This is a genomic window from Deltaproteobacteria bacterium (genome assembly GCA_029210625.1).
Taxonomy (GTDB): Bacteria; Myxococcota; Myxococcia; order SLRQ01; family SLRQ01; genus JARGFU01.
The window spans coordinates 1-46,003 of record JARGFU010000032.1 but is presented as its reverse complement, the minus strand read 5'-3'; the positions used below and the strand labels follow the sequence as shown (position 1 = coordinate 46,003).

Annotated in this window: 44 protein-coding genes, 2 tRNA genes and 1 pseudogene; 8 read left to right on the top strand and 39 right to left on the bottom strand. The window is 72.3% G+C overall.

Annotated features, from left to right (window positions below):
• From P1V51_22135 to P1V51_22115, 5 genes are all read right to left on the bottom strand, one after another.
• A partial coding sequence (locus P1V51_22135; protein ID MDF1565750.1) for an SDR family NAD(P)-dependent oxidoreductase occupies positions 1–287 on the bottom strand: 287 nt, incomplete at its 3' end.
• Positions 288–301: 14 nt separating this feature from the next.
• Positions 302–1,288 carry a ketoacyl-ACP synthase III gene (locus tag P1V51_22130; protein ID MDF1565749.1) on the bottom strand — a complete coding sequence of 329 codons (987 nt, stop codon included), beginning with the start codon at positions 1,286–1,288 and terminating at the stop codon, positions 302–304.
• Positions 1,289–1,333: 45 nt separating this feature from the next.
• Complete coding sequence (gene plsX, locus P1V51_22125) at positions 1,334–2,362, bottom strand: phosphate acyltransferase PlsX (GenBank protein ID MDF1565748.1); 1,029 nt, start codon at positions 2,360–2,362, stop codon at positions 1,334–1,336.
• Between the two features lie 7 nt (positions 2,363–2,369).
• Positions 2,370–2,549 (bottom strand): 50S ribosomal protein L32, encoded by a 180-nt coding sequence (gene rpmF / locus P1V51_22120; protein MDF1565747.1) that lies wholly within the window; start codon positions 2,547–2,549, stop codon positions 2,370–2,372.
• Positions 2,550–2,565: 16 nt separating this feature from the next.
• Positions 2,566–3,138 carry a DUF177 domain-containing protein gene (locus P1V51_22115; GenBank protein ID MDF1565746.1) on the bottom strand — a complete coding sequence of 191 codons (573 nt, stop codon included), beginning with the start codon at positions 3,136–3,138 and terminating at the stop codon, positions 2,566–2,568.
• 179 nt (positions 3,139–3,317) lie between these two features.
• Between P1V51_22115 and P1V51_22110 the strand changes: the two genes are divergently transcribed.
• Positions 3,318–4,193 carry a tetratricopeptide repeat protein gene (locus P1V51_22110; protein MDF1565745.1) on the top strand — a complete coding sequence of 292 codons (876 nt, stop codon included), beginning with the start codon at positions 3,318–3,320 and terminating at the stop codon, positions 4,191–4,193.
• Positions 4,190–4,696 carry a hypothetical protein gene (locus P1V51_22105; GenBank protein ID MDF1565744.1) on the top strand — a complete coding sequence of 169 codons (507 nt, stop codon included), beginning with the start codon at positions 4,190–4,192 and terminating at the stop codon, positions 4,694–4,696. Before P1V51_22110 ends, P1V51_22105 begins: the two co-directional genes overlap by 4 nt.
• Here the strand turns inward: P1V51_22105 and P1V51_22100 are convergent.
• The 11 genes from P1V51_22100 to P1V51_22050 form a co-directional block, all read right to left on the bottom strand.
• Positions 4,693–5,067: a PilZ domain-containing protein gene (locus P1V51_22100; GenBank protein MDF1565743.1), complete on the bottom strand. Its 375-nt coding sequence runs from the start codon at positions 5,065–5,067 to the stop codon at positions 4,693–4,695. The genes P1V51_22105 and P1V51_22100 overlap by 4 nt on opposite strands.
• Positions 5,068–5,118: 51 nt before the next feature.
• A complete protein-coding gene (gene pfp, locus P1V51_22095; protein ID MDF1565742.1) occupies positions 5,119–6,459 on the bottom strand; it encodes a diphosphate--fructose-6-phosphate 1-phosphotransferase in 1,341 nt (446 codons plus the stop codon).
• 149 nt (positions 6,460–6,608) lie between these two features.
• The gene (locus tag P1V51_22090; protein ID MDF1565741.1) at positions 6,609–12,182 is read right to left on the bottom strand and encodes a hypothetical protein; all 5,574 of its coding nucleotides are present in this window, start codon (positions 12,180–12,182) and stop codon (positions 6,609–6,611) included.
• Between the two features lie 44 nt (positions 12,183–12,226).
• Positions 12,227–12,928: a hypothetical protein gene (locus P1V51_22085; GenBank protein MDF1565740.1), complete on the bottom strand. Its 702-nt coding sequence runs from the start codon at positions 12,926–12,928 to the stop codon at positions 12,227–12,229.
• Between the two features lie 160 nt (positions 12,929–13,088).
• Positions 13,089–13,946 carry a hypothetical protein gene (locus tag P1V51_22080; protein ID MDF1565739.1) on the bottom strand — a complete coding sequence of 286 codons (858 nt, stop codon included), beginning with the start codon at positions 13,944–13,946 and terminating at the stop codon, positions 13,089–13,091.
• A 21-nt stretch (positions 13,947–13,967) separates the two neighbouring features.
• Positions 13,968–14,663, bottom strand: a complete 696-nt coding sequence (locus P1V51_22075; protein ID MDF1565738.1) for a hypothetical protein — start codon at positions 14,661–14,663, stop codon at positions 13,968–13,970.
• A complete protein-coding gene (locus P1V51_22070; protein MDF1565737.1) occupies positions 14,657–15,637 on the bottom strand; it encodes a hypothetical protein in 981 nt (326 codons plus the stop codon). Before P1V51_22070 ends, P1V51_22075 begins: the two co-directional genes overlap by 7 nt.
• A gap of 34 nt (positions 15,638–15,671) precedes the next feature.
• Complete coding sequence (locus P1V51_22065) at positions 15,672–16,634, bottom strand: sigma-70 family RNA polymerase sigma factor (GenBank protein MDF1565736.1); 963 nt, start codon at positions 16,632–16,634, stop codon at positions 15,672–15,674.
• Between the two features lie 147 nt (positions 16,635–16,781).
• The gene (locus P1V51_22060; GenBank protein MDF1565735.1) at positions 16,782–17,609 is read right to left on the bottom strand and encodes a hypothetical protein; all 828 of its coding nucleotides are present in this window, start codon (positions 17,607–17,609) and stop codon (positions 16,782–16,784) included.
• Positions 17,609–20,653 carry a CehA/McbA family metallohydrolase gene (locus tag P1V51_22055; protein MDF1565734.1) on the bottom strand — a complete coding sequence of 1,015 codons (3,045 nt, stop codon included), beginning with the start codon at positions 20,651–20,653 and terminating at the stop codon, positions 17,609–17,611. The genes P1V51_22060 and P1V51_22055 overlap by 1 nt, the downstream gene beginning before the upstream one ends.
• A gap of 31 nt (positions 20,654–20,684) precedes the next feature.
• Positions 20,685–21,698 (bottom strand): metallophosphoesterase family protein, encoded by a 1,014-nt coding sequence (locus P1V51_22050; GenBank protein MDF1565733.1) that lies wholly within the window; start codon positions 21,696–21,698, stop codon positions 20,685–20,687.
• Between the two features lie 167 nt (positions 21,699–21,865).
• On the opposite strand from P1V51_22050, the gene P1V51_22045 reads away from it, so the two are divergent.
• A complete protein-coding gene (locus P1V51_22045) occupies positions 21,866–22,228 on the top strand; it encodes a hypothetical protein (protein MDF1565732.1) in 363 nt (120 codons plus the stop codon).
• A gap of 61 nt (positions 22,229–22,289) precedes the next feature.
• Here the strand turns inward: P1V51_22045 and P1V51_22040 are convergent.
• The 3 genes from P1V51_22040 to P1V51_22030 form a co-directional block, all read right to left on the bottom strand.
• Positions 22,290–22,364, bottom strand: a tRNA-Gly gene (locus P1V51_22040).
• A gap of 43 nt (positions 22,365–22,407) precedes the next feature.
• Positions 22,408–23,004 carry a CDP-diacylglycerol--glycerol-3-phosphate 3-phosphatidyltransferase gene (gene pgsA / locus P1V51_22035; GenBank protein ID MDF1565731.1) on the bottom strand — a complete coding sequence of 199 codons (597 nt, stop codon included), beginning with the start codon at positions 23,002–23,004 and terminating at the stop codon, positions 22,408–22,410.
• Between the two features lie 14 nt (positions 23,005–23,018).
• Complete coding sequence (locus P1V51_22030; GenBank protein MDF1565730.1) at positions 23,019–24,566, bottom strand: tetratricopeptide repeat protein; 1,548 nt, start codon at positions 24,564–24,566, stop codon at positions 23,019–23,021.
• Positions 24,567–24,717: 151 nt separating this feature from the next.
• Between P1V51_22030 and nadB the strand changes: the two genes are divergently transcribed.
• Entirely contained in the window at positions 24,718–26,352 is a 1,635-nt protein-coding gene (gene nadB / locus P1V51_22025; protein MDF1565729.1) for an L-aspartate oxidase, read from the top strand.
• Between the two features lie 32 nt (positions 26,353–26,384).
• Here the strand turns inward: nadB and P1V51_22020 are convergent, their stop codons facing one another.
• The 11 genes from P1V51_22020 to P1V51_21970 form a co-directional block, all read right to left on the bottom strand.
• On the bottom strand, positions 26,385–26,960 hold the full coding sequence (locus P1V51_22020) for a hypothetical protein (protein MDF1565728.1): 576 nt from the start codon (positions 26,958–26,960) through the stop codon (positions 26,385–26,387).
• Positions 26,957–27,532, bottom strand: coding sequence for an orotate phosphoribosyltransferase (gene pyrE, locus P1V51_22015; protein ID MDF1565727.1), 576 nt, complete (start codon positions 27,530–27,532; stop codon positions 26,957–26,959). The genes P1V51_22020 and pyrE overlap by 4 nt, the downstream gene beginning before the upstream one ends.
• Positions 27,532–28,233: a ParB/Srx family N-terminal domain-containing protein gene (locus tag P1V51_22010; protein MDF1565726.1), complete on the bottom strand. Its 702-nt coding sequence runs from the start codon at positions 28,231–28,233 to the stop codon at positions 27,532–27,534. Before P1V51_22010 ends, pyrE begins: the two co-directional genes overlap by 1 nt.
• A gap of 6 nt (positions 28,234–28,239) precedes the next feature.
• Positions 28,240–28,788 (bottom strand): polymer-forming cytoskeletal protein, encoded by a 549-nt coding sequence (locus P1V51_22005; protein ID MDF1565725.1) that lies wholly within the window; start codon positions 28,786–28,788, stop codon positions 28,240–28,242.
• A gap of 3 nt (positions 28,789–28,791) precedes the next feature.
• A complete protein-coding gene (locus P1V51_22000) occupies positions 28,792–29,106 on the bottom strand; it encodes a polymer-forming cytoskeletal protein (GenBank protein MDF1565724.1) in 315 nt (104 codons plus the stop codon).
• Between the two features lie 44 nt (positions 29,107–29,150).
• Positions 29,151–29,489 carry a polymer-forming cytoskeletal protein gene (locus P1V51_21995; protein ID MDF1565723.1) on the bottom strand — a complete coding sequence of 113 codons (339 nt, stop codon included), beginning with the start codon at positions 29,487–29,489 and terminating at the stop codon, positions 29,151–29,153.
• A gap of 129 nt (positions 29,490–29,618) precedes the next feature.
• On the bottom strand, positions 29,619–30,653 hold the full coding sequence (locus P1V51_21990) for a hypothetical protein (GenBank protein ID MDF1565722.1): 1,035 nt from the start codon (positions 30,651–30,653) through the stop codon (positions 29,619–29,621).
• Between the two features lie 179 nt (positions 30,654–30,832).
• Entirely contained in the window at positions 30,833–32,077 is a 1,245-nt protein-coding gene (locus P1V51_21985; protein MDF1565721.1) for a hypothetical protein, read from the bottom strand.
• Positions 32,078–32,224: 147 nt separating this feature from the next.
• Positions 32,225–33,814 carry a hypothetical protein gene (locus tag P1V51_21980; protein ID MDF1565720.1) on the bottom strand — a complete coding sequence of 530 codons (1,590 nt, stop codon included), beginning with the start codon at positions 33,812–33,814 and terminating at the stop codon, positions 32,225–32,227.
• 31 nt (positions 33,815–33,845) lie between these two features.
• Positions 33,846–34,583, bottom strand: coding sequence for a lysophospholipid acyltransferase family protein (locus P1V51_21975; GenBank protein ID MDF1565719.1), 738 nt, complete (start codon positions 34,581–34,583; stop codon positions 33,846–33,848).
• On the bottom strand, positions 34,580–35,794 hold the full coding sequence (locus tag P1V51_21970; GenBank protein ID MDF1565718.1) for a hypothetical protein: 1,215 nt from the start codon (positions 35,792–35,794) through the stop codon (positions 34,580–34,582). Before P1V51_21970 ends, P1V51_21975 begins: the two co-directional genes overlap by 4 nt.
• 62 nt (positions 35,795–35,856) lie before the next feature.
• Between P1V51_21970 and lepB the strand changes: the two genes are divergently transcribed.
• Positions 35,857–36,564 carry a signal peptidase I gene (gene lepB / locus P1V51_21965; GenBank protein ID MDF1565717.1) on the top strand — a complete coding sequence of 236 codons (708 nt, stop codon included), beginning with the start codon at positions 35,857–35,859 and terminating at the stop codon, positions 36,562–36,564.
• Positions 36,565–36,708: 144 nt separating this feature from the next.
• Here lepB and P1V51_21960 read toward each other — a convergent pair.
• The 5 genes from P1V51_21960 to gap all read right to left on the bottom strand — a co-directional run bounded on the left by P1V51_21960 (position 36,709) and on the right by gap (position 40,470).
• Positions 36,709–36,795, bottom strand: a tRNA-Leu gene (locus P1V51_21960).
• Between the two features lie 68 nt (positions 36,796–36,863).
• Positions 36,864–37,331, bottom strand: a complete 468-nt coding sequence (gene secG / locus P1V51_21955) for a preprotein translocase subunit SecG (protein ID MDF1565716.1) — start codon at positions 37,329–37,331, stop codon at positions 36,864–36,866.
• A gap of 150 nt (positions 37,332–37,481) precedes the next feature.
• Positions 37,482–38,252, bottom strand: coding sequence for a triose-phosphate isomerase (gene tpiA, locus P1V51_21950; GenBank protein MDF1565715.1), 771 nt, complete (start codon positions 38,250–38,252; stop codon positions 37,482–37,484).
• Between the two features lie 21 nt (positions 38,253–38,273).
• Entirely contained in the window at positions 38,274–39,464 is a 1,191-nt protein-coding gene (locus tag P1V51_21945) for a phosphoglycerate kinase (protein ID MDF1565714.1), read from the bottom strand.
• Positions 39,465–39,471: 7 nt separating this feature from the next.
• A complete protein-coding gene (gene gap / locus P1V51_21940; protein ID MDF1565713.1) occupies positions 39,472–40,470 on the bottom strand; it encodes a type I glyceraldehyde-3-phosphate dehydrogenase in 999 nt (332 codons plus the stop codon).
• Positions 40,471–40,585: 115 nt separating this feature from the next.
• Here gap and P1V51_21935 point away from each other — a divergent pair, with 115 nt between their 5' ends.
• On the top strand, positions 40,586–42,190 hold the full coding sequence (locus P1V51_21935; protein ID MDF1565712.1) for an FAD-binding protein: 1,605 nt from the start codon (positions 40,586–40,588) through the stop codon (positions 42,188–42,190).
• Here P1V51_21935 and P1V51_21930 read toward each other — a convergent pair whose 3' ends face one another.
• On the bottom strand, positions 42,191–43,081 hold the full coding sequence (locus tag P1V51_21930) for a mechanosensitive ion channel (GenBank protein ID MDF1565711.1): 891 nt from the start codon (positions 43,079–43,081) through the stop codon (positions 42,191–42,193). It abuts the gene before it with no gap.
• Positions 43,082–43,150: 69 nt separating this feature from the next.
• The gene (locus P1V51_21925) at positions 43,151–43,756 is read right to left on the bottom strand and encodes a class I SAM-dependent methyltransferase (GenBank protein MDF1565710.1); all 606 of its coding nucleotides are present in this window, start codon (positions 43,754–43,756) and stop codon (positions 43,151–43,153) included.
• Between the two features lie 58 nt (positions 43,757–43,814).
• Between P1V51_21925 and P1V51_21920 the strand changes: the two genes are divergently transcribed.
• Positions 43,815–44,216, top strand: coding sequence for a hypothetical protein (locus tag P1V51_21920; protein MDF1565709.1), 402 nt, complete (start codon positions 43,815–43,817; stop codon positions 44,214–44,216).
• A gap of 58 nt (positions 44,217–44,274) precedes the next feature.
• On the opposite strand, the gene P1V51_21915 is transcribed toward P1V51_21920, so the two are convergent.
• Both P1V51_21915 and P1V51_21910 read right to left on the bottom strand, forming a co-directional pair.
• Positions 44,275–44,583, bottom strand: coding sequence for a hypothetical protein (locus tag P1V51_21915; GenBank protein MDF1565708.1), 309 nt, complete (start codon positions 44,581–44,583; stop codon positions 44,275–44,277).
• A 254-nt stretch (positions 44,584–44,837) separates the two neighbouring features.
• A pseudogene (locus tag P1V51_21910) lies at positions 44,838–44,960 on the bottom strand (DUF91 domain-containing protein).
• A gap of 627 nt (positions 44,961–45,587) precedes the next feature.
• On the opposite strand from P1V51_21910, the gene P1V51_21905 reads away from it, so the two are divergent.
• Entirely contained in the window at positions 45,588–45,986 is a 399-nt protein-coding gene (locus P1V51_21905) for a hypothetical protein (protein MDF1565707.1), read from the top strand.
• Positions 45,987–46,003 lie beyond the last annotated feature (17 nt).

The following is a 46,003-nucleotide window of genomic DNA, read 5'->3' as shown; positions in this document are numbered from 1 at the left end:
GAGATGCCGGCGTTGTTCACCAGCACGTGCAGGCCCCCGTGCTGCTCCACCACCTCGGCGACCGCGGCGTCCACGGCGGCGCTGTCGGCGACGTCGAAGCGCGAGAGGATGCCCTCCCCGCCCGCGGCCTCGACCGCGGCCTTCGCCTCCCTCGCCGCCTCCTCGTTGCCGGCGTAGTTGATCACGACCTTCGCCCCGCCGGCGCCCAGCCCCACCGCGATGGCGCGGCCGATGCCCCGCGAGGCCCCGGTGACCAGGGCGACCTTCCCCTCGAACGGCTTGCTCATCGTCTCGGCCCTCGTCACCAGCGCACCACGGCGCCGCCCCAGGAGAGGCCCGCGCCGATGGCCATCATCAGGAGGAGCTGCCCGGGCTGCAGGCGGCCGTCGCGGGCCGCCTCGTCCAGGGTCATCGGGAGCGAGGCGGAGGAGGTGTTCCCCACCCGCTCGATGTTGGTGATCGCCTTCTCCATCGGGATGCCGAGGCGGTTCAGGACCGCCTCGAGGATCCGGATGTTCGCCTGGTGCGCCACCACGTGATCGATCTGCTCCGGCCGCAGGCCGTTCGCCGCCAGGGCCTCCCGCGAGACCTCCACCAGGTGCCGGACGGCGTGCTTGAAGACCTCGCGCCCGTTCATCCGCACGAAGTGCTGGCGCTTCGCCATCACCTCTTCGGAGAAGGGCAGCGCGACGCCGCCGCCGGGGATGTCGAGGATCTCCGCCTGCTGCCCGTCGGTGTGCAGGTGGGTGGAGAGGATGCCCCGCCCCTCCTCCTCGGCGCCGGGGGAGCGGGCCAGCACCATCGCGCCGGCGGCGTCGCCGAAGAGCACGCAGGTGTTGCGATCCGTCCAGTCGACGATCCGCGAGAGGAGCTCCGCGCCGATGACCAGCGCCACCCGCGCCTTGTCCAGGCGGATGAACATCTCGGCGATGGAGAGGGCGTAGATCGAGCCCGCGCAGGCCGCCGAGACGTCGAAGGCCGTGGCCCGGCCCGCGCCGAGCTTGGCCTGGAGGATGGCCGCGCTGGCGGGCATCTTCACGTCGCCGGTGACCGTCCCCATGATGATGAGGTCGAGGTCCTCGGCCCGCACGCCCGCCCGCTTGAGGGCCCGCCGGGAGGCCTTCAGCGCCATGTCGGTGGTGGTCTCGTCCTCGGCGGCGATGTGGCGCGCCCGGATGCCCGTGCGCTCGTAGATCCACTCGTCGCTGGTCTCGACCATCCGCTCGAGGTCGGCGTTGGTCAGCACCTTCTCTGGCACGTAGGAGCCGGTCCCGATGATCCGAACCATGCCCGTCGGCGCAGTGTGACTCCCCATCACTCTCGCCCCTTCTCGTCAGTCGTCGTTGTTCGTTTGTGCCCCGGAGAGCTCGCTGGCGCGCCGGGCGGCGTCGCTCAACGCTCCTCCGAGATCCTCCCGGGCCAGGTCCCGGGCGACCCGGACGGCGTTCTTGATGGCCGTCGCGTTCGATGCACCATGGGCCACGATCGCGGTCCCGTCCACTCCGAGGATGGGCGCCCCCCCGTACTCGGCGTAGTCGAGGCGCCGCTGGAAGCGCTTGAGGGCGCCACGGAGGAGGAGGTAGCCCACCCGGGCGGCCCGGGTCGCCTCGATCTCCTCCTTCAGGATCATCGCCATCCCCGACGCGGCCCCCTCGACCGTCTTGAGGACCACGTTCCCGGTGAAGCCGTCGGTGACCAGCACGTCACAGCGGCCGGCGAAGATGTCGCGCCCCTCGAGGTAGCCGACGAACTCGACGCCGCTCTGGGCGAGGAGCCCGTAGGCGGCGCGGGTGAGGGTCGTGCCCTTGCTCTCCTCCTCGCCGTTCGAGAGGAGCGCCACCTTCGGACGAGCGATGCCGAGGATCCGGCGGGCGTAGGCCTCGCCGCAGAGCGCCCACTGCGCCAGGTGCAGGGGCTTGGCCTCGGGGTTGGCCCCGGCGTCCAGGAGCAGCACCCTCCCCCCGGCGGTGGTGGGCATGGCGCTGGCGATGGCCGGCCGATCGACCCCCTCGAGGCGGCCGAGGATCAGGAGCGCTCCGGCCATGACCGCGCCGGAGTTCCCCGCCGAGACCACCGCGGAGACCTCCCCCCGCTTGGCGAGGTCGAAGCAGACCCGCAGGGAGGAGTCCTTCTTGCGGCGGATGGCCTTGGCGCCATGCTCGTCCATGGCGATGGCATCGGACGCATGATGCACCTCTAGCGACAGGCCCCGCGTCTTCTGCGCGGCCAGGCACTCTTCCAGCCTCGGCGCGTCCCCGACCAGAACGACCGGAACGCCGTGGGCGCGAGCTGCGAGCACCGCACCCTCGACCACGGTCTCCGGCGCGTGGTCGCCCCCCATGGCGTCCACGGCCACCTTCATGAGGGGACTACTCGGCGCTCGCGAGGACCTCGCGGCCCTTGTACTGACCACAAGACGGGCACACGTGGTGAGGAAGCACCGGCTCGTTGCAGTTCGGGCAGCTGATGACGTTCGGCGCCTTCAGAGCGTCATGGCTCCGGCGCTGGCGCTTCTTCTGCTTCGAGGTTCTTTTCTTGGGTACCGCCACGGTTCTACTCCTTTTGTCAGGACAGCTTGATGTCTTTCAGGCCCGCCAGGCGAGGATCCGGGACGTCCCGGTCACAGTCGCAGGCCACTTCGTTCAGGTTCTTTCCGCAGACCTGGCACAGGCCCCGGCAGTCCTCCTCGCAGACCAGGTAGTCGGGCAGGGAGAGCAGCAGCTGCTCGCGCAGCAGGGGCCAGAGGTCGAGCTCGTCGCCGTGATAGACGTCTTCGTCCGCCTCGTCCAGTCGAAAGCTACCGTCGGCCTCCCCCTCGCCCAGCTCCTCCCGGTCCTTGCCCGGCTTCCCGGGGGCCCGGACATCGGCCGCCGGCCGCAGGGAGAGCTCGAACTCGGGCTCGAGGCGGGTCTCCACCGGCGCCAGGCAGCGGCGGCAGTCCCCCTCCAGGATTGCCTCGATCCGGCCGGTGAAGCGCACGGTCTTCCCGCTCTTGGACAGGTCGGCCGAGACGCGCACCCCACCCCGGGGCCGGAACTCGACTCCAACCTCGACGAGCTCCTGCTCGACCTTGTCCTCGTCCAGGACCGAGTCGAGGTGGCGGCCCTGGGGGCCGATGCTGTCGATGCGCACCTGCATGGCTGCTCGCTCACCGGGGCCACGGGGGGCTCCGGTCGGGGGGAAGGTCAAAGAAACGGGCCATTTAGCAGGCGGGACCGGATGCGACAAGGCCCTTCGGCGCCGGCCCCCGGAGACCATCGACAGGCCCGGGCTCCTGGCAGTAGGGTCGCGGGGAGCAGGTGATGCGGATCGGGTGCATGGCAGCGAGGGGGAGCGTCAGGAGGGCCAGGGGGCCTCTCTGGCTGACCCTGCTCGCCCTCGGAGCCGCCGCCGCGGGGCTCCCGGCGCCGGCCGGGGCAGCGTCGGAGGCCCGGAATCCGCACCTGCAGCGGGCCCTCGAGCAGATCGAGCAGGGCAAGATCGACGCCGCCGAGGAGGCCCTCGATCAGGCCATGGCCTGGCCCCGCAACGACAACCGCACCCTGGTGGAGATCTACCGGAACCTGGCCGTGGTGCACTTCTACGGGGGCAAGCAGGACGAGGCCTACGAGGACTTCGCCCGCCTGCTGAACATCGACCTGCACTACGAGCTGCCCGCGTCCACGGCGGGGCCCCTGCGCGAGCTCTACGACCGGGTGAAGGCCGCCTACGACGAGGGCCTGCTCAAGCCCATCCGGGTCGCCCACGATCCGCCGATGCTGGCCCTCCCGGGGACCCCGGTGACGATGGCCGCCACGATCTCGAACCTGAAGGAGGGCTTCGAGGCCTTCCTCCTCCACCGGAAGCTGGGGGACGACACCTTCGTCGAGCTGCCCCTCGACCGGCGGCCCGGCAACCGCTTCTCGGCCACCCTGCCCGCCCTGAACCTGCCCGAGGGCGCCACCGAGCTGGTGGTGGAGTACTACCTCGAGGTGCGGGACGCCCGGGGCCGCCGGGTCCAGGGCCGGGGGAGCGCGCTCTCGCCCCTCTCCTACCTCATCGAGGTGCCGGGCGGCGGCACGGCGCGCTGGTACAAGAACCCCTGGCTCTGGACGGCGGTCGGCGTCGTCGCGGTGGGGGCGACCGCCGGCGGCATCGCCGCGGCCCGGGGCAGCCGGACCGGCACCCTCCCCCTCACGATCACCGTGCAATGATCCTCCGCCGCGCCACCTGGGTGCTGACCCTGCCCCTCCTCCTCGCCCTCCCGGGCTGCGGCGCCGAGCCGGGCCTCGGCTTCGGGGTCGAGCTGCAGCACCTGCAGGGCGGCGAGGTGATCCAGCTCATCGTGCTCCAGGGCACCGACACCGGCGGGGACGCGGTCTCCTGCGCCGCGGTGGCCCGCACCTGCGTGGCCGACCAGCCCACCCTGCGCGTCGTGCCGCTGAAGATCGACGGCGCCGAGGTGCGCGCCCACCGGATCCCGATCGACACCGCCGCGGCCACCGGCGTGGGCGGCCAGAGCCTGACGCTGCCGGGCATCCCGCCGGGCAGCGGCTACCTCCTGGCGGTCGAGCTGGGCCGGGACGACGGCATGGGTGAGCAGCGGGTCGGAAACGGCTGCGCCGAGCTCCCGGAGATCGTCCGCGGCGACAACGACGCGCTCGCGGAGCCGATCGTGGTCACCGAGAGCGCCGACGGCTGCAACCCGGCGATCTAGTCGGACTCGACGACGGCGTCGATGCGGGCCCGCTCCTCGTCGGAGAGGTCGGTGAACTGCACGCCCATGCCCAGATCCACGCCGCCGCCGGTGTTCACCACCACCCCGTTGACGGTCAGCGGCTCCACGCCGGGCAGCTCGAGCTTGATCTTCACCACCGTCCCCACCGGCTGGGGGATGGCCCCGGTGAAGAAGACCCCGCCGGCGGAGAGATCCGCGGCCTGGTGGAAGTAGGTCGCCTCGCCGTCGGAGGCCTCACCCCAGATCTCCACCGGGATCCGCTTCCAGCGGCGGCGGTCGCCCTGACGGCGCTCCACCTCCACGGCCGCGTCCTGCTGCCTGCGATCCTTTCCCCGGTCGTCACTGCTCATCGCTCACCCCTCGATTCGAAGAGCCCCTTCAACCAAGCCGCTCCCGGGCTGTCAATCGCCCGAGGGCGGCGCCGCGGGCGGCGTCTTCCCGGGCACCGGGAAGGAGAGCGGCGGCGGCTCGTGGCGGATCAGGTCCTTGAAGGTCGCCTTGAAGGCCTCGAGGGTCATCCCGGCGGTGGCGGCGAAGCGGGCCAGCTCGTGGGGATCCTCGAAGTCGTCCCGGCGGATCCGGATCATGTAGCGCCGGGCGATGGCGTAGCGGGTGGAGTGGATGTCCACCATCCGGATCCGGGCCTTCCCGGTCTCGGGGTCGAGGAGCTCCTCGAAGGGGATCGGCACGAAGTTGCCCCCCTGCATCGAGACCATGCAGGCGTTCCCGCCCGCGAGGAGGTACTTCGCGGCGCAGTAGCCCAGGTCCCGGGTGTACTCCATGTCCATCGGGACCGGGTCGGCGCAGCGCAGCTCGTAGCCGATGTTCTTCTCGACGATCGTGGCCTTGAGGTTGAACTCGGCCAGGCGCTTCTGCACCGCGATCTTCAGGATCTCGCCGATGTTCACCTCGGCGATGCGCAGGTTGCCGTGGTCGTCGTGCTCGACGTCGGCGGCGTCGGCCATGTCGTCCTTGTCGATCTCCAGCACCACGCCCTCGGCGATGACGGCGACGCCGTCGGTGCGCCCGTAGGCCCGCCGCTTGATGATCGCGCCCACCAGGGTGTCGACCAGGGTCTTCAGGCGGATCGGGCGCTCGTCGAACTCCTCGGGGATCAGCGAGAGGGTCGCGCCGGCGGCCTTGCCGATGCCCAGCGCCAGGTGGCCCGCCTTCCGCCCCATCGAGATGACGAAGTACCAGCGCGAGGTCGTGCGCGCGTCGACCATCAGGTTCTTCACGATCTCGCAGCCGTGGTGCCGGGCCGTCTGGTAGCCGAAGGTGTCCACGTGGCCCGGCAGATCGAGGTCGTTGTCGATGGTCTTCGGGACGTGCACCACCCGGATCCGGCCCTCGGCCTTCTGCTCCAGCTTCATCGCGGTGAAGGCCGTGTCGTCACCGCCGATGGTGACCAGGCGATCGACGTTCAGGCGCAGGAGCGAGATCACGGTCTGCTCCAGCAGCGCCGGATCGGTGGTCGGGTTCGCCCGGGAGATGCCCAGGTGCGAGCCGCCCCGGAAGTGGATCCGGCTCACCTGATCCATGGTGAGGTTCTCCACGTGGTCGACGTTGCCCTGCATCAGCCACTGGAAGCCGTCCTTCACGCCCACGACCTCGGTGCCCTCGAGGAGGGCCCGGATGGTCGCCGCGCCGATCACGCTGTTGATACCGGGAGCGGGACCGCCGCCCACGAGAACCGCCATCTTCTTCGCCTGGCTCACGTCGTCACCTCGGGGATCGTTCATGGGAGAGGGGCGCGCATTCGACGCCAGGCAGGTCCCCGGGTCAAGGTGGCGGGGGAGGCGAAGAAAAGGGGCCGCAGCTCCAGCCAGGGGAGGGTTGGCAGAGCTGCGGCCCATCACCGGGACCCGGAGGGCCCCGGTGACTCCCGTGACTATTGGACAGTCGTCTCGACGGAGGTCGTCGCGGTCTCGGTCGCTGTCGTTCCCCCCGCAGTGAAGAAGAAGGCGCTCTCCTGGGCCGAGGCGCAGTAGGAGCGCCGCAGGTTCAGATCGCCTCCACCGGGGGCCTGCCAGACGTTGGCCAGGTCCGGACCAGCGACCACCTCCGCCGAGCGGTCGTTGGCGAGCCCCCCGGAGACGAAGCCGCCGAAGGTGAAGATGAAGCCGTTGGCGTCCCCGAAGCAGGCCGCACCCCGGGCCGACGCCGGGCCGTCCTCGGGGTCCAGCGCCGTCGCGCCGGCGCTGAAGAGGTCACCGTCGGTGCTGGTCGTGTCCAGCCAACCGGAGGCCAGGCCGTTCACCGGATTGCCGGCGTCGTTCAGGCCGGTGCCGAGGAAGACGTAGACCTCGTCACCCCCCACGTGGGCTGTCTCGTCGGCGTCGAGCACCCAGGCCGCGAGGTTCGACTTGGCCCCACCGATGGCCTTGCTGCCGGTGGTCCAGGCCGAGACGGTCTGGCTGCCGTCAGCCGCCACGGTGACCGTGGCCCACTCGTAGGTGTCCAGGGCCCCGCTGGTGTCGTTCCGGCCGCCGAAGACGTAGAGGTACCAGGTGTCGGCCTTCAGGGGATCCGGATGCCTGAGGGCGACGGTGGCGTGCCCCTCCCGTGGAGTGAGGAAGTCCGTGGTGTCGTGCCAGACGCCGAGGGCGCCGCGCATGAGCGGCAGGGAGGCCGGGTCGGTGGGCTGCCCCACGTCCACCACCTCGCAGTCGAAGTCGATGCCACAGAGGCAGGTGGTGTCCGCCCCGCAGGTGACCGAGTGGAGGAGCTCGAAGTCCCCTGCCCCACCGCCGGCCACGGGCAGGGCCCGGTAGACCCGGTAGCCGTTCGCGCCCACCAGCGTGCCGTCCTCTCGTCGCAGGTCGTCCCACTTCAGGGTGAGCTCGATACCCCCCACGGAGATCGCCGGCAGCTGGACGGTGAGGACCTCACCGGGGAGGGACTCCCCGGAGGGGTTGCTCGGATCGTTGCTCGGGAAGGTCGCGGAGACCTCGTAGAAGTAGAGCCCCGCGCTGAGCCCGCCGGTCTCCAGCAGGTCGGCGTCGAGATCGACGAGCTCCGGGGTCGTCCGGGGATCGAGGATCTCAGCCCGGAGGGAGGTGTTGGTCTCGCCATCGGTCAGGCTGCCCCCGCCGTCCGGACCCCGGTGGCCTCCGGTCAGGTAGAGGAAGCGGCCGATCCGGGCGAAGCCAGCGTTCGAGCGGGGCGCCGGGAGGGCGTTGCGCTGATCCTGCCAGCCCGCGGCGGTGAAGCCACCGAAGACGTCCACGCCGACGGCCTCCACCGAGGTCTTGGCCGTGGAGAAGTCTCCCCCGTCGCCACCGATGGCGTAGAGGAAGCGGCTGGTGTTGGTGGGCCGGCCGGCGATTAGGGCGAGCGCCCGGCGGCCCTCGTTCATCGGCGTCAGCTGAGACCAGGCGTTGAGGTTCTGGGAGGCGTTCTTCACCGACACCGCGGAGTAGGTGAAGGAGGAGCCCTCGGTGAGGTTGGTGACGGTGAGCAGGCAGACGCTGCCGATGGGGACCCCGGCGGAGTCCACCGGCAGGGTCACGTCGATGGTGCCTGCGTCGACCACGGTGACGTTGGTCGCCGAGAAGGTGTAGGTCGCGCCGACGGTGTCGCGGCAGTCGAGGTCGACCCCCACCCCGCCAGCGTCGGTGGCGAAGCCCGAGCCCCGGATCTGAGCCGGAGAGTCGGCGATGGCGTCCACCGCGGCCGGCACGACCACCTCGACCAGCGGCGGCTCACTGGGCGTGACCGTCAGGGCCAGCGGGAGGAGCCCCACCGACCCGGAGGGGTTGACCACGATCAGATCGTAGTCGCCCGGGGTCATCCCCGCGGGCACCACGGCCGTCAGGAGGCGGTCGCTCTCGAAGAGCACCGCGGTCAGGCCCACGGGCGAGCCCGCACCGGGGGGGTTCGGGTTGAGGTAGACCCGCGGGGTGGACTCGAAGACCACCGCCGAGGTGTCCTGCGCGGTGATGCTCACCGCCGTCTCCCGGGTGGGCGAGACGTAGGCCGGATCGATGCCCTCGAGTTCCAGGGTGAGGGTGTCGGTGACCGTAAGGCTCCCGTTGAGGGCGCTGGTGCAGCCGAGGGCGTTGGTCACCTGCAGCTCGAAGGCGCCGGGGGGCAGCGGCGAGCCCGGGTTCTCGGGATCGTCGGCCGGGATGGGCGTGAGCAGCCGGTTGGCCCGGCTGCCCTCGGTGAAGGGCAGCGAGGTCGTCGTCGCGCCGTCGGGATAGAGCAGCTCGACGGTGGAGGCCCCGTAGGTGTCGGAGAGGCCGGTGGTGAAGAGGGTCACCTCGGTGATCACCCCGTTGTAGACGGTGGGAGGATCGATGAAGAAGACCAGGGGCGCCGGGTCGACGGACACGGCCCCGACCAGGACGTCGTCGCAGCCGGTGGCGCTCACCCGCAGGTCGTAGGTCCCCGCGTCGAGCCCGGGCGGGAAGGTGACCTCCAGCGAGGTGGGGTCGTTGTAGGTGACGGTCCCCACGTGGACGGTGGTGCCGCTCTCGAGGGTGACCTGGGTGCCGGCGGTGAAGTTCGTGCCGACGAGGCCGATGGTGCCCCCGTCGCTGGCACAGAAGTTGGGCGTGGTCACGCCGGTGAGCGTGGGCGGCGGGGTCAGGAAGAAGACCCCGGTGGCGCTCGCGCCGCAGCTCGAGGGCGCGGCGTTGGTGATGGCGATGGGGATGTCCGTGCCGCTCAGGGTGGAGGGATCGACGGTGAAGGTGAGCTCGTTGCAGCTCGCCACGCTCATCCCGGCCACGCTCAGGGAGGAGCAGGTCGCGAGACCGTCCACCGCCAGGGTCGCTCCGGCGACCGTGAGGGTGGGCAGCGCACCGTCCACGTCCAGGAAGCCCTCCCCCGCGACGGTGACGGTCAGCGGCGCCGCCAGGGCGGCGCAGACCGCGGAGGGCGCGACCGAGTGGATGGCGATCGCGGGAGGAGCGTCCAGCACCGTCGCGGTGGCGACGCTGCAGCCGATGGGCGCCGGGTTGACGAGGCTCACCTCGACATCGCCCGACGACAGGCTCGACTGTGGGGCGACGACGGTCAGCTCGGTGCAGCGCTCGGCGGTGGTGGAGCCGAGGGTGACGGGCGTGCAGCCGGTGATGGACTGGCTCTGGACCGGGCTTCCGCCGAGGGTGACCGAAGGCAGCACCCCACCGACGTCGAAGAAGCCGGTGCCCTGGAGGACGATCGTCCGGGCACCCTCGTCCGTGCAGACCAGCGCGGGCTGGGCGGTGGTGATCACGGGCGGCGTGACCGAGGAGAGCAGCTCGACGGCCGTGGCCGAGCAGCCGGCAGGGGCCGGATTGATCACGCCCACCTCCACCGAGGAGTCGGCGAAGCTGCCGGGTGAGACCGTGACCTCGAGGGTCGTGCAGGTCTCGACGCCGAGCCGCGGCACCGTGAGGGGGCTGCAGCCCAGGGCCGTGACACTGCCCGGCGGCAGGGCGGTCCCCGCGAGGGTCACCTCCGGGACGACGCCGTCCACGGTGAGGAAGTGCTCGCCGCTCAAGGTGACGAGGGCCGGTCCACCGACGTCGCAGAGGACGGGAGGCGCGAGGGAGTCGATCCGCGGGGGCGGCGCGATCACCAGCGCGTCCGCGTCGCTCGCGCCGCAGCCGGCGGGGCTCGGGTTCGTCACCACGATCTCGGAGTTCGTGGGATCCCCGGCGCCCACGGGCAGGGTGAGGGTCATCTGATCGCACTGCTCCACGGTGAGCCCCTCCGCCGGCACGCTGGCGCAGCCGGCCAGGGCGCTGACGGTCACGAGATCACCACCCACCGTGACCGCGGGCAGCTGCGCTCCGGCGCCCTCACCCACGGAGAGGAAGCCGGTTCCGGTGACCACCACCTCGGTGGTCCCCTGCTCGGTGCAGACGAGGGAGGGTTCGGCGCTAGCGAGGGTCGGCGGCGGCACCAGGGTGAGGGCCGTGGTGTGCTCCCCGCTGCAGCCCGCCGGCGCGGGGTTGGTCAGGCGGAGCTCGGGCTGCGCCCAGGTTCCGTCGGCGACGGTCATCAGGCCCTCGGGAACCAACAGGTAGGCCTCCTGGCAGCGGCGGACGGTGAGCCCCACCACGTCCAGGCTCTCGCACTGCCCGAGGTCGCTCGGGTGAAGCTCGACGCCGTCCACGAAGATCGACGGCAGCACCTCACCGCTTCCGTGGTCCACCCCGAGGAAGCCGGTGCCCTGGAGGGTGAAGCCGCGATCGCCCTGCGCGATGCAGGAGAGCGGCGCGACCATCGCGTCGAGGGTCGGTTCGGGCACCAGCATGAGCTCGAGATCCGTGCTCCCCGCGCAGCCGGCCGGCGCGGGGTTGGTGAGGGTGAGGGTCGGCTTGTAGGGCGCGCTCGGGTTCTCGACCGGCACCACGATCGACGCCTCGCTGCAGAGCTCCACGGTGTGTCCCAGGGTCGTCAGGGGACTGCAGTTGGGTTCGCCGGCGAGGGTGGACGCCGGCAGGGTGACCGTCAGGGTCCGGACGGTGCCGCTCTCGTCGAGGAGGGTCACCGAGGGGAGCTCGCCGTCGATGGCCAGCAGCCCGGTGCCCTGCAGGACCACCTCCCGGGTGCCCTCGGCCGAGCAGATCAGGGAGGGGATCGCCGCCTCGAGGGTCGGCGCCGGCACCACCCGCAGGTTGATCTGGTCCTCGTCGTGGACCGAGCTGCACGCCGCGGTCTCGGGGTTCTGGAAGGTGAGCTCGGGGTAGCCCACCGCGACCGCGCCCTGGTCGAGCTCCAGGGTGACCTGCTCGCAGCTCTGCGCGGAGACGGCGCCGTGGGCGATCGGCGTGCAGCGCTCGAAGCCGCTGACGGCGAAGTCGTCGCCCCCGACGCGGACGAAGGCGTCCTCCCCCTCGATCCGGAGCACGGTCTCGCCGTCGAGGGTGAGGGTGCGAGGCCCCTCGTCGAGGCAGGTGATCCCGGGCGTGACGGACGAGACCCGGGGACGGTCGGTCACGGCGAGGGAGCTGGCCGTGGTGGCTTGCGCGCCGTTCGGGTTGTCGACCCGAAGATCGTAGATGCCGACGGGCAGCATGCCGGACGCCCCCTCCGCCAGGAGGAGCTCGTCCCGGACGAGGAAGGTGAGCTGGCTCTGGGTCTGCCAGCTGAGGAGCTCAGCGTTGGGCTCGCCCGGCTCGCCCCCGTAGACGATCTCGCTCGGGTCGATCGCCGCGCCGGCCAGGTCGCTGTGGAGCAGGAGAGAGAGGGAGGGCAAGGCGAGGGTGGGATCGTCGGGGATGTCGAAGGGCAGCGGCGAGAGCCCCTCCCCGCTCACGATCACCGGGGTGCCTGCCTCGGGGTGCTGCATCCGGCAGAGGATGCCGGGCGAGACGGGCAGCTCGGCGTCGGGGGCGGGGTCGGCGACGACGACGGTCGGGCCGTCGAGCTCGGCGCGGCAGCCCGGCAGGGCCAGGGCGAGGAGCAGGGCCGCGAGGAGGACCCGGGGCGAAGGGGCGAGGTCCAGGAAGTTGGGGAGCGAGCGCATGGATGAGATCTCCTTGGAGACAAAAAGGCGCGAGAGGCCTGGAGCTAGAAGAAGAGGCGGTAGCCGAGGGCGAACGCGAGCGCGCCCGAGTTGGTGTTCTGGAACACCTTCCCGTCGAGCGGCGCGTAGCCGAACTGCAGCTCGAGGAGGAGCGCGCCCGGGCCGAGGGCCAGCTCGGCGCCGAGGGCGCCCTGGCCGCCGAGGTCGGTGGCGGTCTCCTCGTTCTCCCCGAAGGGCTCCCCCTCCGCGTCGCCGCTGACCACGGCCCGGCTCAGGGTGAGGCGCGCGCCGGCGGAGAGGTAGGGCCGGAGCCACTCCGGACCGAGGGGGAGCCGGTAGAGCACGCCGAGCGCGAGGATCGCCTGCTGGAGCGTCACGGAGTAGCTCCAGGTGCCGTCGCCCGGGAGACGGGGATCCGGCTCCGAGACGGTCTCGCTGACCGAGGGGCCGATGTACTGACCCGCGAGGAAGAGCTGCAGATCGCGGCCGACGGGCTCGGGGAGCGGCAGGGTGTAGCCGAGCTCGAGCTCCGCCACCAGCGACGCGCCCAGGGGGCTGGTCAGCTGCCCCAAGCCGCCTCCTGCCTTGAACCCGAGGACCACGCCGGCGCCGAAGAGGCCGGCGCCCGGTGCCTCGTCGCCGGAGGTGGCGGGAGCGCCGGTGACCGCCGGCTCCTCCGCGGGAGCAGCCAGGGCCCAGCCGAGAAGGAAGAGAGCGAGGGTGAGCGTTCTCCAGGAGCGAGACATGGGTATCCCTTCTTCGATCGAGTCCGGTCCCTCACTCGGCGACCCCCGTCGCCGGAACCGAAACTGGAAGCCGGGGGCCGAGTCCGTCTCGGCCCTCTCCCGCTTGTGACGACCGAGCGCGAGCTCGGTTACAGCGACCGGGGCGCAGCGCGCCGGGCGATCAGGGCCTGGGCGGATCCGGGTTGTTCGGATCCTGATCGCGCCCCGCGCGGAAGACCTCGTCGGTGCCGGGGCGATCCCCGGCGAGCGGATCCTCGCCGCCCTCTCCTCCCGAGCCTCCCCCCAGCTCCTCGGTGCCGGGGACCTCGCTGGCCGCGCTGCCCGCGCTCTCGTCCAGGAGGTGACCCTCCCGCCCCTCTCCTCGTGCGTCGCCGCCGATGGAGAAGTCGGCGAGGTCACCGCCGTTCGCGGCGAAGCGCCGCAGATCGTCTCCCAGGCGGTCGAGATCCTGCTCGGTGTACCCGGCGGCGACCGCCCTCCCGACCGCCTCGCAGAGGGCGGGATCGTAGAGGCCGGCCTCTCGCAGGCGCGCGAGGGTCTGGGTCCCCTCGGCCACCACCTCGGCCCGGGCCAGACGCTCGCGAGCTCGGTTCACCAGCAGCCCGACGTCCTCGGGCGACACACCCCGGCCCAGGGCGTCGGCCACGCGGACCGAGGCCCGCGAGGCGTCCGCGGACGCCAGGGGTGCGAGGAGCCGGGCCGCCCGCTCGATCCGCACCCGGAGGGTCCGGACGACCACCAGGATCTTCGCCGGTGGAACGCCCTTCGCCAGACCCTCCAGGTACTTGTTCCGGAGGGCCTCCGCGCTGACGCCCGCCTCCTGCGCCTGGATCAGCTCCCGCTCCACTCCGGCCAGGATCGTGGGCGGCACGCCCGCCGCCTCCGAGCGCTCGCGCAGCCCGGCCATGAGGTCGTCGCTCGCCCGGGCGGCGGCCGCCGGCAGGAGGCCGACCACCACCAGGAGGAGCGCCCCCAGCGCTCGGTTCAGGCTATCGGGCAGGTGAGTCACGCTCTTCATGACGTCCGTTCGGCTCGAAGGTTACCACACGCCCACCACGGTCAGCCCCGGGGCGGCGCTCTCCCCGGCGGTGGGCAAGAGGAGGAGGGTCGTCCCCGTGGCCGCCAGCAGGGCCCCCACGCCGACCATCCCGATCAGGGCGCGGCGGCGCCGGGTGGCCCGGCCCTCGGCCTCGGCGATCACCAGCGCCTGGACCGCGGGATCGAGATCGGTCCGGGTGGACAGACCCTCGATGGCCCGGTCCGTCCGCCGGGCCAGGACCGCCCAGGTGCCCGCGGCGAAGAGCGCGGCGCCGGCGGCGCCGAAGGACGCCGGCGAGCCGGTGGCCCACGCCCGGGGTAGCGGCGGCGGCGGCGCCCGCGGCAGCTCGAGGTGGCCGCCGCCCTCGATCTCTACGAAGAGCTCGAGGGGGGGCTCGGCCACAGGGAAGACCGTGACCAGGTGCAGCCCGGGCTCGACCTCCAGCTCCGACGTTCCCTCGGGGAGCGGGGCGCCATCCACCTCCACCCGGTCCCCGGGCCGCAGCCCTCGCAGGGCGATCCTCCCGCGCGTACGGGCGTCGGCAGGCTCGCCCTCCGGCGCGCCCTCGACCTCCTCGACCGCGGGCGGCCCGGGTGGCGCCTCGCTCAGGACCGGGGCGGGGAGGCCCATGATCCCCAGCAGGCCGACGCTGGCGATGAGCCAGCCCCCCTGGCGCGTGCCACGTGTCCTCACCATCGCAGGAGCGCTCCCTCCAGCTGCAGGGTCAGGAGCGCCAGGTGTCGATCCGCGTCGTAGGCGGCCTCCACCGAGCCGTTCGCGCTGTAGGACCAGACGGCCCCGAGCCAGACCCCCTCGGCGAGCCGCTGGCGCAAGAGCAGCCAGACCCGGGCGAAGAGGTCCTGGCGCTGGAAGGCCGGATCACCCCCCGCCGGGTAGGCGTTGAGCTGACTGCGAACGAGGGCCTGGATCGACGTCCCGCGGCGAGGCACGACCGCGACGCCGAGCTCGAGCCCGCCGCCCCCGTAGCTGAGGTAGTCCGAGTCCGAGGCCCGGCCGCTGCCCACCAGCGCCAGGCTCAGCCGGGTCCGGTGGCCGGTATCGTGGTCGACCCCGATCCGGCCCTCGATCAGCACCTCGTCGAGCGGGTCGGTGGTCGTGTCGTTCCCGCTCCCCGAGAGCTGCGCCCGGGAGCTCCGGTACTCGGCGTCGAGGCGGCTCTCGAGCCGGGTCCTGCCGATCCGCAGGGAGCCCCCCAGCGCGAAGCCGGCGTAGCGGGCCCGGGTCGCGACGACGTCGAGAGAGCTCCCGGTGGCGACGGCACCCTCGCTCAGGAAGTCGATGGCGCCACCGCGCAGGGAGAGCTCCAGGCGCCCGCTGCGGCGCAGCGCGAGGCGCCCCGCGAGCTGGCCGCGGTGGAAGAGGCCCCACTTGCCCGAGAGGGGGAGGGACTGCACGCTGAAGTCGTAGCCGGCCCGCATCCAGTGCCGGGGCCGATGGTGGCTGAGGCCCAGGCCCAGCTGCAGCAGGCCCACGGCCTCGGGCTCGACGGTGCCGGGGACGAGGTACGCCCGGGTGGCCCCTCCGCCCTGCAGCTCCGCCCTCCCCTCCAGGCGCAGCTCGGCCCCGGCGGAGCGCGGCGCCAGGGTCAGCGCCATCACGAGGAGCCAGGCCGGCAGGGCCGCGCCGGGGAGGGAGCCACGAACTCGCATCGCGGCCGACCATAGTCGAGGTGCGACCCGGACGTCAGATCTCGAGCACCCCGTTCACGCCCCCGAAGCCATCCTGGGCCGTGGACGGCGCCGAGGGATCCACGATCCACCGCTCGCCATCGATCAGGAACTGGTACTCGTGCCGGCCGGGCGGCAGGCGCAGCCGGGCGATCCAGCGGCCCTGCGAGCGGTGCATGGGGTGGGCCTCCGGGGCCCAGCCGTTGAAGGTGCCCACCACCGAGACGGTCCGGGCCTCGCCCGCCTCGAGGACGAAGTGGACGACCACGCCCCCGGGTTCCGGCGCGTCGACACGGGCGAGCGTCGCCGCGTCGCTCCCCTGGCCCTCCCTCGGCGCCGGCCGGTGCGCGAAGCGCCCGGCCAGGAAGCCGATCAGGAGGAGGAGGCAGGCCGCGAGGGCGGTCGGCCAGGAGAAGGTCCGGCGCGGCCGGTGCGCGTCGAGCTGGGCGGCCGGCCGGGGCGCCGGCTCCGCCGCGATCCGCTCCATCACCCGCCGGGTGAGCTCGGGATCCGGGTCGGCGGGAGGCTCGCCCAGACCACGGACCAGCTCGTCCACCTGCTCCAGCCGGGCGAGGCGCTTCCGGAGGGCGGGGTCCTGGCGCAGGCGCGCGGTGAGCGCCGCCTGGACCGCGCCGAGTGCCCGCCGGTGAGCGGCGCGCTGCTCCGGGCTGCGGTCCTCCGGCGTCGCCTGCCCGGAGATCACCTCCGCCGGGTCCGAGGCGGTCCGCTCCTTCCAGCCCGGGCGCTTGCGCAGGTCCCGGCAGTGGTTGGTGGCGATCCGGTAGAGCCAGCCGCGCACCGTGGCGTCCCCCCGGTAGCTCCCCAGGGCATTCCAGGCCCGCAGGAAGACCTCCTGCACCGCCTCGTCCGCCACGTCGGGCCGCCCGAGCATGCGCTCGATGGTCCGGCGCAGGCCGGGGCCGTGGCGGGTGACGAGCTCCTCGAAGGCCTCGCGCTCACCGGCGAGGATGCGCCTCACGATTGCCCGATCCCGGGCATCGGGGTCCAGGGGCAGGACCCCGACCCCCCCCGTGGGGTCGTGGACTCTGTCAGCGGTCATGGCCATTCACCCACCATGACGACCGAGACCGGGAAGGATTACACACCGGGGCGCCTCGTACCGTCTTCAGCCCGCCGGCCGCCAGGTGGCGGTGAGGAGGAGCGCCGCGTCGTGGCGCTCGCGCCCGGCGAGGGGGGCGCGCAGCTCCAGGGCGGCGCCCAGGCGCTCGCCGCCGACCCGCAGGCCGAGGCCCAGGCCCAGGGTGTCGAGGGCGGCGGCGTGGCCCATCCCCAGGTCCACCTCGCCGACCACCGCGAGCCAGGAGAGGGCCCAGTAGCTCACGCCCGGCACCAGGCGGAGTCCCACCCGGGGCCGCGCCGGGCCGCTGCCGAAGGCGCCGTCCCCGAAGAGGGCGAGGCCCGCGTGGAGATCGAGCTTCGGGTGCAGCTCCCAGGCCCCGGTGGCGCCGGCCTCCAGGCCCAGGGGCCAGCTGCCCCGATCGAGGAGCACCGCCGTCGGCAGCAGGACGCGGCCGTAGGCGTTCAGGAGGAGGGGCTGGCCGCCGATCGCGAGGGCCAGGAGCCGGTGGCTGGCGCCGCCCGAGAGGTAGCCGGGCCCGAGGGCCGAGGCGGAGAGGGAGCTGATGACGCTGTCGTAGCGGACCAGCTCCATGCGGGCGAAGAGCTCGGTCTCGGGGCGCAGCGCCCAGCTCCCCTCCAGGACCAGGCCGCCGTGGAGGTAGCCGTAGAACTCGGAGGTGGCGATGATCGCCCCGGCGTCGAGGCCCAGGCGAAGCTCGGTGCGGGCGCAGGCGCGGCGGGGGGTGCCCAGGGCGCCGGTCGCCGGGCCGGCCTGGAGCGGGCCGAGGGCCACGGTGGCCGAGCGCTGGCAGGGGTCGGCGGCGGCGGGCAGCGCCAGCCCGAGGGCGAGGAGGAGCGGCAGGAGCGCGCGCATCACGAGCCTCCTTCCAGCCCCGGGGCGTCGAAGCCGTCGCCCTCGCGGTCGATCACGAAGGGGTTGGTGAAGGCGAAGGGGTAGCCGCCGGGGGTCACCGCCTCGAAGATCCGCGCCGGCGCGTCGCTGGCCTCGGGCAGGGCGGGGTTCCGGAGCGGCCCCTCCCCTCCCTCGCAGGCCGCCGGGGTGTCCTTCGCGTCCCGCTTGCCGTCCTCGTTCACGTCGAGGTCGGCCGCGTCGACCACGCCGTCATCGTTGCGGTCGACGTCCCGCCAGTCGATGGCGCCGTCTCCGTCGTTGTCGGTGGTGTCGGGCACTCCGTCGCAGTCGAGGTCACCCGCCTGCGGCAGCGGGGCGCCGGCCTCGACGACGATCCAGGCGTCGCCCGCCTCGGGCAGCAGCTCGGAGAGCGGCAGGCTCTGCTCGAGGCGCAGCAGCTCGCTGGCGCCGAAGGGGTCCAGGGGGGTGACGAGCTCCGCCCCGTCGAAGGTCCTCACCACCGTCCCGTTGACGATGATCCGGACCTCCTCCACCGGCACCCAGGGAGCGGCGCTCACCCGGATCCGGAGGCTGCTGCCGGCGGTCGGCTGCACCGGGAGGATCGAGGGGCCGAGGGGGGCGCCGCTGCCCCGGTCGAGCGCGACCTCGAGGACGGGCCCGTTGGTGCCGATCATCCTCCCCTCGCGCACCGCGGTGTCGAAGACCGGCTCCGAGAAGGGCACCACCGGAGTGTTGGCCCAGATCAGGTTGCGGGGGGTGCCCAGGACGTTGTCGGTCAGGCCGTGGGAGTCGCTGTTCGCGGTGCCGGCGCGCAGGATCCCCTGGTTCAGCAGGTAGAACCAGAAGGCCCGGTAGGGCAGGAGGTCCCCGTTCTCGGTGCCGTTCATCACCTCCTGGGCGTGGTAGTCGCCGTTGCCGAAGCGGCCGCCCTCGGGGGTGCGCAGGTAGAGGGCCGCCGAGCTGCCGTCGTCCTGGGTGGGGAGGGGCAGGTCCAGATCGATGCCCAGCGCCTTCGGCCAGCCGAGGTCCCGGCCGAAGTCCGCCTCGGCGTAGGGGTGGTTGAGCTGCGCGATGCCGCGCTCGTCCGGCCAGCCGGCCCCGGCCATCCGCTCCATCAGGCCGCCGGGCTCGACCTCCTCGTCCCAGGGCATCCCGCGGCGGGGGGCCAGGGGGTCGAGGTCCAGGGGCCAGAAGATCCAGTGCCCGATGACCTTGGGCACGTAGGTGTTCGGGTCCAGGCCGTAGAGGACGTGGCCGGTCGTCTCCACGCCCACGATGAGGGCCAGCCGCGCGTCCGCGTCGAGGGTCGCCCGCGCCGCGGCGTAGTCGTGGACCACGTCGTGATCCGTCGCCACGATCACGTCGAGGTCCGCCGCGAGGAAGGCCCGCACGCGATCGAGGTGGGGGATCGACGAGTCGAAGGAGGCGCCGCCGTGCACGTGGAAGTCCCCGTCGAGGGTGCCGGTGGGCTTCAGGGGGAGCGCGCCCAGATCGAAGGAGAGGCTCTGCGCCTCGCCCTCGGCCACGCTCAGGGAGGCCCGGCCCAGGCGCCGGAAGGGGCCGGCGGTGGCGAAGACCTCGTAGTTGCCCGCGGGCACCGCCACGGCGGTGGTCTGGGTCACCAGCACCCGGTTGCAGGCGGGCGAGCCTCCGTGGGGTGCGCCCAGGAGGGGCGCGCAGGTCGACCAGACGCCGTGCAGCCGGCCGGAGACCGCCTCCCGGGTGGCCTCGTCCGCCGGGTGGAAGAAGACCAGCCCCTCGCCGGGCACCCCGTCCCGCAGCACCTGCAGGGTGAGGGTGGCGTCGCCCGGGATGGCGATCCGGCCCAGGTCCAGGTTGGTGATGTCCACGTCCAGGGCCCGCTCCTCCACCGGCCGGCCGAAGGCCTCGACGGTGAGGACGTAACCGCGCTGCCAGGGCACCCGCGCCGAGAAGCGGCCCTCGGCGTCGGGCGCCACCTGGGTCCAGGGCGTCCGGGCGCCGCGCTCCTGAGTGAGGCTGCCCTCCTCCAGGATCACCGAGGCCCGGGCCTCGTCCCCGAGGGGGCCACCCCCGCTCGTGACGATCTGCCCGTCGATCCGCACCCAGCGCTCGTCGAAGAGCTGCTCGCGCACCTCGAGGGCGAGGTCGGCGGCGGGCCCCACCGAGCGGCCGGGGACCACCCCGAAGAAGCGCTCGAGGGAGGCGGTCGAGCGGGTCGTCAGGAGCACCGGGCGCTTGCCCACGGCCGAGACCACGTCCGAGTGGAAGCCCGAGAGGTGGGGCTGGTCGCAGGCCAACACGGCGTAGCTCGAGGCCTCCTCGGTGTGGGCCGTGGCCGCCAGGAAGGGGGCGTCGGTGTAGACGTCGCCCACGGTGGTCAGGCCGAAGGAGGGGTGGACGAAGCCCGTGCCGGCCACCGGGGTGAAGGGGAGGTTCTCGCGGCCGCTCCAGTAGAGGCCGTCGAGGAGCGCGACCATCTTCGGATCGGGCTCGAGGTTGGCGAACTCGGTGCGGATGCGCAGGCCCGGCTCGCAGGCCCGCAGCTCGTAGCGGGTCGCGATGCGCAGGTCGGGGTGCCCGTCGAGGTGTCCGGTGACCTGCAGGGCGACGAGGCCCTCGCCGGAGATCATCCGGGCGTCGGTGTAGACCGCGGCGTCCTCGGGCAGGAGGCCGATCGCCTGGATCACGTGGTTGAGGGTGTCGGCGCCGCCGCGCGAGGCCAGGTCCAGGAGGTTGCCGCCGCTGGTCCCCAGGTAGTGGGCGTGATCGAGGGCCTCGATCACCGCGACCACCTGGTCGTTCTGGAGGAGGAAGTCCCCCGGGCTCACCAGGGTGTCGAGGCCGGCCGGCAGCGGGTCGCCTGCCTCGTAGACCTTCACCGAGGGCTCGTCGCCCTCGGCCACGTCGCAGGTGAAGGTGAGCCCGGCGCAGGGCGAGGGCAGGTCACACTCCCGGTCCCCGGTGAGGCAGAGCTTCGAGCGGCAGCCGCCGAGGAACAGCAGCCCGAGCAGGGCCAGGGTCGTGGCGCCTCCCGGGCGCCGGTGGATCTCCGGTCGAGCCATCGAGCTCCCCTCCCCTCTCCTCGGTCGAGGTCTAGGGCTTCGGCCCCTCGAGGATCTTCCAGTGGATCTTGCCGCCCTGCACCGTCACCAGCGCCCCCGTGCCGTGGATGACCTGCCCGGAGGAGAGCTGGTAGGGCAAGGCGCTGACCTGCCCGGGGTTCAGGACGAGCGCCCCCTGGGGCTTGCCCGGCGCCGCCGGCTTGCCCTTCGCGTCGGTGGCCCGCAGCCCCGACTCGAGGATGTGCCCGGTCACGGTCAGGCGGGGCTTGCTCTTCTGCAGCACCCGGGTGAGCAGCTCGTTGCCCACGTTCCCGGTCGCCTGATCGACCCAGTCGGTGCCGGCCTTGCCCTGCTGCTTCGGCGGGCCGTGGGAGAGCAGCACCCGCTCCCCCTCCACCGAGGCGAGGAGCGCCTCGAGGGCCTTGATGTCGTCGTCGTCGTGGACGCAGGAGGCGCTGGTCGAGGCGAAGGCCTTCAGGTGGTAGCCCGGGAGGCTGACCACGCCGAAGCCCTGCCCCTGCACCACCCGGACGATGTCCTGGTTCAGCACGTTGGGGTGGTCGGCGCTGACCGCGCGCAGGGCCCGGTTGTACTTGCTGCGCGACTCGTTGTTCCCGGCGATGGCCAGGATGGGCAGGCCGCTCTGGCCCAGGGCGCGGAAGACCTTCTCCAGCTCCATCCCGGAGAAGCCCGAGTCGCCCCCGACCAGCACGGCGTCGACCTTCGCCTCGGCGAAGGTGGCGAGGAAGCCCTCGAGGACCTTCAGGGTGGCCGGGTCCGGCTCCTTGATGCCCGAGACCACGCCCAGCTTGATCACGCCGGGGTGCGGCGACGCGTCGACCCGGGAGAGGCCGGCCCGCCCGCCCTCGATCCGGTAGCGGAAGCCCTCGTGGGTCCACTCGGCGGGCGCGGCCATAACCTCGTCCGCCGCGCCCACGCAGGTGGTGGCCTGCTCCAGCTGGAAGTCCTGCCAGCCCTTCACCCCCGCCTCCGTCGCGCTCGGCGCCGGCGGCGGCGCCGGCTCCGGGGGTGGGAGCGGAGCCACGTCGGCGCCCGCCACGAGTGGGAGTGAAAGCACGAGGGCCCCCAGCAGCCCCCCTGCGCCCCAGCCTGCCTTCTTCGAAGCCCTCATCCTGTGCCATTGTGACAGGGCCTGAATTCGAGACAAGGGCCTTCGAGAGAGGGGGCCGTTCCGAAAGGGAAGCCGAAGCGATGCGACATCTGCCGAGACTGCTGCTGGCCGGGGTGCTCCTGGCCGGCCTCACCGCCTGCCCCATGTCCCCCGAGCGCGCCTGCGAGCGCACCCTCGTCGAGGGCTGCCAGCACCAGAAGCGCTGCGACGGCGAGAGCTTCGACCGCTTCTTCGACAGCATCGCCGACTGCGTCGAGGAGACCGGGGACGCCCTCCGGATCATCGGCCTCAGCTGTGACGCGGTGGACGAGGGCACCTTCTGCCCCGGCAGTCCCGAGAGCTACAACGCCTGGAACGCCGGCGCCTGCGTGCGCCAGACGGGGGCCCAGGCCTGCGACGACAACAGCACGCCCGACCCCTGCGACGAGATCTGCAACGGCTGAGGAGACGCCTCCGGCCGCTCAAAAAGGTAGCGCCTCCACCGGGAAGCCCGGGGAGGCGCTTTGGAGCGGGTGATCAGATTCGAACTGACGACGTCAACCTTGGCAAGGTTGCACTCTACCACTGAGTTACACCCGCATATTCCGAAGGACAGGTTTTCTAGGCGGGCCGGAGGGATCTGTCAAGCATCTTCGACGGCCTCCCAGAAGCCCTGGAAATAGGCCACGCCGGACAGGATCGCGGGAACCAGGGAGATGTAGACCAGCCACAGGCCCATCCGGTGGAGGTCGAGGTCGGCCTCGAAGAAGAGGAAGTCGATCCGGTAGGGGTAGTGGAGGATCAGGCCGATCAGGCCGACCATCTGGAGGCTGGTCTTCCACTTGCCGCCCTGCCCCGCCGCGATGACCACCCCCTCGCTCATGGCCAGGGTGCGCAGGGCGGAGATGATGAACTCGCGGGCCAGGATGAGGATCACCACCCAGGCCGGCACCCGCCCGAGGGAGAGGAGCATCACCAGGGCGCTCATCACCAGGAGCTTGTCGGCGATGGGGTCGAGGAACTTCCCCATGGTGGTGATGAGGTTCATCCGGCGGGCGAGGAAGCCGTCCACCACGTCGGTGAGGCTGGCGCCGATGAAGAGGAAGGCCGCCACCGCCGAGCTGAAGCGGGAGCCGTAGAAGAGGAAGACCAGGAAGATGGGGATCAGCAGGACCCGCCCCAGGGTGAGCAGGTTGGGCAGGTTGCCCAGCTCGGCGAGGGGACCCCGGCGCATCGTCATCGCTGCGGCTCTCTTCAGCGCCCGTGACCGGGCAGGGAGAGGAGCGCGACTCCATCCCCGACCAGCTCGATGCCCACCAGGGGCTCGCCGCCGGGGCCGCCCTCCTCGGCCAGCACCGCGATCCGGGGGGTCAACCCGCCGTGCCAGCCCACCAGGTGCTCCAGGGGCACCCGCAGGGGGGCGCCGGCCGTGACGTCGATGCCCCGGATGGGACCCTCGGTGCGGACGGCGACCTGCCCCCGGCCCCGGAGGTGGACCAGGTTGAGGTCGGCGGAGACGGAGCTGGGCACCCGGCCGTTCTCGTAGGCGACCGACTCCTCGAAGGCGAGCACCTTCGACTCCTCGAAGTAGCCGTCGATGTCGTCGATGGTGAAGCAGGTGGCCACGGTGTCGCCCAGGCCGATGATCAGCTGGCCCTCACCCTTGACCCGGAAGAAGCGGTCGGCGCCCTCGCCGAAGGGCTTCTCCGTGGCGCGGCCGCGGAAGCGCTTCACCTCGGCCTCGAACTCGAGGTTGCCGGAGGTGGTGAGGAGGCCGGCGCAGCGCGAGAGGGCCTCGCCGTGGACCGGCACGATGAGCACGCCCTCGCCGACCTGGAAGTCGCGAGAGGCCGCGCCGGGCAGGCGGGGCTCGTCCCGCCCCAGGCGAAGCCTGGGGGACGGCGCGGAGATCCCGGCGGCGCCGGTGGGGAGGGAGGGGGCGGGGGCCGGGGCGTCGAGCCCGAAGATGGCCCGGGCCGAGGAGCGGGGCGCGGCGGCCGGGGCCGCCGCCTCGGCGGGAGGCTCCTCCTCCGCGATCAGCTCGGTGTCCGGCTCGGGCTCGGGCTCCGGCTCCGGCTCGGGCTCCGGCTCCGGCTCGGGCTCCGGCTCGGGCTCCGGCTCGGGCTCCGGCGCGGGCTCCGGCGCGGGTGCGGGCTCCGGCGCGGGGGCCGGCGCCGCGGCGGCGGCGGGCTCCTCGGCGGGCGCGGCGACGTCGATCTCGGCGACCACCTCCTCGCCCTCGTCCTCGTCGCCATCGACGTCGACCTCGGCGTCGAAGACGTGGGACTCCTCGGCCGGAGCCTCGGCGAGGGGGGCGGTGGCCGGCGCGATCCCGGCCAGGGCGTCGTCCATCTGCTCCACCATCGCGGCGGAGCCCGCCAGGGCGAAGCACTCACGCGCCTGGGCGTAGTCGCCCACGCGGGCGTGCGCGAGGCCGAGGTAGTTCTGGGCCCGCTTGTGGCCGGGCTCGAGGTCGGCGGCGGTCGAGAGCTCGCGGATGGCGTCCTCGAAGCGGCCGCTCTTGAGGTGGACCAGCCCCAGGTTCACCCGGAGGGTCGCGTCGGTGGGGTTCTCGTGGACCAGGCGAGCGTAGAGGCTCTCGGCCTGCTCGAAGTCCCCCAGCTTGAAGCAGGCCAGGCCCAGCAGGTTGCGGGCCTTCGCGTCGTCCGGCCTGACCGCGAGGGCCTCCTGGAGGGCCGCCTTGGCCCCCTCGAGGTCACCCTTCCCCAGGAGATCGGAGCCCAGGTAGACCGCGGACAGGAACCGTTCCTGATCGGAGCTCTGGGTGTCGTTCTGCGCCATGTCGGAAGCGCCTCTCTTCGGGTGATGAGCGCCGGAACGAACCCCCCGGCAGACCGGTCATCGGTAGCGCATCCTAACGGCGGCCCAGGGGCGCTCGCAAGCCGGACCGAGTCCATTCTCCCGGCAGCTTCTGCTATCTTCCGGGGCACTCATGCGGCACAGCACGGACATCCTGGTCATCGGCGGCGGCGTCGCCGGGCTCACCTTCGCCCTCGAGGCCGCCAAGCACGGCCGGGTCACCCTCCTGACCAAGCGCAAGCTCGACGACACGGCCACCTCGCGCGCGCAGGGAGGCATCGCGGCGGTGCTCGCCAGCGACGACGACTTCGAGGCCCACATCGAGGACACGCTGGTGGCCGGCGCGGGCCTCTGTCACCGCGACGTCGTCGAGTTCACGGTCGAGCGGGGCCCGGCCCGGATCGAGGCCCTCGAGGCTCTCGGCGCCCGCTTCAACCGGGTGGACGCCAACGATCCGGAGAGCCCCTACGACCTCTGCCGCGAGGGCGGCCACCACGCCCGTAGGGTCGTCCGCTCCGCGGACATGACGGGGCAGGAGGTCCAGCGGGTGCTCGGCGCCGCCGCCCGGGCCCACGAGGGGATCGAGCTCATCGAGGAGCACCCCGCCATCGACCTGATCACCTCGGGGCACCTCGGCCTGCCCGGCGAGAACCGGGTGCTCGGCGCCTACGCCCTCGACCGCAAGACCGGCCGCGTCAGCACCTTCCTCGCCCCGGTGGTCGTGCTCGCCACCGGCGGCGCCGGGAAGGTCTACCGCTACACCTCGAACCCCGACGTCTCGACCGGAGACGGCGTGGCCATGGCCTTCCGGGCCGGCTGCCGGGTGGCGAACCTCGAGTTCTTCCAGTTCCACCCCACCTGCCTCTTCCACCCCGACGACAAGTCCTTCCTCATCTCCGAGGCGCTCCGGGGCGAGGGCGGAGAGCTGGTGCTGCCGAGCGGCGAGCCCTTCATGGAGGCCTACCACCCCATGAAGAGCCTGGCGCCCCGCGACATCGTGGCCCGGGCGATCGACTCCGAGCTCAAGCGCACCGGCGCCGCCCACGTGGGGCTGGACATGCGCCACCTCTCCCGCAAGTTCATCGAGGAGCGCTTCCCCGGGATCCACGGGCGCTGCCTCGAGCTGGGCATCGACATGTGCGAGCGCCCCATCCCGGTGGTGCCCGCCGCCCACTACCTCTGCGGTGGGGTGATCACCGACCTCTCCGGCCGCACCGACATCCGCGGGCTGATCGCCCTGGGTGAGACCTCCTGCACCGGCCTCCACGGCGCCAACCGCCTGGCCTCCAACTCCCTCCTCGAGGGGCTGGTCTTCGGCCACGAGGCCGGCCGCATCGTCCCCGAGCTCCTCGAGAACCTCGGGCCGCCCGAGGAGGGCCGCGTCCCCTCCTGGAACCCCGGCGAGGCCGGCGCCCCCGACGAGCAGGTCGTGGTGAGCCACAACTGGGACGAGATCCGCCGCCTGATGTGGAACTACGTCGGGATCGAGCGCAGCTCGAAGCGCCTCTCCCGCGCCCGCCGCCGGCTCCACCTCCTCCAGGAGGAGATCAAGGCCTACTACTGGGCCTACCGGGTCACCGCCGACGTCATCGAGCTGCGCAACATCGACACCGTCGCCATGCTCATCGTCGAGTGCGCCTGCCGCCGCAAGGAGAGCCGCGGCCTGCACTACACCCTCGACCACCCCGAGCGCGGGGACGACGCCACCGCCACCGACACCATCCTCTCGCGCGAGGACATGCTCGAGGCCTGGCGCCTGGGGCTGTAGTACCCGGGGGGAGCTCCTCTCCCCCCGGATAGTCAGAAGCCGACGACGAGGTCGCCGGGGGCGCCGGCGATGCGGACGCTGAGCTCCCCGGCGCTGGAGGAGACGCCGGCGGCGCGGAGCCGGTAGAGCCGGCCGAAGTCACCCACCTGGGGGAAGAGGTGCCGCAGGGTCGGATCCTCCTCGTCCAGGCGGCGCACCAGGGTGGCCGGGGTGGCGCGCTCGCCCTCGAGCAGCTCCACCCGGAAGGTCGAGCTGCGATCTTCGAGGTCCTCCCAGGCCGGATCCCGGCCGTCGAGGAAGAGGACGAGATCCAGCCCCTCGGCCGGCGGCGCCTCGAGCCCGAGGCTCTCGCGGACCTCGGCGCGGGCCAGCCGCTCGAGCTCGGCGTCGAGGGCCCCCTGGTAGGCGGGCGTCATCAGGGTGATCGAGACGGTCATCACCCGGTCGAAGCCCGAGTAGAGCATCGCCGAGCGGCTCGCCGCCTCGAGCTCTCCGTCGTAGGGCTGCACCTTGCCGCGGGAGCGCGAGAGCACCGAGGCGCCCTGCACCGTCGAGCAGGCGGTCAGCAGGAGGAGGGAGAGGGCGGCCAGGAGTCTTCGATGCGTCATGAGCTTGGCTCCTCGAGATCGCTGCGGCAGAAGAGGGCCTCGACCTCGACGCCCTCGGCCTCGAGGGCCTCGCGGCCGCCCTCCTGCCGGTCCACCAGCGCCAGGACCTTGCGCGGAACGAAGCCCGAGGCGCGCAGCCGCTCGATGGCCTTGAGGCTCGAGCCGCCGGTCGTGATCACGTCCTCGACCACGACCACCTCGGTGCCCTCGGGCAGGCCGGGGTGCTCGACCCACTGCCCGGTGCCGTGGCCCTTGGGCTCCTTGCGCACGATGAGGGCGTCCACCGGCCGCCCGGCGAGGGCGGAGATGCAGCTGACCGCCGACGCCAGGGGATCGGCGCCGAGGGTGAGCCCCCCGACCGCCCGGATCGACTCGGGCACCCGCGCGAGCATCAGCCGCCCGATGAGGCGGTGCCCCTCGGCGGTGAGCATCGTCTGCTTGCAGTCGACGTAGAAGTCGCTCTCCTTGCCCGAGGCGAGCGTGAACTTGCCGAAGCGTACGGAGCGCTCGCGCAGGAGGGCTCCGAGCGCGGCCCGGTCCTCCTCCAGGGTCGTCTTCCAGGGCTCGCTCATCACTCCTCCTCGGCGTCCGAGAGCAGGGGGAGCATCTCGGCCAGGTAGCGCACACACTCCAGCAGATCGTCGCGCCGGCCCTCGTCGAGATCTCCCCAGACCTCGTGGAGCGCGGCGAGATCGTTGCAGCTGTCGGCGAGCTGGTCCCGGGCGCGGGCGGCCAGCTCCTCCAGCTCGATCTCCTCGACCTCGGGGAGGCCCTCGGCCTCGTCGAGGGGGCGCTCCTGGGCGGCCCGCGAGGAGCGCTCGAGGAGCGCCTGCACCCGGGGGGAGGGCTCGCCCTCCAGGCGCTCACCGAGGCGGGCCTGCTCTCCCGGCGTGAGGGGCTCACGATCCAGGAGGTCCGAGAGGGCGAGGTAGAGGGCGCCCTCCTCGTCGAGCTCATCGTGGATCCGCACCAGGGCGCGGCGCCGGTGGAGCATCCGCAGCGCCTCCAGGCGGCGGTGTCCGGCGACCAGCTCGAGGGCGCCGGTGGGCCCCCGGCGTACGATCAGGGGCTCGCGCTGCCCGTCGCGGGCGATGGCCTCCGCCAGGGGGGCGATGGCCCGGGGCTCCCGGAGCCGGTAGCGCGCCGGCTCCTCGATCTCGCTCAGCTCGGCCCAGCGGGCCGGCGGCGGCTCGGGGACCGGGGCCGGTGCCAGGGGCGCGCGCCGCTCGAGGCTGGGCCCGAGCGGCCGGGGCTCGATCGGCTCGGACGCCATGGACGACTAGCGCCGCTTCTTCTTGACCTTGACCTGCTTGCCCGTGCCCCGGCGGGGGGGCTTCGGGGGCGCGGCCGGGGCCTTCTTGGCGGCCGGGGCCGGCGCCGCCGCCTTCGGGGCGGGCTCGGCCGCCGGGGCGGGCTTCGCCGCGGGGGCGGGCGCGGGCGCCGGGCGGCTCATCGGGCGGCTCACCGGGCGGGGCACGCTCGCGGGGCGGGGGCTGGTCGCCGGACGCTTGATGTCCAGGTCGCCCATGTCCACCTGACCGCGGAAGCTGGCGCCATCGACGATGATCACCCGCGGGGCCGTGAGGTCACCCACGACCCGCGCCTGCTCGGTCAGCTCGATGGCATCGCTGGCGGTGATGTTGCCGACCACCACGCCGTTGACCACGGCGTTGCGGACGCTCACCTCCGCCTTCACGATGCCCGAGGGCTCGACCATCAGGGTGCGGGAGAGGCGCACGGAGCCCTCCACCCGGCCGAAGACCGTGAGGTCCTCGTCTCCCTCGAGGTGGCCCTTGATGAGGCTGCTGTCTCCTACGATGGTAGCCATGGGCTACACGTCCATGTCGACGTTGCCCTTGAAGGCGGCGCCGTCGGCGATGAGGATCCGGGGGGACTTGATATCGCCCACGACCCGGCAGTCGCTCTTGAGCTCGACCTTGTCGCTCGCCGTGATGTTGCCGGTCACCTGACCCGCGACCTCGACGTTCTGAGTCTCGATGTCCGCCTCGACGACGCCCGAGGCCTCGACGATGAGGCTCTCCTTCAGCGCGATCCGGCCCTTCACCGTGCCCTGGATGATGAGATCCTCGTCTCCGGTGATCTCGCCATCGACCACGATGGTGCTTCCGATGATGGTGTTGGCCATGGTTTCTCCTCGCCTCGCACCCCTCTGAAGAGGGGGCAGAAAAATCAGATGTTGTCGGGCAGCTTCACGTCCATCTCGATGTTGCCCTTGAAGCGGGCGCCGTCCTCGATGACGACCCGCGGGGCCCGGATGTCCGAGAGCACCTTCGCGTTGGCAGTGATGTGGACGCGCTGGGAGGCGACGATGTTGCCGCTCATCTCACCGTTCACCGTGACCTCTCCGGCCTCGACGTCGGCGACCACGCTGCCTGCGTCCTCCACGGTGAGGCGGTCGGCGAGGGTGATCTGACCCTCGACCCTGCCCTCGACCACGAGGTCACCGGTCCCGCTGACGTTTCCCCGGATGCTGATTCCCTGCCCGATGATTCCGCTCGGCTCCGCCATCTCTTTCGAACTCCTTTACGGATTGTGAAGAGAGGATGCCCGCTCGAGAGAACGAACAACCTCCGGCGTTCTAGCGGCGTCGCACGAGTGGTGTCAACGGCCCCACCCGACTCAGGGAGCGGCGAGGCCTCAGAGCGCGGCGCAGACCCCGAGGAAGGGGTTCCCCGTGGGATCCCATCGCTCGCAGCGCCCCTCGGCGCAAGCCTCGGTCTCGGCCTTGGCCGCGTCGGGATCACAGACCGGGAGGCAGCGGGTGGCGCCCCCCCCGAGATCCTCTGGCAGACAGATGGACCCCTGCTCGCAGGCGAGCTCGAGGCCGTCGAGCGGGCGCTGGCAGGCGGACCCCGCCGGTGCGGCGTCGGGCTGCAGATCGAAGCAGACCCCGAGGGAGCCCCACTGGGGGTGGCAGGCCTGCCCGGCGGGACAGCTTCCGCTCTCCCAGACCGAGCAGAGCTGGAAGCAGGTGCCGGCCGGCTCCCCCTCCACCCTCGAGCAGATTCCCCCGAAGCAGGCCTGGGCGCTGCCGGCGACGGCGGCGGGATCACAGCTCTGGCCCGCCGGGGCGAGGCCGGGGGCCAGGCAGAGGCCCACGTCCCCGAGGGTGGCGTCCGGGAGGGGCCCGAGGCAGATGCCCTCGAGGTGGCCGTCGGTGGGGCAGCCCTCGCCGTAGGCCGCGGCGCGGATCAGGGTGTCCTCGGGGCCGCCCCCCGGGCGGCAGAGGTTGGGCGCGCAGTAGGCCGCCAGCGCGCCGAAGGAGGCGTCCAGGCAGCGCTCCCCCACCTGGCAGGGCGCGTCGCCGCAGGGCTGGAGGCAGCGCTCCACGCCCCGCACGGGCACGCAGGAGAGGCCGGGCACGCAGGGCGCCGCCCCGCACTCGTCCAGGCGGTCGCCCCGGCAGTTCCCGGCCACGCAGCGGGGGCGGCCGGCGGGGCACTGGGCGTCGAGGGCGCAGGGCTCACCGAGGTAGGGCACACACTGGCCGGTGCCGAGGTCGCAGCGCTCGCTGCCGTCCCCGGAGCAGACGACCCCCGAGCAGCGCGAGACGCACTCGTACTGGCGGCAGAGGGGCGTGCTGGCCGGGCAGTCCAGGTCGTCCCGGCAGGTGGTGCTCCCCCCTTCGGCGTTGCTCGGGGTGAGCAGGGTGCAGCCGGGGAGCCCCGTCACGAGGATCAGGCCTAGCAGAGGTCCGAGCCTCCTGTACGTCCGCCGGGTCGGCATCCCTCGATTCGACCACATCGGGACCCCGATCCGCCAATTCCAGGCCCGAGAATCGCGACGGAAAGAAAACAGCCCCCCGGCCCGAGGGCCGAGAGGCTGTCTTCCACTTGGCTGCTGGCTGGCTGCTAGATGCAGATGCCGAGCATGTCGCTCGAGTTGCTCGAGGTCGGCTGGCAGGTACCCGAGGGGCAAGTGCCCACGCGGGTGTCGCAGAAGCTCGAGCAGACGGTGGCGGTGCCGCCGGCCGGGTCGATGCAGATGCTGTCCTCGACGCAGGTCGACTCGGCGTTGGAGGCGGTGCAGCTCGCGCCCGCGGCCGCCGGGGTGGCGGACTGCGGGACGCAGACGCCGGCCAGGCCGCCGAAGGGCGTGCAGGAGGTCGGGCCGGTGACGTCGGCGACGCAGTCGTTGCCGTCGAGCAGGGTGCAGAAGGAGCGGCAGAGGCCGGTCGCGGCACCCTCGGTCTCGATCAGGCAGAGGCCGGAGACGCAGAGGTCGGCGGTGGCGCCGTTGGTGGCATCGGCGGGGCAGCTGTTACCCGCGGCGATGGAGCCGGTGGCCATGCAGAGGCCCACCTCGAGGGGAGAGCCGGCGGAGCCGAAGTCGACCAGGGGCCCCATGCAGACGCCGTCGCCGGCGCCGGTGGCGGTGGCATCGCAGGTGCCCATCATCGGGGTGCCCTGGTAGCCGTACTGGGCCAGCTGGGGGCCGCAGAGGTTCTGGTCGCAGTGGCCCTGGGTCGGGCTGCCGGCGGCGGCGTCGCACCACCAGCCGAGGCCGCAGGCGCTGGAGTCGGCGCAGGGCTCATAGCACACCTGAGAGGTGCCGGACTGGGTCGGGATGCTCAGGCAGTCGAGGCCGGTGAGGCAGGAGACGGTGGCGCAGTCGCCGAAGACGTCCGCCGCGCAGGTGCCGCCGTCGCAGACGTGGCCGAGGTCACCGTTCGGGTCGCAGTCGGTGTCGGTGGCGCAGGTGGTGCTGCCGCCGCCGCAGGTGCCGGTGGTGGGCTCGCAGGTCTCGCCGGTGCCGCAGACCACGCCCTGGCACTTGGAGACGCAGGTGCTGGACGTGGAGTCGCAGCGCTGCGTGGCGTTGTTGCAGTCAGCGTCCACGGTGCAGCCACCGCTGCCGCCGGTGCAGTTGCCGGTCGTCGCCTCGCAGGTCTGTCCGGTGTTGCAGATCACGCCCTCGCACTTCGAGACGCAGGCGCCCGCCGTGGTGCAGCGCTGGGTGTTGTCGTTGCAGTCGGCATCGACGGTGCAGTCGGTGTCGCCGCCGCCGCCGCCGTCGCCGCCGCCGAAGCAGCCCAGGGCGCCGAGCGCGAGGAAACAGCCCAGAGTGAGCCCGATAAGGGTGTTGATACGACGCATCGTTACTTCTCTCCTGCTTGGGGTGACGCCAGGCCCCCTCCACCCAAGGGCACCAGCAATTGGGAAGGGCGCAAACTACGGGGACCGCCCCGTGGCTGTCAACGCTCCAGAGGCCCCGAAAGGGCCTTGTAAGCCCCCCCAGCGCTCCTAGAACGCGAAGCCGAGGCCGCCGCTGACGACCAGCTGCTCCTCGCTCGCCGAGGCGTTGGCGTCCTCGGTGCCGGTGCCGGCGAAGCGATCCCGGTGGGAGATGAGCTCCAGCGCGACCATCCAGGTGAGCCCCCTCCCCTGCGCCTCGGTGCTGCCGACGAAGCCCATCGAGGCCCAGTAGCCCCGGGAGGTGGCCTGGGGGCCGTAGGCCTCGGCCTCGGCGGCGCCCGGCGAGGAGAAGGGCAGGAGCGTCGCCCAGACCCGCAGCGCCAGGAAGGGCGGCAGCAGGGGCTGCTTCACGTCGACGCCCAGCCGCAGCCCGCTGTGGGTCACGGTCCGGAAGAGGGGGTTGCCCAGGGCGACCTGGAAGCGGCTGAGGTACCAGCCGCCGCGCACCCCCAGCCGGGGGGAGTAGCCGCTGGAGGGGGCCAGGGGCACGCGGTAGTGCAGATCTCCGGCGAAGCGGATCACCGGCGTCCCCCGGCGCTGGAGCGTGCCGGTGGTGTCCTCGAACTGGCTGGCCAGGAAGCCGTAGGAGCCGCGGGCCTCGAGGGCGAGGTCCTCCAGCCAGGGGCCGGCGCCCGCGCCGGGGGCCAGCTCGAGGGCGCCCCCCACCTCGGGGAAGACGCCCTGGGTGTGGTACTCGACCGTGGTGAAGGAGCCCTGCAGCAGGTAGTCGCGGGTGGCCGCCTGGCCGAGGAGGTGGAAGACCACGAAGGGGGGCCGGTCGTCGTCGAGCTCGTGCAGGGGGTCGTAGGTGCCACCCTGCCCTCGCCGGTCGTCGTCCCGGGCCCAGTCGTCGCCCTCCGGGCGGCGCCCGCGATCGGCGCCCCGGCCCGGATCGTCGATCCGGGCGCCGACGCCCGAGTCGCGATCGCGGGGGTCCGGGCGGCCGTAGGGATCGGGGGGCGGATCGCGGCGAGGCTCCGGGTCGGGCCGATCGTAGGGATCGGGGGGCGGATCGCGGCGAGGCTCCGGGTCGGGCCGATCGTAGGGATCGGGGGGCGGATCGCGGCGAGGCTCGGGATCCGGACGGTAGGGATCCTCGGGAGGGTCCAGGGGAGGCGGCGGGTCCACCGGCGCGCTCGGCGGCGCCAGGGTCAGGAGGAAGGCCGCGATCCGCTCGAGGTCGTCGAGCTCGAGCGCGCCGCCCGAGGGCCGGTAGGCCTTGTTCAGGCGCTGCTGGCCGTCGGCGTCCCAGACCTCGATCCAGATCCGGCTCCTGGCGCCCTTCCCGCTCACCTTGCCCGAGACCACCACGTCCACCATCGCGACCGCGGCGGCGCGGCGGATGCCGGAGCCCGTGGTCAGCTCGGAGGGCGCGACGCCCGCCTGGGCCGCTGCGTCGGCGAAGGTCGAGGACGAGACCAGCTCGAGCCCCTCCCGGCCGACCAGGTCGCGGACCAGCCCGGCCCGGGCGCGGCGGCCGGCGGCACCACCCCCGAAGTCGAGGACGGCCACCCGCCCGGCCTCGGCCAGGGAGGGCGGCAGCAGGAAGAGGAGCCCCAGGAGGCCCAGCCACGGCAGACGCAGCGCCACCCTCGAGGTGGCGGCGCCTTCCCCCCTACCCTGCACGGTCTCGGACATGCTCCGATGGTAGACCAGGCGCGAGGTCACGTCACAAAGACGGCCGGGTGGTCTCCATGGCGCGCACCACGGCGTCGCGCAGCTCCTGGATCCGCTCCCCCCGCGGCCGCTCGGCGGACTCGAGGCCCTCGAGGGCCGCCCCGAAGTGGACCCGCACGAGGCCGGGAGCGATCAGGCCGCTGCCCCGGGGCAGGACCTCGTGGGTCCCGACCACCGCCACCGGGGAGAGGGGCACGCCGGCCTCCTCCGCCAGGGCGAGGCAGCCCTTCTTGAAGCGCTGCAGCTCGCCGTCCCGGGAGCGGGTCCCCTCGGCGAAGAAGAGCACGCTCACCCACTCCTTGAGCGGTCCGATCGCCTTCTGCAGCGCCGCCTTGGCCTGATCGGAGTTCCCCCGCACCACCGGGATGTGCCCGACCGCCGCGAGGGCCTGCCCGAAGACGGGGATCGCGAAGAGCGAGCGCTTGGTCACGAAGCGCACCGGCCCCGGCCAGGCGAGGATGATGCAGGGGACGTCGAGGTGGCTGGTGTGGTTCGAGACCAGCACGTAGTGCCCGTCGGTGGCGGCGTCGGCATCGAAGCTGATCTCCAGCGTCACCCCCGCGAGGGCCAGCAGCCAGCGCGCCCAGGTGCGGGAGGCCCACTCGGGGATCTCCCGGTTGCCCATCAGGGCGGTGACCATCGCGATGGAGCCGAAGGTGCCGGTGATCAGCGGCAGCCCGGCCCAGGTGGCAGCCGTATGCAGTGCAGAGATCCGTCGTTGTTTCTTCATCGCTCGGAGGAGAGCCCCGGCCGATCGATCCGGTACTCGACGTCGGCGGGGGCGGCGGCGGGATCCAGCCACTCGCTGGCGGTGAGCTCGCTGCCCCGCAGGTAGATGTTGAACCAGGCAGTCCCGTAGAAGTTGTTCAGCGTGTGGGCCCGCGAGACGGGGATGTTCTGGGGACCGCAGCCGTCCTCGAGCAGCCCGGCGATGTCCTCGCTCATCCCGAGGGCCAGCGCCGCCTCTCCCAGCTCGAGCTCGCAGATCTCGCTGAAGGAGAAGTGGCCGGCGTCGACCACCCCGGCCATCGCCCGGTGGCCGGTGTGCTTCTCGTAGGCCGCCACCGTCTCGACCTGGTAGTCGAGGGTCTGGTCGGCGGTCGCCCCCACGTAGAGGAGCGGGAGCTCGACCCCCTCGACCGGCGCCGCCAGCAGCGCCAGGACCTCGGTGGCCGGCGTGACCGGGACGGCCGCGTCGTAGCGCGCGTCGAAGGCGCTCTGGTCGGGCTGGCTCACGTAGAGGGAGGTCAGCCCCCCCAGGCTGTGGCCGGTCACCCCCACCCGCTCGAGGTCGGCGGCGGCGGCGAGCTCACCGCCGGGATCGAAGCTGCCGTCCTCCAGCGCGTCCAGCATCAGGCGCAGGTCCTCGGGCCGGTCGAAGATGGAGTTCAGGGTGTTGCCCGTCACGTCGGTGACATCGAGGAAGTCGAAGAGGGTGTTGCCCACGTGGTCGGCCGAGACGACGAGGTAGCCGTGGCTGGCGAGATGCGCCGTGTAGCTGAACGACTGGGCCCGGATGCCGCCGTTGCCGTGGGAGAAGACGATCACCGGATAGGGCGCGTCCTTCTCGTGGAGGGCGGCGTCCCGCACCGCCGGCTGCTCGACCCGGGGGATGCTCACCCCCTCCAGCGCGGCGACCACCGAGGGGGGCGCCTCGGCGTGGAGATCGAGGAGGTCGCGGGCGGCGTCGCGCGCCTCCTCCACCGCGGGGTACCAGACCTCCACCTTGAAGCGCCGGCCGGCGGCCTCACCATAGGGATCTTCCCGGGTCGGATCCTCGAGCCAGACCGTGCGCACCCCCACCGCGTAGGGGCCGGTGACGCCCGGATCCGGGGCCGCCTCGGGTCCCGCCGGCTCGAAGGGCAGGCTCTCCCCGCAGGCGGTCGCCAGCAGGAGCGAGAGCGCGATCGCGGGCAGCGGATTCCAGGGGTGGCGGTGCATGGGCGGCCTCCAGAGAAGACGACTCGTGGCCTTGCGGGGAAATGTGGTTTAGATCGCGCAGGATGTCTCGACAGAACTCGACGAGCAAGGGCAAGAAGCGCGACTCCGGTGAGGGTGAGGGCGAGGGCGTGGCGCCGACCCGCGCCGAGCGCTGGAGGGGCTACCTCCGGGAGGTCGTCTTCCTGGGACTGCTGGTCCTCTCCGTCCTCTCGGCCCGCTCCTCGCTGGCCGACCACTACTACGTCCCGACGGGCTCGATGCTGCCCACCGTCGAGGAGGGCGACCACCTCGTGGTCAACAAGCTCGCCTACGGCGTGCGGGTCCCCTTCACCGAGCTCTACCTCTGGCGCTTCGAGGGGCCGCGGCGGGGGGACGTCGTCGTGCTCGAGTCACCCTCGGACGGGATCATCCTCCTCAAGCGCGTGGTGGCGCTGCCCGGCGATCGAGTCCGGGTGCAGGGCGGCCACCTCTTCATCGACGGCCGCGAGATGCCGGTGGAGGCCGACGGCGACACCCTCCTCGAGGATCTCGACGGGGTCCGCCACCAGATCCGTCTGGTCCCCGACGGCGGCGAGGGCCTCTCTCGCCTGACCCACGGCGCGGACGCCAACGGCGAGGCGGTGGTGCCCGAGGGCACCTACCTGGTGATGGGCGACAACCGCGGCCAGAGCCGTGACGGCCGCGCCTTCGGCTGGGTGCGCCGGGAGGCCATCCTGGGCCAGGGGCTCGCCATCTACTGGCGCAGCGGCTTCCACTGGCTGCCGCTCTAGGGCTCGCCCGGAGGAAGCTCTCCTCGCGACCCGGATCCGGAGCGGCCGGAGGCGGCGCCCAGCCGGCGCAGGCCAGCGGAGCGATCGGCCAGAGTCACGAGGTGGAGGGTTCCCGGGGGGAGCTGTTGCTCCCCCCGGGTCCCGTGGTGCCGCGGGTGAGATTCGAACTCACACACTCTTACGAGCGCCACCCCCTCAAGATGGTGTGTCTACCAATTCCACCACCGCGGCCTATTCGATTCGCGACTGCGAGGCGGGCTTTTTAACCAACCTCGCCGCTCGCGTCCAGCGACTTTCGTCTACTCGGTCTTTTCCTCGCCCTCGCCCTCGGCGGGAGCAGCGGCCTCCTCGGCGGGAGCAGCGGCCTCCTCGGCGGGAGCGGCGGCCTCCTCGGCGGGAGCGGCGGCCTCCTCGGCGGGCGCAGCAGCCTCCTCGGCGGGCGCAGCGGCCTCCTCGGCGGGCGCAGCGGCCTCCTCGGCCGGCGCCGCCGCGGCGCCCTCGTCCACGGTCTCCTCCTCCACGGTCTCGGGGATGATCGAGTGATCCCGGGTGGAGAGCCAGGCCAGGGTCATGGAGGTGCCCATGAAGACGATGGCCGCGCCGGCGGTGAGCTTGGTCAGGATCGTGGTCGGGGCCTTGGGTCCGAAGGCGCCGCCGCCGTAGCCGCCACCGATGGAGCCCATGCCCTCCTTCCCCGGCTGGAGAAGGATGATCAGGATCATGATGACGCAGACGAAGACGTGCAGCACTGTGAAGAAGGTTTCCATACCTGCGATCCTCTTGTGCCCGCCCTCGAGTGGGGCCGGCCCGCCGGGTCGTCCGACGGTCGATGAAACGATGAGCCGCGCTGTATGCCACGGCAGGGCCCGATCCGTCAAAGGTCGCGGCCCGGCCGGGGCCTCCGGCGCGCGCTCTCCCTAGGCCACGCTCTCGGCCGCCGCGGCCACGATGGCCGCGAAGGACTCGGCGTCGAGGGCCGCCCCGCCGATGAGGCCACCGTCGACGTCGGGCTTCGACAGCAGCTCGGCGGCATTCTCCGGCTTCATCGAGCCGCCGTACTGGATCCGGCAGTCCTCGGCGGTCGGGCGGTCCCAGATCTCGGCGAGGAGGCCGCGGATGGCCGCGTGGACGTCCTGGGCCTGCTCGGGGGTGGCCGTCCGGCCGGTGCCGATGGCCCAGACCGGCTCGTAGGCGATGGTGATCGCGCCGGCCTGATCCGTGCCGACCCCGGCCAGCGCGCCCCGGACCTGCCGCTCGACCACCTCGAGGGTGGTGCCGGCCTCGCGCTCGTCGAGGGTCTCCCCGACGCAGGCGATGGCCGAGAGCCCCTCGCCGAGGATGGCCTGCACCCGCCGGTTCACGGTCTCGTCGGTCTCCCCGAAGAACTGGCGCCGCTCGGAGTGGCCCACGATCACGTGCTTCACGCCGAGGGACTTCAGCATCGGCGCCGAGACCTCACCGGTGAAGGCCCCCTTGGCCTCGAAGTGCACGTTCTGGGCGGCGAGCTGCACCGGCCCGTCCTCCAGCCGCTTGCCGACGGCCTCGAGGTGGGTGAAGGGCGGCGCGGCGGCCACCTCCACCGAGCGGTGGCGGGCGCAGAGGCGCGCCACGTCCACGGCGAGGGTCGCGCCCTCCCGGACGGTGGTGTTCATCTTCCAGTTGCCACAGATGAAAGGCTTGCGCGCCATGGCGCCCTCCGCTGCTTGGGTTCAGGACTCCCCGGCCAGGGCCTGCAGGGCCGGCAGGGGCTTGCCCTCGAGGAACTTCAGGGACGCTCCACCACCGGTGGAGACGTGGGTGATGCGGTCGGCCACGCCGGCCACCTCGACCGCCGAGGCCGAGTCGCCGCCGCCGACCACCGAGATGGCCCCGGAGGCGGCCAGGGCCTCGGCCACCCCGAGGGTGCCGCGGGCGAAGGCCTCTCGCTCGAAGATGCCCATCGGCCCGTTCCAGAAGACGGTGCCGGCCTCGGCCAGCCGCTCCCGGTACTGCGCGAGGGTCCGCGGACCGATGTCCACCCCCATCTTCCCGGTGGGGATCGACGCCCCCTCGGTGACCTGCCCCTTCTCGTCCTCGAGGCTCTCGACCACCAGGTGATCGATGGGGAGGCGCAGCTCGACCTTCCGCTCGCGGGCCCGGTCGAGGATCCGGGCGGCGGCCTCGAGCCCCTCCTCGTCCTCCACCCGGCTCTCGCCGATGCTCTGGCCGTCGGCCTTCAGGAAGGTGTAGGCCATGGCGCCGCCGATGAGCAGGGCGTCGCAGCGGGTGATGAGCGAGTCGATGACCCGGATCTTGTCGGTCACCTTCGCGCCGCCCAGGACGGCCATGAAGGGCCGCTTCGGATCCTGGAGCGCCCGGCCCAGGTACTCGAGCTCCTTCTTCACCAGGAAGCCCGCGGCCCGCGCCTCGACGAACTCCGCCATGCCGGCGGTGGAGGCGTGGGCGCGGTGGGCGGTGCCGAAGGCGTCCATCACCCAGACGTCGACCCCGGCGGCGAGCTGCCGGGCGAAGCCGCGGTCGTTCTTCTCCTCGCCGCCGTGGAAGCGAAGGTTCTCGAGGAGGATGACGCCCCCCACGGCCAGCTCGGAGGTCATGCGCCGGACGGCGTCGCCCACGCAGTCGTCTCCGAAGACGACGTCGAGCTCGAGGAGCTCGGAGAGCCGCTCGCCCACCGGCAGGAGGGAGAAGGCCGGGTTCGGCTTCCCCTTCGGCCGCCCCAGGTGAGAGGCGAGCACGACCCGGCCGCCACGATCGATGGCGTGGCGGATGGTCGGCAGCGCCTCCCGGATGCGGCGGTCGTCGGTGATCTTGCCCTCCTCATCCAGGGGGACGTTGAAGTCCACCCGGATGAAGACGGTCCGGCCCTCGAGCTCCAGCTCGTCCAGGATGGGGATCTTCATGGTGTGACTACCCGCGGGTCAGCCACTTGGTCATGTCGATCATCCGCATCGAGAAGCCCCACTCGTTGTCGTACCAGGCGAGCACCTTCACCAGGCCGCCGGTGATCGAGGTGCTGTCGGCGTCGACGATCGAGGAGTGCGGGTTGCCGTTGAAGTCGATGGAGACGGCGAGCTCGTCGCAGACGTCCAGCACGCCCTTCAGGGGGCCGGCGGCCGCCTCGCGCAGCGCGGCGTTGACGACCTCGGGGCTCTCCGGCACGCGCTCGACCCGGGCGACCAGGTCGACGACCGAGACGTTGGGGGTCGGGACGCGCACGGCCATGCCGTTGATCTTGCCCTTGAGCTCCGGCAGCACGAGGGCGACGGCCCGGGCCGCGCCGGTGCTGGTGGGCACCATCGAGACCGCCGCCGCCCGGGCCCGCCGCTTGTCCTTGTGCGGCAGGTCGAGGAGGGACTGGTCGTTGGTGTAGCTGTGGATGGTCGTCATCATCGCGTCGACGATCCCGAACTTCTCGTGGAGCACCTTGGCCACCGGCGAGAGGCAGTTCGTCGTGCACGAGGCGTTGGAGATGAGCTTGTGCTTCTCCGGGTCGAAGCTCTCGTGGTTGATGCCGTAGACGAAGGTCGCGTCCGGATCGTCGGCCGGGGCCGAGATCAGGACCCGCTTCGCGCCGGCCTCGAGGTGGAAGCCGGCCTTCTGGCGGCTGCGGAAGATGCCGGTGCACTCGAGGACGAGATCGACCTCCTTCTCACCCCAGGGCAGCTTGGTGGGGTCGCGCTCGGCGCTGACCTCGTAGCGCTTGCCGCCGACGATGATCGCGCCCTCCTCGGAGGTGACCTCCTCGGAGTAGCGGCCGTGGACCGAGTCGTACTTGAGCAGGTGGGCCAGCATCGAGGCGTCGGTCAGATCGTTGATCTGCACGACCTCGATCTCCGGGTCCTTGTGAAGCTCGCGGAAGACGCAGCGGCCGATCCGGCCGAAACCATTGATGGCGATCCGGGCCATGGGATGACTCCTTCTTTACGGGTTTCCCTGGGGTAGGCGGAGGGCACCGAGAGGAAAGGGGCCGCTCCGAGAGGGCACCTGCTATACCCATGCCCTGCTAGGGTCAAGCGAACCCATGCCCCGTATCTCCATCCCCCAGCTGCGCCTCGAGCTCGACGAGGCCCTCGAGGCCCCGGAGGCCCTCCGGCGCCGCCTCGCCGCCGCCCACGGCCTCTCGGCCGAGGCGCTCGCGTCGCTGCGGATCAGCCGCCGCTCCCTCGACGCCCGCGGGCGGGGCGCGCCCCGCTTCTGGGTGACGGTCGAGCTCGAGCTCCCCGAGGGCGAGGCCCTCCCGGACGGGGCCCGCCTGCTGCCGGCCGGTGATCGCCCCCCGGCCCGGAGGGTCACGCCGCCGCCCCGGCCGCCGCTGATCGTGGGCTCGGGTCCGGCGGGCCTCTTCTGCGCCCTCGAGCTCGCCCGCCACGGCGTCGCGAGCATCGTCCTCGAGCGCGGCCATCCCGTGGAGCGGCGCAAGCACGAGGTGGCCGCCCTCTACCGGCGAGGGGAGCTCGACCCCGAGAGCAACGTCTGCTTCGGCGAGGGGGGCGCCGGCACCTTCACCGACGGCAAGCTCTCCACCCGGGTGCGGGATCCGGCGGTGCGCGAGGTCCTCGAGGCCCTCGTCGAGCACGGGGCGGATCCCGAGATCCTGGTGACCAACAAGCCGCACCTCGGCTCGGAGCGGCTGCCCGCCATCGTGAAGGCGATCCGCGAGCACCTGGAGGCGCAAGGGTGCGAGCTGCGCTTCGGGGCGCGGGTGGAGCGCCTCCTGATCGAGGACGGCGCGGCGGCCGGCGTGGGCCTCGCGGGGGGAGAGGAGCTGCGCGGCCCGCACGTGATCCTCGCGGCGGGCGGCTCGGCGCGGGAGCTCTTCGAGCACCTCGGCGCCCTGCCCGGCGTGGTGGAGCCGAAGGCCTTCGCCGTGGGGCTCCGGGTCGAGCACCCGCAGGAGCTGATCGACGCCGGCCAGTACGGGCGCTGGGCGGGCCACCCTGCCCTCCCCCCGGCCGACTACAAGCTGGTCACCCGCGTCGGCGGAGACCGTGGGGCCTACGCCTTCTGCATGTGCCCGGGGGGCGTGGTCGTCCCGACCCCGACCGAGCCCGGTGCCCTCTGCGTGAACGGCATGTCCGCCTCGCGCCGCTCCAGCCGCTGGGCGAACAGCGCCCTGGTCGCCGAGGTCTCCCGGGCGGACCTCGCCGCCTGGGGCCACGGCGAGGACGCGCTCGCCGGCCTGCGCTTCCAGCGCGTGCTGGAGCAGGCCGCCTTCAAGGCCGGCGGCGAGGACTACGCCGCCCCCTCCTCCTCGGTGCGCGCCTTCCTCCGGGGCCGGGACGCCCTGGCCCCCGGCCGCAGCTCCTACCCCCGGGGTCTCGTGCCGGCGGACCTGGCCGCCCTCTTCCCGGCCGCGCTCGGGGCGGACCTGCGGACGGCGGTCGGCGCCTTCGCCCGCAAGATGAAGGACTTCGACGCCGCCGAGGCCCGCCTCATCGGCGTCGAGGCGCGGACCAGCGCCCCGATCAGCCTCCCCCGGGGAGCGGACACGGTCTCGACCGCCCTGCCCGGCCTCCACCCCTGCGGCGAGGGCTGCGGCCACGCCGGCGGCATCGTCTCGGCGGCCATCGACGGGCTGCGGGTCGCCCGGAGCATCGTCTCGAGGCTCGCGGGCGAGCCGCTCTGATCAGGACGCCGGGCGCAGCGCCCCGGCGGCCAGCCCCTCCGCCACGGGAGGGTCGAGGTGCACGTCCACCTGCGGGAAGGCGATGACGATCCCGTCCTCCTTCAGGGCGTTCCAGATGGCGAAGAGCAGCTGGGAGCGGAAGGCCTGGCGGAACCAGGGATCGTCGATCCAGATCGAGACCTCGAAGTCCACCGAGGAGCTGCCGAAGCCGGTGAGGAAGACCACCGGCTCGAGCTCCTTCACCCTCCCCTCGATCGTCCGCGCCGCCCGGTCGAGGGCCGCCCGCACCTGGTCGAGGTCGGAGGCGTAGGCCACGCCCACCGCCCCTCGCACCCGGAGGCGGGAGTCCCGCATGGTCAGGTTCACCACGGTCCCCTGCACCAGGTTGCCGTTGGGGACGATGATCTCCTCGTCGTCGGCGCTGCGGACGATGGTCGAGCGGATCCCGGGCTCGACGACCCTCACCAGCTTCCCCTCGAGCTCGAGGGCGTCGCCCGGCTTGATGACCCGCTCGGCCAGCAGGATGATCCCCGAGACGAAGTTCTGGACGAGGTTCTGCATCGCGAAGCCGATGGCCACCGCGAAGACGGCGCCGGCGGCGAAGAGGGCCGCGAGATCCACGCCGATCCACTCCAGGCCGATGCTCGTGCCGACCACCATCACGGTGTAGTGGACGAGGCGCGCCGCCGCGGCCATCGAGCCCTCGCCGATGACGCCCTGCCGGCGGAAGGCGCGCCCCATCGCCCGCTGGACGAGCTTCGAGATCAACCACGAGACGACGATGGCGATGATCAGCCAGCCCAGGGAGCGGGCGGTGACCTGGGTGCCGCCGAAGGAGAAGAGCGGCAGGGCCGAGTTGACCGAGAGCCATTGTATCGTGGACTGGAACATCGGACCTCCGGGTCGGTGCGGCGAGGGCCGCGAGGCGGGCAGTCTATTCCGCTTCGCCGGGCAGCGGCATCAGGGGCGGCGGCCGAGGGTGAGCAGGCTCCCGGCGATCGCCTCCTGCTCGATCTCCTCGAAGCCGGCGCGGGAGAAGCGCTCGCTCCACTCGGCGGCGCCGAGCAGGTGCAGCGAGAGCCCGAGCTCCTCGCTCCAGCCGTGGCTCTCCTCGTTCTCGAGGTAGTGGTCGATGGTGCAGGCGAAGCGGCCGCCGGGCGCGAGCAGCGCCCGGGTCGCCTCCAGCGCGGCGTCGAGATCGGCCAGGTAGTAGTAGGCCTCCATCGAGAAGATGCGGTCGAAGCCGCCGGCCGGGAGCCCGCCGCCGGGGAAGGCCGCCTGGAGGAAGCTCGCCGCGGCGTGCCCCCGGGACTGTTCGCGCGCCCGCGCGATCATCTCCTCCGAGAGGTCGACGCCGAGCGCCGAGGCGGCGCCGGCCTCCACGGCCCAGCGCACCGAGTAGCCGTTGCCGCAGCCCACGTCGAGGTAGCGGTGGCCCGCCCCCACGCCGAGGCGCTCGAAGGCCGGGCGCGCCGCCCGGGCGTGGGTGCGCTCCATCCCCTCGGCGCGGCCCTCGCGGGCCCACTCGTCGAAGAGCGCTCCGACCTTCTGCACATGGCGGCTCATGGCAGAGTGTATAGTGCCCGGCACCCGCGCCCGTCGAATGGCCCCGGAGGCAGAGGCGATGCAGAAGACAGCCCTTTCCCTCACCCTCGCGCTCCTCCTCTCCCTGGGAGGCTGCGTCGCGCTCGGCTGGAAGTTCGGGCCGGGCTTCCCCTGCACGGGGGGCCAGCTCTTCGAGGCGCCGCCGGTCGTGGAGCACCGGGTCGACGGCTACTACCTGGCCTGGACCCAGGGCCGGCACCCCTTCTACTTCCAGCCCAGCTACAAGGTGCTCGAGGGCCGCCTGGTCTTCTCGGTGGTCTCGACCAGCAGCTCGGGTAGCTTGAGCGGCCGGCAGCGCGAGCTGAAGATCGAGGGCAAGGCGAACCTCGAGGCGCTGCGCTCCGGGGGCGCCTTCTGGTGGTCGCTGGAGCCCGAGCCCGAGGGCACCTTCCTCGCGCTGGAGCTGGTGCAGGTACCCTGAGTCGAATGGGGCCTTCGGGGCTTCGCCGAGAGCCTGTGGGCTTCGAGCTGTGACGGGATCAGTCCGGCTCCTGGCGCATGCGCACCAGGCGGTAGCTGTCTCGGACGCGCATCACCGTGTCGCACCACCACGCATCGTCGGCGAAGAACTGCACCTGCACGGCCTCGATCGTTCCCGCTCGCAGGCGCTCGGCCACCTCGCGCAGCTGATCGCTGCTGGCGTCGGAGAGGCTCGTCCTCGTGTCCTTGATGCGCACGCTCACGGCCTGCGCGTGCTCCGCCAGCTCCGCGAAGTGCGCGTCCACGCCCGCGTCGTCGAGCTTCTTGCGCAGGAGCTTGATGGGCTTCTCGTCACGCGGTTCTGCCATGAGGCCGGTAGGATACCGCAACCGCCGGCGACCCCGGCGCGGTCGGGAGGGGCCGGGCTGGAGGGACAGGAAGGACAACCTCCCTTTTCGTGGGGCGGAGTGGACGGAGGGCACGTCATCGGACGCTCTCGGCGGGTCGTTCGAGGCTCCAGTCCAACGTAGAGTGAGGCCTCCGGGTCCCCGCTCTGGGTCCGAGAGCCTTCCGTCAAGAGCTCTTCGCGAAAGTAGCGGTGATGCTTCCTACACCTCTCGCGGGAAGAGATGGTCACCTCAAGGTCGCCGGTGCCGTAGTGGCCGACGTCTCGCACGTCCCGGGTGAAGCCCTCGCGCAGTTCGACCTGGTCGGGGTCGAGCTTGAGCCAGATGGTCAGACAGCCCTTAGGGGTAGGAAGAATAGCCGCCCTTTTGGCGAGGCGGAGTGGACGTAAGCTGAGTTATCAGACCCTGCGGTCGGGTCGTTCGAGGCTCCAGTCTAACGTAGAATGGGGCCTCGGGGCTTCGCTGAGAGCCTGACGACTACCCTGACGACATTGCCGCCCTGTTGATCGCCTTCCTCGAGAACGCAGTGGAATCGTCTGGAGAACCTTGGGCATGACCGGCCCGGCTGATGCTCGCATGACGCGACTGCAGTGGGCCGTCCAGGCCCTCGCGCGCCCCGCGAAGGACCAGTTGACACTGTTCCCCGATTTCGTGTGCAAGGCAGACGAACTCGCTCTGGAGTTCGACGAACACGCTCGCCCGATCCTTGACGGTGAATATCAGGACCTTTCGACGGAGCAGGCCGCGACGCTAGTCGCCTTGGATCGGTACTTGGAGTCGGTGAGCGGCGGTGGAGCCAATGCAGAGAACTGGACCGAAGATGCGCTGCACGCCAGTCCCGTGTGGGAGCGGATTCGGGACCTCGCTCGAGCGACGCTCGCGGCATTCGGTTGGAATGACCAATGCCCACCGGCTGACCGCGGATACGTGTACGTGCAAGGTCGCCCAAGTTCGGAGCCGTCCCCGTGACCTCGCTGGATCGCGCCGGAAACGTTCTTCGGGATGTCGATCGGGCCATCTGGGACGAATACGTCCAGCTTGAGCGCGACGGTATCCGCCGCGAAGCAATGCCGGTGCTCGCCCGGCTCGTGTCCCGGCTGGAGTCCTACCCACCAGAAGTGCGTAGCTCATTCGCGGAGACGCTCACAGAGGCCGTTTTGGAGCCACCCGCACAGTCGTTTCCGATTCGGCACCCTCTGTTCGACAGGATCGTACTGCCGGTGCTCATCGACAACTACGACCGGAACGAGGTTGGATCGGCACGGGTCCTATTGCATTTCTTCCACCAGATCCACGGCGGTGGACTCTGCAAAGAGTCCATCGGCGACGAGATATTGTCAAATGTCGTGGATCAAAAAGTTTGATCAGGCGGCGACCTTCG

Coding starts and splice junctions, on each gene's coding strand:
- P1V51_22130 (MDF1565749.1), bottom strand. CDS start 1,288: ATGGTTCGGATCATCGGGACCGGCTCCTACGTGCCAGAGAAGGTGCTG.
- plsX (MDF1565748.1), bottom strand. CDS start 2,362: ATGAAGGTGGCCGTGGACGCCATGGGGGGCGACCACGCGCCGGAGACC.
- P1V51_22115 (MDF1565746.1), bottom strand. CDS start 3,138: ATGCAGGTGCGCATCGACAGCATCGGCCCCCAGGGCCGCCACCTCGAC.
- P1V51_22110 (MDF1565745.1), top strand. CDS start 3,318: ATGGCAGCGAGGGGGAGCGTCAGGAGGGCCAGGGGGCCTCTCTGGCTG.
- P1V51_22105 (MDF1565744.1), top strand. CDS start 4,190: ATGATCCTCCGCCGCGCCACCTGGGTGCTGACCCTGCCCCTCCTCCTC.
- P1V51_22100 (MDF1565743.1), bottom strand. CDS start 5,067: ATGAGCAGTGACGACCGGGGAAAGGATCGCAGGCAGCAGGACGCGGCC.
- pfp (MDF1565742.1), bottom strand. CDS start 6,459: ATGAACGATCCCCGAGGTGACGACGTGAGCCAGGCGAAGAAGATGGCG.
- P1V51_22090 (MDF1565741.1), bottom strand. CDS start 12,182: ATGCGCTCGCTCCCCAACTTCCTGGACCTCGCCCCTTCGCCCCGGGTC.
- P1V51_22085 (MDF1565740.1), bottom strand. CDS start 12,928: ATGTCTCGCTCCTGGAGAACGCTCACCCTCGCTCTCTTCCTTCTCGGC.
- P1V51_22080 (MDF1565739.1), bottom strand. CDS start 13,946: ATGAAGAGCGTGACTCACCTGCCCGATAGCCTGAACCGAGCGCTGGGG.
- P1V51_22075 (MDF1565738.1), bottom strand. CDS start 14,663: ATGGTGAGGACACGTGGCACGCGCCAGGGGGGCTGGCTCATCGCCAGC.
- P1V51_22070 (MDF1565737.1), bottom strand. CDS start 15,637: ATGCGAGTTCGTGGCTCCCTCCCCGGCGCGGCCCTGCCGGCCTGGCTC.
- P1V51_22060 (MDF1565735.1), bottom strand. CDS start 17,609: ATGCGCGCGCTCCTGCCGCTCCTCCTCGCCCTCGGGCTGGCGCTGCCC.
- P1V51_22055 (MDF1565734.1), bottom strand. CDS start 20,653: ATGGCTCGACCGGAGATCCACCGGCGCCCGGGAGGCGCCACGACCCTG.
- P1V51_22045 (MDF1565732.1), top strand. CDS start 21,866: ATGCGACATCTGCCGAGACTGCTGCTGGCCGGGGTGCTCCTGGCCGGC.
- pgsA (MDF1565731.1), bottom strand. CDS start 23,004: ATGACGATGCGCCGGGGTCCCCTCGCCGAGCTGGGCAACCTGCCCAAC.
- P1V51_22030 (MDF1565730.1), bottom strand. CDS start 24,566: ATGGCGCAGAACGACACCCAGAGCTCCGATCAGGAACGGTTCCTGTCC.
- nadB (MDF1565729.1), top strand. CDS start 24,718: ATGCGGCACAGCACGGACATCCTGGTCATCGGCGGCGGCGTCGCCGGG.
- P1V51_22020 (MDF1565728.1), bottom strand. CDS start 26,960: ATGACGCATCGAAGACTCCTGGCCGCCCTCTCCCTCCTCCTGCTGACC.
- pyrE (MDF1565727.1), bottom strand. CDS start 27,532: ATGAGCGAGCCCTGGAAGACGACCCTGGAGGAGGACCGGGCCGCGCTC.
- P1V51_22010 (MDF1565726.1), bottom strand. CDS start 28,233: ATGGCGTCCGAGCCGATCGAGCCCCGGCCGCTCGGGCCCAGCCTCGAG.
- P1V51_22005 (MDF1565725.1), bottom strand. CDS start 28,788: ATGGCTACCATCGTAGGAGACAGCAGCCTCATCAAGGGCCACCTCGAG.
- P1V51_22000 (MDF1565724.1), bottom strand. CDS start 29,106: ATGGCCAACACCATCATCGGAAGCACCATCGTGGTCGATGGCGAGATC.
- P1V51_21995 (MDF1565723.1), bottom strand. CDS start 29,489: ATGGCGGAGCCGAGCGGAATCATCGGGCAGGGAATCAGCATCCGGGGA.
- P1V51_21985 (MDF1565721.1), bottom strand. CDS start 32,077: ATGCGTCGTATCAACACCCTTATCGGGCTCACTCTGGGCTGTTTCCTC.
- P1V51_21980 (MDF1565720.1), bottom strand. CDS start 33,814: ATGTCCGAGACCGTGCAGGGTAGGGGGGAAGGCGCCGCCACCTCGAGG.
- P1V51_21975 (MDF1565719.1), bottom strand. CDS start 34,583: ATGAAGAAACAACGACGGATCTCTGCACTGCATACGGCTGCCACCTGG.
- P1V51_21970 (MDF1565718.1), bottom strand. CDS start 35,794: ATGCACCGCCACCCCTGGAATCCGCTGCCCGCGATCGCGCTCTCGCTC.
- lepB (MDF1565717.1), top strand. CDS start 35,857: ATGTCTCGACAGAACTCGACGAGCAAGGGCAAGAAGCGCGACTCCGGT.
- secG (MDF1565716.1), bottom strand. CDS start 37,331: ATGGAAACCTTCTTCACAGTGCTGCACGTCTTCGTCTGCGTCATCATG.
- tpiA (MDF1565715.1), bottom strand. CDS start 38,252: ATGGCGCGCAAGCCTTTCATCTGTGGCAACTGGAAGATGAACACCACC.
- P1V51_21945 (MDF1565714.1), bottom strand. CDS start 39,464: ATGAAGATCCCCATCCTGGACGAGCTGGAGCTCGAGGGCCGGACCGTC.
- gap (MDF1565713.1), bottom strand. CDS start 40,470: ATGGCCCGGATCGCCATCAATGGTTTCGGCCGGATCGGCCGCTGCGTC.
- P1V51_21935 (MDF1565712.1), top strand. CDS start 40,586: ATGCCCCGTATCTCCATCCCCCAGCTGCGCCTCGAGCTCGACGAGGCC.
- P1V51_21930 (MDF1565711.1), bottom strand. CDS start 43,081: ATGTTCCAGTCCACGATACAATGGCTCTCGGTCAACTCGGCCCTGCCG.
- P1V51_21925 (MDF1565710.1), bottom strand. CDS start 43,756: ATGAGCCGCCATGTGCAGAAGGTCGGAGCGCTCTTCGACGAGTGGGCC.
- P1V51_21920 (MDF1565709.1), top strand. CDS start 43,815: ATGCAGAAGACAGCCCTTTCCCTCACCCTCGCGCTCCTCCTCTCCCTG.
- P1V51_21915 (MDF1565708.1), bottom strand. CDS start 44,583: ATGGCAGAACCGCGTGACGAGAAGCCCATCAAGCTCCTGCGCAAGAAG.